Source organism: Luteibacter sp. 621, assembly GCF_050435445.1.
Lineage (GTDB): Bacteria > Pseudomonadota > Gammaproteobacteria > Xanthomonadales > Rhodanobacteraceae > Luteibacter.
The window spans coordinates 54,200-110,977 of sequence record NZ_JBNDKI010000008.1 but is presented as its reverse complement, the minus strand read 5'-3'; the positions used below and the strand labels follow the sequence as shown (position 1 = coordinate 110,977).

At 65.4% G+C, this 56,778-nt stretch carries 50 protein-coding genes (2 of these 50 only partly in view); 23 read left to right on the top strand and 27 right to left on the bottom strand.

What is annotated here, in order from left to right:
• The 3 genes in view from ABIE56_RS10890 to ABIE56_RS10880 are tightly spaced (at most 38 nt apart) and all read left to right on the top strand, a layout consistent with a single transcriptional unit that may run on beyond the window.
• Positions 1 to 811, top strand: the 3' portion of a protein-coding gene (locus ABIE56_RS10890) for a N(4)-(beta-N-acetylglucosaminyl)-L-asparaginase (RefSeq protein ID WP_429243833.1). Its footprint begins 215 nt before the window's first position; only the last 811 of its 1,026 coding nucleotides appear in the window; its start codon lies off the left edge, out of view; the stop codon is at positions 809 to 811.
• Between the two features lie 2 nt (positions 812 to 813).
• Entirely contained in the window at positions 814 to 1,533 is a 720-nt protein-coding gene (locus ABIE56_RS10885) for a copper homeostasis protein CutC (protein WP_429243832.1), read from the top strand.
• A 38-nt stretch (positions 1,534 to 1,571) separates the two neighbouring features.
• Positions 1,572 to 2,069, top strand: a complete 498-nt coding sequence (locus ABIE56_RS10880) for a molybdopterin-dependent oxidoreductase (RefSeq protein ID WP_429243831.1) — start codon at positions 1,572 to 1,574, stop codon at positions 2,067 to 2,069.
• On the opposite strand, the gene ABIE56_RS10875 is transcribed toward ABIE56_RS10880, so the two are convergent.
• From ABIE56_RS10875 to ABIE56_RS10850, 6 genes are all read right to left on the bottom strand, one after another.
• Complete coding sequence (locus ABIE56_RS10875; protein WP_429243830.1) at positions 2,066 to 2,929, bottom strand: energy transducer TonB; 864 nt, start codon at positions 2,927 to 2,929, stop codon at positions 2,066 to 2,068. The two genes, ABIE56_RS10880 and ABIE56_RS10875, sit on opposite strands and share 4 nt — an antisense overlap.
• 120 nt (positions 2,930 to 3,049) lie before the next feature.
• Positions 3,050 to 3,694, bottom strand: a complete 645-nt coding sequence (gene pdeM / locus ABIE56_RS10870) for a ligase-associated DNA damage response endonuclease PdeM (protein ID WP_429243829.1) — start codon at positions 3,692 to 3,694, stop codon at positions 3,050 to 3,052.
• On the bottom strand, positions 3,691 to 6,129 hold the full coding sequence (locus ABIE56_RS10865) for a ligase-associated DNA damage response DEXH box helicase (protein ID WP_429243828.1): 2,439 nt from the start codon (positions 6,127 to 6,129) through the stop codon (positions 3,691 to 3,693). The genes pdeM and ABIE56_RS10865 overlap by 4 nt, the downstream gene beginning before the upstream one ends.
• Positions 6,086 to 7,681: an ATP-dependent DNA ligase gene (locus tag ABIE56_RS10860; RefSeq protein ID WP_429243827.1), complete on the bottom strand. Its 1,596-nt coding sequence runs from the start codon at positions 7,679 to 7,681 to the stop codon at positions 6,086 to 6,088. The genes ABIE56_RS10865 and ABIE56_RS10860 overlap by 44 nt, the downstream gene beginning before the upstream one ends.
• Positions 7,681 to 8,700: a ligase-associated DNA damage response exonuclease gene (locus tag ABIE56_RS10855; protein WP_429243826.1), complete on the bottom strand. Its 1,020-nt coding sequence runs from the start codon at positions 8,698 to 8,700 to the stop codon at positions 7,681 to 7,683. Before ABIE56_RS10855 ends, ABIE56_RS10860 begins: the two co-directional genes overlap by 1 nt.
• Positions 8,701 to 8,779: 79 nt before the next feature.
• Positions 8,780 to 10,543 carry an ABC transporter transmembrane domain-containing protein gene (locus tag ABIE56_RS10850; RefSeq protein WP_429243825.1) on the bottom strand — a complete coding sequence of 588 codons (1,764 nt, stop codon included), beginning with the start codon at positions 10,541 to 10,543 and terminating at the stop codon, positions 8,780 to 8,782.
• 262 nt (positions 10,544 to 10,805) lie between these two features.
• Here ABIE56_RS10850 and ABIE56_RS10845 point away from each other — a divergent pair, with 262 nt between their 5' ends.
• Together ABIE56_RS10845 and ABIE56_RS10840 are read left to right on the top strand one after the other, a co-directional pair.
• Positions 10,806 to 11,024 carry a hypothetical protein gene (locus ABIE56_RS10845; protein WP_429243824.1) on the top strand — a complete coding sequence of 73 codons (219 nt, stop codon included), beginning with the start codon at positions 10,806 to 10,808 and terminating at the stop codon, positions 11,022 to 11,024.
• A gap of 231 nt (positions 11,025 to 11,255) precedes the next feature.
• On the top strand, positions 11,256 to 11,666 hold the full coding sequence (locus ABIE56_RS10840) for a helix-turn-helix domain-containing protein (RefSeq protein ID WP_429243823.1): 411 nt from the start codon (positions 11,256 to 11,258) through the stop codon (positions 11,664 to 11,666).
• Here the strand turns inward: ABIE56_RS10840 and ABIE56_RS10835 are convergent.
• Genes ABIE56_RS10835 through ABIE56_RS10825 form a run of 3 tightly spaced genes read right to left on the bottom strand, consistent with a single transcriptional unit; the run spans position 11,626 to position 15,350 of the window.
• Complete coding sequence (locus tag ABIE56_RS10835) at positions 11,626 to 12,345, bottom strand: tetratricopeptide repeat protein (RefSeq protein ID WP_429243822.1); 720 nt, start codon at positions 12,343 to 12,345, stop codon at positions 11,626 to 11,628. The two genes, ABIE56_RS10840 and ABIE56_RS10835, sit on opposite strands and share 41 nt — an antisense overlap.
• Complete coding sequence (locus ABIE56_RS10830; protein WP_429243821.1) at positions 12,342 to 13,028, bottom strand: Fe2+-dependent dioxygenase; 687 nt, start codon at positions 13,026 to 13,028, stop codon at positions 12,342 to 12,344. Before ABIE56_RS10830 ends, ABIE56_RS10835 begins: the two co-directional genes overlap by 4 nt.
• A 45-nt stretch (positions 13,029 to 13,073) precedes the next feature.
• Positions 13,074 to 15,350, bottom strand: a complete 2,277-nt coding sequence (locus tag ABIE56_RS10825) for a TonB-dependent receptor (protein WP_429243820.1) — start codon at positions 15,348 to 15,350, stop codon at positions 13,074 to 13,076.
• A gap of 341 nt (positions 15,351 to 15,691) precedes the next feature.
• On the opposite strand from ABIE56_RS10825, the gene ABIE56_RS10820 reads away from it, so the two are divergent.
• The 5 genes from ABIE56_RS10820 to ABIE56_RS10800 all read left to right on the top strand — a co-directional run bounded on the left by ABIE56_RS10820 (position 15,692) and on the right by ABIE56_RS10800 (position 23,445).
• Positions 15,692 to 16,357: a response regulator gene (locus ABIE56_RS10820; protein ID WP_429243819.1), complete on the top strand. Its 666-nt coding sequence runs from the start codon at positions 15,692 to 15,694 to the stop codon at positions 16,355 to 16,357.
• Positions 16,358 to 16,425: 68 nt separating this feature from the next.
• Complete coding sequence (locus tag ABIE56_RS10815; RefSeq protein ID WP_429243818.1) at positions 16,426 to 17,757, top strand: TolC family protein; 1,332 nt, start codon at positions 16,426 to 16,428, stop codon at positions 17,755 to 17,757.
• The gene (locus tag ABIE56_RS10810; RefSeq protein WP_429243817.1) at positions 17,757 to 18,800 is read left to right on the top strand and encodes an efflux RND transporter periplasmic adaptor subunit; all 1,044 of its coding nucleotides are present in this window, start codon (positions 17,757 to 17,759) and stop codon (positions 18,798 to 18,800) included. The genes ABIE56_RS10815 and ABIE56_RS10810 overlap by 1 nt, the downstream gene beginning before the upstream one ends.
• On the top strand, positions 18,800 to 21,838 hold the full coding sequence (locus tag ABIE56_RS10805) for an efflux RND transporter permease subunit (RefSeq protein WP_429243816.1): 3,039 nt from the start codon (positions 18,800 to 18,802) through the stop codon (positions 21,836 to 21,838). The genes ABIE56_RS10810 and ABIE56_RS10805 overlap by 1 nt, the downstream gene beginning before the upstream one ends.
• Before the next feature lie 29 nt (positions 21,839 to 21,867).
• The gene (locus tag ABIE56_RS10800) at positions 21,868 to 23,445 is read left to right on the top strand and encodes an ArnT family glycosyltransferase (protein WP_429243815.1); all 1,578 of its coding nucleotides are present in this window, start codon (positions 21,868 to 21,870) and stop codon (positions 23,443 to 23,445) included.
• Here ABIE56_RS10800 and ABIE56_RS10795 read toward each other — a convergent pair.
• Positions 23,426 to 24,814, bottom strand: a complete 1,389-nt coding sequence (locus ABIE56_RS10795; protein WP_429243814.1) for a sensor histidine kinase — start codon at positions 24,812 to 24,814, stop codon at positions 23,426 to 23,428. The genes ABIE56_RS10800 and ABIE56_RS10795 overlap by 20 nt on opposite strands.
• A complete protein-coding gene (locus ABIE56_RS10790) occupies positions 24,811 to 25,479 on the bottom strand; it encodes a response regulator (protein ID WP_429243813.1) in 669 nt (222 codons plus the stop codon). Before ABIE56_RS10790 ends, ABIE56_RS10795 begins: the two co-directional genes overlap by 4 nt.
• Before the next feature lie 167 nt (positions 25,480 to 25,646).
• On the opposite strand from ABIE56_RS10790, the gene ABIE56_RS10785 reads away from it, so the two are divergent.
• The 4 genes from ABIE56_RS10785 to ABIE56_RS10770 are packed head-to-tail and all read left to right on the top strand — an operon-like array spanning position 25,647 to position 31,298.
• Positions 25,647 to 26,813, top strand: a complete 1,167-nt coding sequence (locus ABIE56_RS10785; RefSeq protein WP_429243812.1) for an efflux RND transporter periplasmic adaptor subunit — start codon at positions 25,647 to 25,649, stop codon at positions 26,811 to 26,813.
• Positions 26,810 to 29,899 (top strand): efflux RND transporter permease subunit, encoded by a 3,090-nt coding sequence (locus ABIE56_RS10780; RefSeq protein WP_429243811.1) that lies wholly within the window; start codon positions 26,810 to 26,812, stop codon positions 29,897 to 29,899. The genes ABIE56_RS10785 and ABIE56_RS10780 overlap by 4 nt, the downstream gene beginning before the upstream one ends.
• A gap of 17 nt (positions 29,900 to 29,916) precedes the next feature.
• The gene (locus ABIE56_RS10775; RefSeq protein ID WP_429243810.1) at positions 29,917 to 30,504 is read left to right on the top strand and encodes an ABC transporter ATP-binding protein; all 588 of its coding nucleotides are present in this window, start codon (positions 29,917 to 29,919) and stop codon (positions 30,502 to 30,504) included.
• Positions 30,501 to 31,298, top strand: coding sequence for an ABC transporter permease (locus tag ABIE56_RS10770; RefSeq protein ID WP_429243809.1), 798 nt, complete (start codon positions 30,501 to 30,503; stop codon positions 31,296 to 31,298). Before ABIE56_RS10775 ends, ABIE56_RS10770 begins: the two co-directional genes overlap by 4 nt.
• A 21-nt stretch (positions 31,299 to 31,319) precedes the next feature.
• Here the strand turns inward: ABIE56_RS10770 and ABIE56_RS10765 are convergent, their stop codons facing one another.
• The 11 genes from ABIE56_RS10765 to ABIE56_RS10715 all read right to left on the bottom strand — a co-directional run bounded on the left by ABIE56_RS10765 (position 31,320) and on the right by ABIE56_RS10715 (position 41,098).
• On the bottom strand, positions 31,320 to 31,781 hold the full coding sequence (locus tag ABIE56_RS10765) for a hypothetical protein (RefSeq protein ID WP_429243808.1): 462 nt from the start codon (positions 31,779 to 31,781) through the stop codon (positions 31,320 to 31,322).
• Positions 31,781 to 32,635: an FAD:protein FMN transferase gene (locus ABIE56_RS10760; protein ID WP_429243807.1), complete on the bottom strand. Its 855-nt coding sequence runs from the start codon at positions 32,633 to 32,635 to the stop codon at positions 31,781 to 31,783. Before ABIE56_RS10760 ends, ABIE56_RS10765 begins: the two co-directional genes overlap by 1 nt.
• On the bottom strand, positions 32,610 to 33,140 hold the full coding sequence (locus ABIE56_RS10755; RefSeq protein ID WP_429243806.1) for an FMN-binding protein: 531 nt from the start codon (positions 33,138 to 33,140) through the stop codon (positions 32,610 to 32,612). Before ABIE56_RS10755 ends, ABIE56_RS10760 begins: the two co-directional genes overlap by 26 nt.
• A 13-nt stretch (positions 33,141 to 33,153) precedes the next feature.
• Complete coding sequence (locus tag ABIE56_RS10750; RefSeq protein ID WP_429243805.1) at positions 33,154 to 34,089, bottom strand: DUF6662 family protein; 936 nt, start codon at positions 34,087 to 34,089, stop codon at positions 33,154 to 33,156.
• Between the two features lie 173 nt (positions 34,090 to 34,262).
• Entirely contained in the window at positions 34,263 to 34,862 is a 600-nt protein-coding gene (locus ABIE56_RS10745; RefSeq protein WP_429243804.1) for an IMPACT family protein, read from the bottom strand.
• A complete protein-coding gene (locus ABIE56_RS10740; RefSeq protein WP_429243803.1) occupies positions 34,859 to 35,779 on the bottom strand; it encodes a hypothetical protein in 921 nt (306 codons plus the stop codon). The genes ABIE56_RS10745 and ABIE56_RS10740 overlap by 4 nt, the downstream gene beginning before the upstream one ends.
• Complete coding sequence (locus ABIE56_RS10735; RefSeq protein ID WP_429243802.1) at positions 35,772 to 36,323, bottom strand: RNA polymerase sigma factor; 552 nt, start codon at positions 36,321 to 36,323, stop codon at positions 35,772 to 35,774. The genes ABIE56_RS10740 and ABIE56_RS10735 overlap by 8 nt, the downstream gene beginning before the upstream one ends.
• 45 nt (positions 36,324 to 36,368) lie before the next feature.
• The gene (locus ABIE56_RS10730) at positions 36,369 to 38,162 is read right to left on the bottom strand and encodes a vWA domain-containing protein (protein ID WP_429243801.1); all 1,794 of its coding nucleotides are present in this window, start codon (positions 38,160 to 38,162) and stop codon (positions 36,369 to 36,371) included.
• Between the two features lie 56 nt (positions 38,163 to 38,218).
• Complete coding sequence (locus ABIE56_RS10725; protein WP_429243800.1) at positions 38,219 to 39,715, bottom strand: diguanylate cyclase; 1,497 nt, start codon at positions 39,713 to 39,715, stop codon at positions 38,219 to 38,221.
• A gap of 112 nt (positions 39,716 to 39,827) precedes the next feature.
• On the bottom strand, positions 39,828 to 40,541 hold the full coding sequence (locus tag ABIE56_RS10720; RefSeq protein ID WP_429243799.1) for an anti-sigma factor: 714 nt from the start codon (positions 40,539 to 40,541) through the stop codon (positions 39,828 to 39,830).
• The gene (locus tag ABIE56_RS10715; protein WP_429243798.1) at positions 40,538 to 41,098 is read right to left on the bottom strand and encodes a sigma-70 family RNA polymerase sigma factor; all 561 of its coding nucleotides are present in this window, start codon (positions 41,096 to 41,098) and stop codon (positions 40,538 to 40,540) included. Before ABIE56_RS10715 ends, ABIE56_RS10720 begins: the two co-directional genes overlap by 4 nt.
• A gap of 133 nt (positions 41,099 to 41,231) precedes the next feature.
• Here ABIE56_RS10715 and ABIE56_RS10710 point away from each other — a divergent pair, with 133 nt between their 5' ends.
• From ABIE56_RS10710 to egtB, 9 genes are all read left to right on the top strand, one after another.
• Positions 41,232 to 41,972, top strand: coding sequence for a hypothetical protein (locus ABIE56_RS10710; RefSeq protein WP_429243797.1), 741 nt, complete (start codon positions 41,232 to 41,234; stop codon positions 41,970 to 41,972).
• A 71-nt stretch (positions 41,973 to 42,043) separates the two neighbouring features.
• Positions 42,044 to 43,000, top strand: coding sequence for an acyl-CoA desaturase (locus ABIE56_RS10705; protein ID WP_429243796.1), 957 nt, complete (start codon positions 42,044 to 42,046; stop codon positions 42,998 to 43,000).
• Between the two features lie 4 nt (positions 43,001 to 43,004).
• A complete protein-coding gene (locus ABIE56_RS10700) occupies positions 43,005 to 44,267 on the top strand; it encodes an NAD(P)/FAD-dependent oxidoreductase (protein WP_429243795.1) in 1,263 nt (420 codons plus the stop codon).
• Positions 44,264 to 45,052 (top strand): DUF1365 domain-containing protein, encoded by a 789-nt coding sequence (locus ABIE56_RS10695; RefSeq protein ID WP_429243794.1) that lies wholly within the window; start codon positions 44,264 to 44,266, stop codon positions 45,050 to 45,052. The genes ABIE56_RS10700 and ABIE56_RS10695 overlap by 4 nt, the downstream gene beginning before the upstream one ends.
• Complete coding sequence (locus ABIE56_RS10690; protein WP_429243793.1) at positions 45,033 to 46,268, top strand: class I SAM-dependent methyltransferase; 1,236 nt, start codon at positions 45,033 to 45,035, stop codon at positions 46,266 to 46,268. Before ABIE56_RS10695 ends, ABIE56_RS10690 begins: the two co-directional genes overlap by 20 nt.
• Positions 46,269 to 46,315: 47 nt before the next feature.
• Positions 46,316 to 47,053, top strand: a complete 738-nt coding sequence (locus ABIE56_RS10685) for a DUF1295 domain-containing protein (protein ID WP_429243912.1) — start codon at positions 46,316 to 46,318, stop codon at positions 47,051 to 47,053.
• Positions 47,050 to 48,138 (top strand): SAM-dependent methyltransferase, encoded by a 1,089-nt coding sequence (locus ABIE56_RS10680; RefSeq protein ID WP_429243792.1) that lies wholly within the window; start codon positions 47,050 to 47,052, stop codon positions 48,136 to 48,138. Before ABIE56_RS10685 ends, ABIE56_RS10680 begins: the two co-directional genes overlap by 4 nt.
• 148 nt (positions 48,139 to 48,286) lie before the next feature.
• Positions 48,287 to 48,664, top strand: a complete 378-nt coding sequence (locus ABIE56_RS10675) for a DUF427 domain-containing protein (RefSeq protein ID WP_429243791.1) — start codon at positions 48,287 to 48,289, stop codon at positions 48,662 to 48,664.
• 20 nt (positions 48,665 to 48,684) lie between these two features.
• On the top strand, positions 48,685 to 50,862 hold the full coding sequence (egtB, locus tag ABIE56_RS10670) for an ergothioneine biosynthesis protein EgtB (RefSeq protein ID WP_429243790.1): 2,178 nt from the start codon (positions 48,685 to 48,687) through the stop codon (positions 50,860 to 50,862).
• A gap of 85 nt (positions 50,863 to 50,947) precedes the next feature.
• Here the strand turns inward: egtB and pgaD (ABIE56_RS10665) are convergent, their stop codons facing one another.
• From pgaD (ABIE56_RS10665) to pgaD (ABIE56_RS10645), 5 genes are all read right to left on the bottom strand, one after another.
• Positions 50,948 to 51,391, bottom strand: coding sequence for a poly-beta-1,6-N-acetyl-D-glucosamine biosynthesis protein PgaD (gene pgaD / locus ABIE56_RS10665; RefSeq protein ID WP_429243789.1), 444 nt, complete (start codon positions 51,389 to 51,391; stop codon positions 50,948 to 50,950).
• Positions 51,388 to 52,638 (bottom strand): poly-beta-1,6-N-acetyl-D-glucosamine synthase, encoded by a 1,251-nt coding sequence (gene pgaC / locus ABIE56_RS10660; RefSeq protein ID WP_429243788.1) that lies wholly within the window; start codon positions 52,636 to 52,638, stop codon positions 51,388 to 51,390. Before pgaC ends, pgaD (ABIE56_RS10665) begins: the two co-directional genes overlap by 4 nt.
• Complete coding sequence (pgaB, locus tag ABIE56_RS10655; protein WP_429243787.1) at positions 52,635 to 54,509, bottom strand: poly-beta-1,6-N-acetyl-D-glucosamine N-deacetylase PgaB; 1,875 nt, start codon at positions 54,507 to 54,509, stop codon at positions 52,635 to 52,637. Before pgaB ends, pgaC begins: the two co-directional genes overlap by 4 nt.
• A 5-nt stretch (positions 54,510 to 54,514) precedes the next feature.
• Complete coding sequence (gene pgaA / locus ABIE56_RS10650) at positions 54,515 to 56,584, bottom strand: poly-beta-1,6 N-acetyl-D-glucosamine export porin PgaA (RefSeq protein ID WP_429243786.1); 2,070 nt, start codon at positions 56,582 to 56,584, stop codon at positions 54,515 to 54,517.
• A 141-nt stretch (positions 56,585 to 56,725) separates the two neighbouring features.
• Positions 56,726 to 56,778, bottom strand: the final stretch of a protein-coding gene (gene pgaD, locus ABIE56_RS10645; RefSeq protein WP_429243785.1) for a poly-beta-1,6-N-acetyl-D-glucosamine biosynthesis protein PgaD. Its footprint extends 448 nt past the window's final position; only the last 53 of its 501 coding nucleotides appear in the window; its start codon lies off the right edge, out of view — the gene reads right to left on this strand; its stop codon occupies positions 56,726 to 56,728.

Sequence of the window (56,778 nt, the reverse complement as noted above, 5' to 3'; positions counted from 1 at the left end):
CGTGCGCGTGCCCGAAGCCGACATGAAGAACCACAGCGTAGGCCGCGCCGGCTACCCCGATCGCGATGGCAAGGTCACGCTCGATGCCAGCATCATGGATGAACATGGCAACTGCGGTGCTGTTGCCGCGATCGAACATATCGCGCACCCCATTTCCGTGGCCCGCCGGGTTATGGATCGCACGCCGCACGTGTTGCTGGTGGGGGACGGCGCCCTGCAGTTCGCCCTTGAGCAAGGCTTCCCGCGCGAGGAGCTGCTTACGCCGGAAAGCCGTGAAGCCTGGCAGGCATGGCTGAAGACGGCGAAGTACAAGCCGCAGGCCAACAGCGAAGTCAAAACCTACAATGCAGGCCCCGGCGGTACGCCAGGCGATGCGTCCAATCACGACACCATCGGCATGCTGGCCATCGATGCCAAGGGCAACCTCTCCGGCGCATGCACCACCAGTGGTATGGCGTGGAAGCTGCACGGCCGCGTAGGCGATAGCCCGATCATCGGCGCCGGCCTGTACGTGGATAACGAAGTAGGCGGTGCCACCTCGACGGGCGTTGGCGAGGAAGTAATCCGCAACGTCGGCAGCTTCCTGGTGGTGGAGCTCATGCGCCAGGGCCGCTCGCCCGAAGATGCCTGCCGCGAAGCGGTGGAGCGCATCCTGCGGCGCAAGCCCGAAGCGAAGGACCTGCAGGTCGGTTTCCTGGCCATGGACAAGAAGGGCAACGTCGGTGCCTGGGCCATCCAGAAGGGTTTCTCGTACGCCGTATGCGATGCGCAGAAGCAGGACACGCTCATCCCCGGCAAGAGCACCTACTGAACATGGCGCTGCTGGAAGTTGCCGCCAATTCCGCCGCCTCCGCGTTCGCCGCGCAGGCGGGTGGGGCGGGCCGCGTCGAGCTCTGTGCCAGCCTGGACGAGGGCGGTGTAACCCCGTCGCACGGCACGCTGGTGCTGGCGCGCGAGGGCCTGGACATCCCGTTGTACGTGCTGATCCGCCCGCGTGCTGGTGATTTCGTCTACGAAGATCACGAAATCGAAGCCATGCTCGACGACATCATGCATTGCCGCGAGCTCGGCTGTGATGGTGTGGTGGTTGGGGCGCTGACACCGGAAGGCGACGTGGATGCCGATGCCTGCCAGCGCTTCCTTGAGGCGGCGGAAGGCATGGGTGTTACGTTCCATCGTGCGTTCGATCTGGTGGTCGACCAGGGCGATGCGCTCGAGACGCTGATCGAGCTGGGCTTCGAGCGTGTGCTTACCTCGGGCGGCATGGCCAGCGCCGTGGCAGGTGCCGGGCGGCTGGCGCGCCTGGTCGCACAGGCCGGCGATCGCATCGTGGTCATGCCCGGTGCGGGCATCGAGCCGGGCAACATCGCCGCGTTGCGCAATACGACCGGAGCACGGGAGTTCCACGCGTCGGCCAAGCGCCGCCTGCCATCGGCCATGCGCCGTTCGCCCGCCGATCCGTTGGGTATGGGCGCGGGCGAAACGCGGTCCGATGCCGATACGGTGCGGGCACTCGTCGCGGCCATCGCCTGACCGTTATAGTCGCGACGTCCATCAAAGGGGTGTCGCTCGTGAACCGACTGCAAGGTTTCGCCATGTTCGCTGGGCTGCTGCTGGCTGGCGGCGCGTTCGCCGCCGATGCGGTGCACTACACCGCGCCTGGCAAGGCTCCCATCGACCTGGATACATCTTCGTTGTCGCGCACTGAGGTCAAGGCGGGTGCGCACGGCGATGCGCCCAGTGCGTGGCAGGGCGTGAACCTGATCGATGTGTTGCGCGCGCAGGGTGCCCCCGTGGGCAAGGAACTGCGTGGCAAGGCGCTATCGGATTTCGTGCGCATCACCGCGGCCGATGGCTATCAGGTGATCTTCAGCCTGGGCGAACTCGATCCGGATTTTGGCGGTCGCAAGGTCGTACTGGTGGATAGGCACGAAGGCAAGCCACTCGACGCGAAGGATGGCCCGTACCGCATCGTGGTGCCGGACGATTCCCGTCCGGCGCGCTGGATCCACAGCGTCACGGCGATCGAGCTGGTGGAAGCCTCGACCGCCGAGCATCGCAAGCCTTAGCCGTTATCCAGCGGGGTGACGAGCTTCAGGCCACTGTTCACGAGGAAAAGGCCATCATCGGGCAGGGCATCCGCGCTGGACCCCTGGGCATCTTTTGCCCAAGAAATGTCTTGCTTCGGGCCGGGCACGTAGCCCTGCCACGTGCCGTAGCGATCATCCGGGTGCGGGCCCGTGCCGCGGTTGAGGTGGTAAGCAATGGGGACGGTCGCGTAGAAGTAGGGATCGTTGGCGTGCGCGCCCGTGGTGGGAACGTTGAACGTCCAGTCCTTTGCGACGCGTAGGGCCGGCTTGGCCAGCACGTTGCGCCATACGTTCATCTCGCTATCGGAGCCGACCACGCCAAGGTTCACCTGCTGGATATCGGCGTCGGCCACCTTGCCATCGCGGCCCACGCGCAGCAGCAGGTAGACCGTTCCCTCAACGCCCGCTTTTGCCGCGTTCATCGGGTACGCAGGTGCAGCGCGTGATGCGTAGCTGATCTGTTCGCCGCCTGCGCCCTCTTCGCCGAACGTGGCGCTGGCGATCCGCGCGGTGAACTGGCTGTCGTCCGGTGATTCGCGCTTGGCCACCAGGCGCAGGGTCATGTGGGCGTGTGCGGCCACGGCGTGGCCATCGCGCATGACCGGGTCAAAACGCCACTTGGGGGCGGCGGCACCAATGAGGCCGACGATTTCGCCGGGGATCCTTTCTTGCCGGTCGAGTGTGTAGCCGGTGACGCTGCCATCGGGGGCAACGTTGATATCGCCGGTGACCAGCATGCTGGCCTCCAGGCGCTTACGCGCCGCACCGGGGCCTGCCGCCAGTGCAAGGCCGCTCATGGCAAGGCCTGCCACACCCAACAACCACTGCTTACGCTTCATCCGTGCCACTCCCTGCCTTGTGGAATAGGTTGGAGCCCCGCTTGCGGAATGCGCCGTTCACGGCGACGCCACGGGTTCCCCACGGGCAAGTATGCCTCTACGTCGTGGCAAATTCATGGCTTACCGCGTAGGTATGACACCCGCCGGCGTGACGGCAAATATCTCGCGGCCTGTAAGGTTCGCAACGTCATGCAGCCCTGTCAGCGTGCCGAATGCGGGCAACATCCCCACATCGCGATCAAACACAAAGGCAGGTAAGCGGTGCTTGCGCCACCCATCGCGCACCACGACACCCGGGTGAACGTGGCCCGCCAGCACGTAGCCCTCGGCGTGTGGATGCGGATGGTGCGAAAGCACGAAAGGCGGCACGGCGAGGCGGCCGGGTTGCACGGCCATACCTAGCGAGGCGACGTCGAAGTGGCGGTCGTGGTTGCCCGCCACCAGGGTCATGTCGATGCTCGCATGGCGTGCGCGCCACGCGCGTACATTATCTACCCACGCACTGCGCACCGTGGCGGCGCCGTGCACCAGATCGCCAAGGATCACCAGCCGCGCGGGCTGCAGTACGGCGAAGAGTGCATCGAGTCGCTGCAGGTCGTCTTCCGTATCACCACTGGGTACGGCAATGCCGGCACGACGGAAGACCGCGCCCTTGCCGAAATGAACGTCGGCCACAAGGAGTGTGCGTTGCGCGCCCCAGTAAAGGGCGCGCTCCGGGTGCAGCGTGAGGCGTTCGCCAGCCACGTCGATATCACGCGTCGTCATGCGGCGCCGGCCTCGAGCGTCGCGACCATGCGCTGAACGCGTGATTTCCAGTCATCGGTGCTGATGCCACCGCGCAGCCGCTCCACCCACAGCGGGAAGGCGAGCGGGCTTAGCCGCTTCGGTTCGCGCCAGAGCAACGTCGAGCGGCCGACGCGCAGCAGGCAGGCGCGCAAGCGGGTGAAATCGAGTTGTTGGTCGAGCACTTCGCGTTCGGCCTGCCACAGCAAAGGGTGCCCCGGATCGTGCCGGCGCAGTACATCGAACAGCAAGCCACTCGATGCCTGGAGCTGACGCAGGGTTTTCGCTTGCGCGGGGTAACCATTGAACACGAGGCCAGCCACGCGGGCGATCTCGCGAAACTGGCGGCGCGCGAGCTCCGAAAGATTGACGCTGGCACGGATATCGCTGCGCAGGCCGGCGGGGTGCAGCAGCCTGCGCATGGTGTCGGCATCCAGGGCCGGCATGTGCGCGGCGGTGATGGTGAGGCCGTAATCATTCACGGCGTAACCGTAATCGCCCGGCTGTATTTGTGCCAGACGCCACGCTAGCACGGCGGCGAGCCCTTCGTGGGCGAGGCGGCCGGCGAACGGAAAGACGAACAGGTAATCGCCTTCGCGGGTACGGGTGCGTTCGCACAGGGTTTCATCAAGCCCGGGCACGGCCGATTGCGCGCGCTGAATCGCAAGCAGCGGGCCTAGCGCCCGTATCTCGGCGCTGCGTGGGTCAGGTGACGCCAGTGTGCGGCGCAGTTCGTCGGAGAGTTCGCCCGAGAGGGGCAACCGGCCGCCCATCCAGCGCGGTACACCACCGCGTCGGTTGGGGGCGGCACGCACGTATGCGGTCATGTCGCGAACGCGGACCAGCTCCAGGTGGCGGCCGGCGAACAGGAAACGATCACCCGGCCGAAGGCGCGACACGAAGCTTTCCTCCACCGTGCCAAGGCGTGCGCCCTTCATGTAGCGGACCTGCAAGGTGCCATCGGAAGTGATCGTGCCGATCGACAGGCGATGCATGCGGGCGACGCGCCCGCTCTCCACCACGTAGCGGCCATCGCGCTGAACCAGCTTGTGATATTCCGGGTAACTCGCAAGTGCTGTCCCGCCGGTGCACAGGTAGGCGAGAACCGCATCGAAGCGGTCGCGCGGCATGCTCGCATAGGCCAGCGATGTCGTGATCTCGGCATGCGCCTCGTCGGCCGTAAAGCCCCCGCCAAGCGCCATGGTCATCAAGTGCTGGGCCAGCACATCCAGGCAGCCGCGCATGGGGCGACGAGGCTCCAGGTGGCCCTCGTTGAGCGCGCGCCTCGCGGCATCGATTTCCGCCAGCTCCAGCAGGTGGGTGGGCACGCAAAGAATGCGCGAGGGCATGCCCGGCTGGTGGCCGCTACGGCCCGCACGTTGCAGCAGGCGCGCCACGCTCTTCGGGCTGCCGACCTGGATCACGCGTTCCACGCTGGAGAAGTCCACGCCCAGGTCCAGGCTGGACGTGGCGACGACACAACGCAGCGCGCCCACGCGCAGGCCTTCCTCCGTCGCGAATCGGAGCTTCGGATCGATCGAGCCGTGGTGCAGTGCGAGGGTTTCCGGTGCTTCGGGCCACACGGAGGCGAGTGCTTCGTGCCACAGTTCCGCTTGCGACCGTGTGTTGGCAAATACCAGGCTGCTGCGCGCTTCCATCACCGCCTTGAGCACACGCGGTAGCTGGGTGAGGCCGAGATGGCCGGCCCAGGGGAATCGCTCACCGCCTTCAGGCACGGCCGTTTCGATGATGGTCTTCTTGCGCGACATCGCGCCTACGAGGACGCCATTGCCGGCGAGCGCTTTCAACGCTTCATCCAGGTTGCCCAGCGTGGCGGAGAGCCCCCAGGTGCGAGCCTCGGGTTGCCAGTGGCGCAGCCGGGTCAGTCCAAGCTGAAGAAGCGTGCCCCGCTTGTTACCGACCAGTTCGTGCCACTCATCGACCACCACGCCGCGCAGCGTCGCGAAGCGCTCGCGTGCGTCGGGGTAGCTGAGCAGCAGGGCAAGGCTCTCCGGCGTGGTCACCAGTAGCTCGCAGGCACCACGGCGCAACCGCGCGCGCTCCGCGCTGCCGCTATCGCCGGTACGGCGCAGCACGCGCCACGGCAGGCCCATGGCTTCCACGGCGGCGGTAAGGTGCTGCGTGGTATCGGTGGCCAACGAACGGAGCGGGGTAATCCACAGAAGGCGCAGGCCCGTGCCTGGATTCAGCACGCCATCGATCAGCGGGCCGCCCGCCGCCGCGAGCGTCTTGCCTGTGCCGGTAGGTGCGTGGACCAGGCCATGCTTGCCTTCGGCCCAAAGCTTCCACGCGGCGCGCTGGAATGGCGCCGGGCGGCGCTCCTGCGCGGTGAACCACGCCATCAGGCGCGCTTCAGCCCGACGCCAGGCGGCGGAGGTCGTCGAGTTTGTCGGCATCGCGGATCGCAAGGTCGGTACGCCAGCGCAGGATGCGCGGGAAGCGCACCGCCACGCCGGCCTTGTGACGGCCCGAAGCCTGGATAGCTTCGAAGGCGAGTTCAAACACGTGAGTAGGCTGAACCGAGCGCACGGGCCCAAAACGATCGATGGTGTTGGCGCGGATCCAGCGATCGAGGCGGCCTATCTCGTCGTCATCAAGGCCCGAGTACGCCTTGGCGACAGGTACCAGCGCTTCGCCATCCCACACGCCGAACGTATAGTCGGTGAACAGGCCGGAACGGCGACCGTGGCCGGGCTGCGCGTAAAGCAGCACGGCATCGATCGTGTATGGGTCCACCTTCCACTTCCACCAGTCACCGCGCTTGCGGCCGACGCGGTAGGGCGAATCCAGTCGCTTCAACATCAGGCCTTCGGTGCGGCGCTCACGCGATTCGGCGCGCAGGGCGGTGAGGTCGGCCCATGTGTTTGCGGGTACCGCCGGTGAGAGCATGAACGCAGGGCCGTGGCCGTTGAGTAAGCCGGCCAGATGGGTGCGGCGCTCTTGCAGCGGCATGTCGCGCAGATCCTTGCCACCGAGCTCGAGCAGGTCGTACGCCATGAGTCGCACAGGCGTGTCGGCCAGCAGCTTTGGGCCCGGCTTGAGTTTGCCGATACGCTTCTGCAGGGCGGCGAACAGCAGCGGGTGTGCCTCATCCAGCGACCACGCGAGGATTTCGCCATCGATCACGCAGCCATCGGGCAGGGTGCGCGCGGCGGTCTCCAGTTCCGGGAAGCGTCCATCGAGGCGTTCCTCGCCACGCGACCAGAGAATGACTTCGTCGCCACGGCGCATCAGCTGCGCGCGGATGCCGTCCCACTTCCATTCGGCCAGCCAGTCGACGACGGGGCCGAGCGTTTCGACTGCATGTTCCAGCGGGGAGGCGAGGAAGAACGGGTAGGGGCGTTCGCCTGCGTGTTCGTCCGCGCGCTCGGGGTCGGCGAGTGCGCGGAAGGCGTCGGCGGACGGCTTCCAGGTGCCGCTGAGCCGGTGGGCAATGAGGTCGGTAGGCAGCGATGTCCATTGCGCGATCGCCTGCACGACGAGGCGTTGCGACACACCCACGCGCAGCGAGCCAGTCAGGAGCTTGTTGACCAGGAACACCTGCGCGGCGGGCAGATCACGCCACCAGTCGCGCAAGGTTTCCACGCGTTCGGTGGGCTCAAGGCGTGCCAGCGAGGGCAGGCGCGCTTCCATCCAGGCATGCAGCGGTGTATCGGTGCCGTCCGCTTCGCGGCGCGGGAGCATCAGGGCGATGGTCTCTGCGAGGTCGCCTACGTGGGCGTAGCTATCGTCGATCAACCAGTCGGCATAGCCGGTCTCGCCGGCCAAGGCCGTTCGTAGTTCGGTCGATGTGGCGGTGCGCTTGAGCTTGCCACCGCCAAGGACATACACCGCCCACGCGGCGTCTTCCGGTGGCGCATCGGCGAAGTAGGCGGCCATGGCATCGCGCTTGGCGCTGGTCGAAGCCGTTCGGTCCAGGGCGTCGTAGAGGGCAGCGAAGCGGCGCATCAGTCGCCTTCCTCGCTGGTGCGCGCATCGGGCATCTCGCCGAGTGAACGTAGCGAACGGGCATCGTGGCCGCGCTCGCGCAGGTAACGGATCAGCGCTTCGCCATCGCCGTGGGTCACGTAGATGCGCTTCGCACCGCAGTCTTCGACGCTGCGGATCAGGCCCGGCCAATCGGCGTGATCGGAGACGATGAAGCCGCGATCGTAGCCACGCCGACGCCGCGCACCGCGAACCTGCATCCAGCCGGAAGCGAACCCGGTGGAGGCCTTCGAAAAGCGCTTCATCCACGGCGCGCCGGCGGCCGAGGGTGGAGCGAGGATGAGTTCCCCGGCGAAGTCGCGGCCGCGAGCGGTCTCGCTTACCGCTTCGGTCGGTACCATGCGCACGCCCGCCTCACGGTAGTCCTCCACCAGTCGTACCATCGCGCCGTGCAGGTATACCGTGCGGTCGGTGCGTGTGGCGAGTTCGGCAAGGATCCGCTGCGCCTTGCCCAAGGCGTAGCAGAACAGTACGGCCGGGATGCCGCGCTCGGCGCAATCCGCCCACCACGCCATCAGGTCGCCGATCACCTCGCACATCGGTGGCCAGCGGTAGATCGGCAGGCCGAACGTGGATTCGGTGACGAACACATCGCACGGCACGGGCTCGAACGGTGCGCAGGTGGGGTCCGGGTCGCGCTTATAGTCGCCCGATACGACGGCAACCTTGCCGCGCCCTTCGATCCGCACCTGGGCGGCACCCAGCACGTGCCCCGAGGGGTGAAGACTGAGCACGGTCTCGCCCAATGTGAATCGCTCGCCGTAGTCGTACGCGCGAATCGTGGCCGTGGCGCCGAGCCGTTCGCGCATCAGTGCCGCGCCCGCGCTGGCCACGTGATACAGGGCGCTGCCTGCACGCGCATGGTCGCCGTGCGCGTGCGTGACCACGGCGCGCGCGACCGGCAGCATGGGGTCGATATAGAAATCGCCCGCCGGGCAGTAAAGCCCTTCAGGGCGGGGTAGCAGCAGGTCGCTATCCATGCCCCGACGCTAGGCGGCGGGGCGTCAAGGCCGCGTAGGTATCCTGTAGGAGCGCGCTTGCGCGCGATCCGGTCCCGCCTCAGGCCACAAATTGCAACCGCGCAAGCTCTGCATACAGGCCACCCTGGGCGAGCAACTGCTCATGCGTGCCCTGCGCCACGATCCGGCCAGCCTCCATCACGACGATCCGGTCCGCCCGCTGTACGGTGGCCAGGCGGTGGGCGATCACCAGCGTGGTGCGGCCCTTTTCCAGTCGCTCCAGCGCCTGCTGGATCGCCGCTTCCGATTGCGCATCCAGCGCGGAGGTTGCTTCATCCAGCAGGAGCAGCGGTGCATCGCGCAGGATGGCGCGGGCGATGGCGATGCGCTGCTTCTGGCCGCCGGAGAGGCGCACGCCGCGCTCGCCTAGGGCTGCCTCATAACCTTCCGGTAGCGCAGACAGGAAGCCATCGGCCTCGGCCAGGCGCGCCGCTTCACGGACCTCATCGTTCGTGGCGTTCTCGCGACCAAAGCGGATGTTGTCTGCGGCGCTGCCACCAAAGATCACGGTTTCCTGTGGCACCAGCGCGATGGAGCCGCGCAAATCGGGCAGGGCCAGTGCACGCAGGTCCACGCCATCGAAGCGTATGGCGCCCGACTTGGGATCGTGGAAGCGCAACAGCAGGCTGAATACCGTGCTCTTGCCCGCACCCGAGGGGCCGACCAGGGCGACCGTTTCACCGGGTGCGATATCCAGGGTGAAGTCCGAGAGGGCAGCGACGTCGGGCCGTGACGGGTAACGGAATTCCACATGGTCGAAATGCAGCGACCCCGTGACCGGCACCGGCAGCGGTTCCGGTGCCTCGGGTGTGCGGATCTGCGGCTGCTCGGCGAACAGTTCGCCGATACGCTCCATGGCGCCGGCGGCGCTCAGTACATCGCCCCAGACCTCGGAGAGGCCCGCCACCGAGCCGGCAGCGAAAATGGCGTAGAGCACGAACTGGCTGAGCACGCCGGGTTGCAGGGTGCCGGCGATCACATCGCGTGCGCCGCTCCACAACACCAGCGTGATCGCGCCGAAGATCAGGACGATGACGGCCGCGGTAAGCAGTGAGCGCATGCCGATGCGGCGACGTGCCGTGGCTAGCGCCAGCGCGATCGCATCGGCATAGCGGCGGCTCTCGATCGGCTCGCGGTTATAGGCCTTCACGGCCTGGGCGGCATTGAGGGTTTCGTTCGCCACCGCGGCGGCATCCGCGATCCGATCCTGGCTATGCCGCGACAGCTTCTGCACACGGCGGCCGAAGATAAGGATCGGCAGCATCACGGCGGGGATGACCAGGGCGGTGAGACCGGCGAGGTGCGGGCTGGTCCAGGCCATCGCTACGGCCGAGCCGATCAGCATCACGGCGCTGCGCAGCGCCACGGAAATTCCCGAGCCGACAAGCGTCTGTACGACCTCGGTATCGGTACCCAGGCGCGACGTGAGTTCGCCCACCCGGGTGCTTTCATAGAAGCCCACGTCCAGCCCGATGACGTGCTTGTATAGCGCTGCCCTTAAGGAGGCGAGCGAGCGCTCACCCAGCAGGGCGATGCAGTAGTAGCGCCCGGCCGTGGCGATGGCCAGCACCACAGCCACCCCGAACAGGGCCAGGAAGGTGCCGTTGATGGTGGCCACGTTCGAGGCCAGGAAGCCCCGGTCGATGATGTGCCGGAGCGCGGGGGGCAGCGCCAGGGAGGCACCCGAAGACAGTGCCAGGAAGATCAGCCAGCCAAACACCAGGCCCTTGTGCGGCTTCATGAACGGCCAAAGGTTGCGCAACGCGCCGATATTCCGTGATTTCGCCCTGCGTTCGCCGCTCATTCCTGTACCTGGCTCCTGATCGTTCGCTTACGGATGGGGTTGGGCGGTGCAGTATTCAATCGGCGGGAGTGGGCGGTGGCCTTTACTCCCGCCGCGCAGCGCAGCTCACAGAGCCTAGTCCAAAGCCTGGCAATGCGAAAGAAATTGCGACTTTTCGCTCCGTGTAGAGGTACATGAACACAGCCATGGTGGCGTTCGAAATTGTATTGACTGCGTCGCATAGAAAAGCGACGTTGTGTTCCACCACTCACGGGAGAACAGCATGACTAACCACACCGCCGGAAGCGTAACTCGCACGCGTACGCGTCTTCTCGGCCTGCTCGTGCTGGGCGCCGCCTTCATGGCGCCGCTTGCCGCCCAGGCCGATGATCATCACCCGCCGCATCACGTGACGCGCCACAAGGTTTGTAAGCCGCATCGCGTGTACGACAGCCACCATCACTATCACACCGTGCAGCAGTGCCATTGGGTCAACCGTTGATACACGTGATTGGTCGGCGATGAAGAGGGGCGGCTCGTTTCTGGGTCGCCCTTTTTCTTGGCGCGCGAAAAAGTTGCAGGAGCGCGCCTTCGCGCGATCCGGTAGCAGCACGATCCATCGCGCGCAAGCGCGCTCCTACAGGTGAAGCTGTTGGCGTCGGGTGTTCTAAGTGCGGCCTAAGGTACATCGAATAGGGTGGTTCGCGTTCCTCCCTGCGGTTCCGTGGCTCAGATGCCTGCACGTTCAACGAAAGCCCCTCGTACCCATACCCGCTTGCCACTTGGTGCCTCAGGTGCCCAGGCACTGGGTGCTCAGATTCGCGAAGCGCGGCTGGCTGCCGATATGCGCATAGAAGATTTGTCCGTGCTGAGCGGCGTTCATCGCTCGCAGATCTCGCGCATCGAGCGCGGCATAGCGGTGACGCTCACGCCGACGGCGCGCCGGTTGTGCGAATGCCTCAACATCCCGTTACCCGTGGATGCAACGCAGGGGAAGGCCGTTTCCCTGAGCGCGCGGGTGGCGGCCCTGGTGCATGCATACCCAGGGGCGGCGGAGCAGGTAGCGCGTGCGCTCGACGATATTGAGCGGACGTTCGGTCCGGTCAGCCCAAAGGACCGTCGCAAACGCTCGAAAGCGCCCTGACTTCGCTGGCCGGGTTGGCGAGAAGCACGTCCTTCATGGCGCTAATAAAGGATTCGGGTGCCTTCGAAAGGCCACGCGCAAGAAAAGCTCTTGCCTCGTCGTGGCGGCCCTGGCCGGCAAGCACCGAAGCCCAGGCGCATTCGCCGCGGTAGTCACCGGCGTTCGCGGAGGCTTCGTAGAGTGCGTACGCACGCAAAACGTCCTGCGCCGTCTCCCATCCATGCTCGTAGTAGCGCGCCAGGAAACACATGGCCCGTGCGTGGCCAACGGCCGCGGCCCGGCCGAACCACTCGAACGCCGCGGCACGGTTTTCGCGTACGCCACGTCCTTGCTCCAACACGTGGGCGTAGTTGTACATGCCCCAGTCGAGCCCGTGTTCGGCGGCGCGGCGGAACCACACGGCCGCCAGCTCGTGGTTGACCACGGCGCCCCAGCCATTTTCATGGCAGCGACCCAGCATGTTCATCGCCATGGGTGACGCAAGGTGCGCTGCCTGCATGAACCAGTACACCGCCTCGGAAGGTTGGGCGTCGCAACCCTGTCCATCCAGGAACATCTGGCCGACGATCGTCTGGGCCGTGGCATCGCCGTCCTTCGCCAGGCGCAACGCATAGGCATGCGCCGCCGCCGATGAAGTGGTGAGCTCGGTGCCAAACGCCTCTGCGTCGAACGCGGTCACGTGACCGACCATTCGCGCAAGAGGTTGTGATAGACCCCGGTCAGCCGCAGCACGGCGTCCTTATCCGCACCCTGGCCAGTCAGCTCCTGGACGGAGAGGTCCATATCGAAAAGCAGCCGCCGGCGCATCGCATCGGGCACCATGCTTTGCACCCAGAAGAAGCACGCGTTGCGCGTGCCCCGGGTCACCGGCTCCACGCGGTGCAGGCTGCTCCCCGGGTACAGCACCAGATGGCCCGCCGGCAGCTTGATCGCGTGCGTGCCGTAGGTGTCTTCAACGATCAGCTCGCCACCGTCGTAGGACTCAGGATCGCTGAGAAACAAGGTGGCGGAGAGGTCCGTGCGTACGGCAAGCGGCGGCATCTGCCGGCGGTCATACCGTATCGCGTTATCGACATGCATGCCGAAGCCCTGGCCGCCTTCGTACCGATTGAACAACGGCGGGTAGATGCGCAGCGGCAGGGCGGCGGCAAAGAAGGTGGGATGGGCCAGCAGCCGGTCGACGACGGCATCGCCCAGCGCGCGGGCGATGGGATCGTCCTCGGCGACCTGTGCGTTGTGCTTGGCCTGGGCGGATTGGTAGCCCGCCGTCACGCGGCCGTCCTCCCACCGTGCGTCGCGCAAACGCGAAAGAATGGTGGCGGCGTCGTCGGCCGTGATGAGGTTTTCGATCTGCAGGAGCATGGCGTTATGCCCGGGCCGCCGTGAGCCGGCCCGGGCTTCCTCGGGTCAGAAGCGGAAGTTGGCGCTGAGGATGCCGACGCGGCCGGGAGCCACGTTGGCGTAGTGCGCGGCATAGGCCTTGTCGAAGTAGTACTTGTTCGTCAGGTTCTGCACGTTCAGCTGCAGGGTCACGTTGTGGTTCAGTACGTACGAGGCCATCAGGTCGTAGCGCGTGTAGCCCGGCACCCACTTGGTGTTGGCCGTGTTGCCGTATACGCGATCCATGGCGTACGCACCGCCGCCCAGCGTAAAGCGTGGGGTGAACGCGTAGGTGGTCCACAGCGTGAAGCTGTTCTTGGGCGTGTTCGGGAACTGGTTGCCCTTGCTCGCCGCATCCGCCGGCGCCGGCTTGACCAGGTCGCTATCCAGCCAGGTGTAGCCACCGAACACGTTCCACTTCTCGGTGATGCGGCCGTTGATGCCAATTTCCACGCCATCCACGCGCTGCTTGCCCGCGTTGACCATGACGCTGCCGCGCCCGCCGGTGGCGACGCGCGCGTTGCTCTTTTCGCTGCGGAACACCGCCCCGGTCAGCGAAATGCGGTTATCCAGCAGGTCCCACTTGCTGCCGAGTTCCAGGTTGCGGCTGCTCTCGGGCTTGAGCGAATCGTTGGTCGCGGCAATGCCATCGGCACCATCGCCCGCATCCACGCCGGGTGGGTTGGATGAGGTGCCCCACGACGCGTAGATGCTGCCGTTCTCCGCCGGCTTGAACACCAGGCCGGCCTGCCAGTTCCAGAACGACGAGTTGTTGCGCACGCGCACGGTGGCGTTCGTGGCCGTGGTCACCGCGGTGGACTTGGTCTCGAAGTGGTCATAGCGGCCGCCCAGGTTCAGCGACCACATCTCGTTGAAGTCCATCGTATCGAACGCCCACGCGGAGCGCGTGTTCGTGGTGATGCGGTTCGGGTTCTGGCCTCCGATCAACGCACCCTGCCACGGATCGTGCGGATTCGGGTCGATCACCGGTGCACACCAGTAGTTCGATGCGGCGCCAATACCGTACTTCGCCGAGCAGGCGCCATTGCTGATCGCGCCAATATTGTGCGTGTCGGCGGCGTTCTTCGCCGGGTCCACCAGGTATTGCGAACGGTTGGTTTTCTCGTTGGCGATTTCGATGCCGGCCGCGATTGTGTGCTTCACCGAGCCGGTTTCGAACGCACCCGTGAGGTCCGTCTGGTTGGTGAGCGAATCGGTGGCGCTGATACGGTTGTTGGCACGGCGCCAGATACCACCGTTGGCAAGGAAGTTGCCGTTGCTGTCGTCCGGCTGGGTCCACAGGTAATCGTTGGTGGAGCGTGCGTAGACAGAGGTGTTGCGCAACTGCCAGCCATCGGCGAAGTTGTGCTTGACCACGATCTGGCCGATATCGTTCTTCTGCTTCTGGAAGTCGCGATCGAGCAGGCCGTAATAGGTATCGCGCGGTACGTCGATCGGGCTGCCGCTGCGCGTGGGCGCGTTGTTCGGGTTGTTGTACGGAATGCCGCTATCGGGCGTGTCATCCGTCTGCATGTGGTAGTAGCTAAGCGTCACGCTGGTATCGGCGTGCAGGCCGAAGGTGACCGACGGCGCAACGCCCCAGCGGCTCTGGTCGGGGCCGTTGCGGCCGGGAATGTTCGCATCGTGCGCCATCAGGTTCAGGCGGAACGCGGAATCGTCGCCGAACATCTGGTTCCAGTCCGCGGTGCCACGACGGTAGGCGTCGGTGCCCAGGCCGATAGAACCTGCAACAAAGTTCTTGGCTTCCGGTGCCTTCGTCACCAGGTTCACGCTACCGCCGACCGAGCCGCGGCCGGTGTACGCCGAGCTCGGGCCCTTGGTCACTTCCACCTGTTCGATATCGAAGATCTCGCGCTGCTGGGAGCCGGAACTGCGCACGCCGTCCACGAAGATAGAGCTCTCCGAATCGAAGCCGCGAATGATGGGGCGGTCGCCGTTGGGGTTGCCGCCTTCGCCAGCACCGAACGTGATGCCCGGTACGGTGCGCAGCACATCAAGCAGGGAAATGGCGTTGGTCTGCTGGATGATTTCCTGCGGCACGACGGTGACCGAACGCGGTGTATCGACCAGTGGCGCGGTGAACTTGGGCGACGTGCTATTGACCACGGTCGACTGCACCTGCATGCCTTCGAGGTTCTCGGTCTTGCGCTCTTTGCCCTTGTCCTGCGGATCCGGATGGGGCGCGTCGGTAGCGTGGGCGGCGGAGCCGGCCATGACCAGGCCAAGGGCGCTTGCGACCAGGCGGCGGGGCGGAACGGACCTCGAGGTGATGTACGACGGCATGGTGGTTTTTCCCTTGAACGTTGGTTCCCGCGGAACGCGGGCAAAGCGAGTCCGGCGGCGCCCGGGTTAATCGGGCGTCGTACGCTTTCGCGGAGAGGTGAAGTAATTGCGGCATGAAACATTAACGCATGTGATAATGATTCGCAATAACAAATGGGCGGCATTCGATCCGTTGGGGCGCAACGACTCCGGTCGTGGATTCGGTAAAAGAGAATGAGTTGAGAAAATCGGCGAGATAATCCCGTTACTCAGGTAGCTTATGAATTCCTTAGCCGAACCTGTGTAATGCGCCGGCCATCAGAACCCTGACAATGGCCCTCGTAAATTCATGGGGAGCCGCTATGCATATCGTTGTGGTCGAGGATGACGAGCGCCTGGGTGGGTCGATCAAGCGAGCGCTGGAGCAGCTGACCTACACCGTCATGTGGCTGCGAGATGGCAACGCAGCCCTCGAGGCGCTCAGGCAACGCGAAGCCGACCTGGTCCTGCTCGACCTGGGGCTGCCTTCCATGGATGGCATCGAGGTGCTGCGCGAGGCGCGGCGGGCAGGCATCCGAACGCCCATCCTAGTGACTACCGCCCGCGATACCGTGCAGCATCGCGTCCAGGGGTTGGATGCAGGCGCCGATGATTACCTTGCCAAGCCGTTTCATCTTGATGAGCTGGCAGCGAGGATTCGCTCCCTCTGCCGACGCTCGCAGGGCCTGGCTGACAATGTGCTTAGGGCGGGCGCGATTTCGATGGATGTGTCGCGGCTTGAAGTGCGCAGGGATGGCCAGCGCGTTGAACTGACCCGGCGTGAGTTCGCATTGACGCAGGTGCTGATGGAGCGCGTGGGCCGGATCGTGCGGCGCGACGCGATAGAGCGTTCCATCTACGGGGCAGAGTCGGATGTCGGCCCGAACGCGCTCGAGGTGCTCATCCATGCGTTGCGCCGCAAGCTCGGCGTGGAGGTGATCAGGACGGTCCGCGGCTTCGGCTACATGATTCCGGCGGATGGAGCCTAGGTCGCACAGATTCCGCTAAGCGATCTTGGTTAGCGTGGCGGGTAGTTCCCCAAGGACACCCGTTTCGCATGCCTGTATCCCTGGCCAGGCCATTGCTATGTGGCCTTATTGCCGCTGGCGTGGCGGCGTGCGCTCACTATGCGCCGCTGCCGCTCGACCATGAAGCGCGTTACGCCGGCGCCGTTAGCGCGCTTCAGGGTGGCGCCGTTGCGCCCGCGGCGCTCACGCTGGATGACGTCACGCGCCTGATATTGCAGAACAACCCTTCGTTGAAGCTGGCCGGGTTGCGACGCGCGGAGGCACATGCACAGGCGGAAACCGGTGCGCTTCCTCCCAATCCTTCGTTCTCCGGAAGCCTGGGTTACCTGCTATCCGGCGCAGGTGACGCGACCGCATGGACAGCGGCGATCGCTGAGCCGGTGAATGGCTTGATCACCCTGCGTGCGCGCCGCGCCGAGGCGCGTGCAACGACAGCGGAAGTGGATGCGAGCCTTGCGTGGGAGGCGTGGCAAACGGTGGTCCGGGGACGACAGCTTACGACCGACATCCTTCTCAACGAGCAGTTGTTTGCCCTGCAGGTACAGATGGCGCAAATCCTCCGCCAACAATGGGAGGCTGCTGGCCGCGCCGAACAGGCGGGCGACATGGACCGCACCGTGACGGCCCCCATGGCGCAGGCTGCCAGCGAAGCGGATGCCGCCGCGGCGGAGACCGAGCGCACGCTGTCCAGCCAGCGGCGCGACCTGCGCGCGCTGATGGGGCTTGGCTTCGATGCGCCGCTGTCGCTCGCACCCTTGCCGCCATGGGTGCCGCTAGCCGAGGCTGAGGCTGACGTTGCGATTCACGACCTGCCCAGGCACAGGCCTGACCTGGTGGCGCTCGCCATGGGCTACGAGGCGCAGGATGCGCACTTTCGCGCTGCCGTACTCTCGCAATTCCCCGCTTTGTCGCTCGGCTACGACGCGTCGCGCGACAACAGCAGGGTCACCAATGGCGGGCCAGCGTTCACCGTGGACTTGCCGATATTTGACCGTGGTACCGCGAACGCCCGCGCCGAACAATTCACCCGCGAGCGTTTGCACGCGGAGTACAGCCAGCGCGTCGCCGATGCGAGGGACGAAGCCAGGGCGCTCATCGTAGCGAACCGGCTAGCGGAATCGCAGCTGCGGCGCCTGGCACGGGAGGAGGCGGCTGCACCTGGCCGGACAGCGGCCGCTTCGGCCGCGCTCGCGAGGGGAGACCTGGACCGCACGACCTACAGCGGGCTGGCCGTGGCGTCATTGTCCGCGAAGGTGGCGCAACTGCATACCGAACTCGCTATGCGTGATCAACGAATAGGTCTTGAAGCGCTGCTGGGCATGGGGATGCCGGTGATCGATACGGAAAAGGAGTTTCAGTGATGCGTCGTCCTTCCTCAGCGGTTTTTGCGCTTTGCCTGTGCGTCCTCGCTGGTTGTCAGGCCACGCCAGATGACGATGCGGCGCATGAGGTCGCGTCGGCCGCGGTGCTCATCGCTACGCCGCAGAAGGGTGTCATGCCGCGCACCGTCGTGGCATGGGGTGAGGCGAGCCAGGGTGCCCCGTACCAGCAAGTGGTCACGCTGCCGTTCGATGGTTCGCTATCCCGGTTGACCGTAGCCCAGGGCGAGGCGGTGCGTAGAGGACAGGTCCTGGCCTCATTCGACCTTGCGCCTGCCGCCAGTGTAGCGATGGACATGGCGAGGACCGGCGTGCAGACCGCGGCATTATCGCTCGAGCGTGTGCGCCGCCTGCGTGGGGACGCGCTGGCTACGGACGAACAGGTGGAACAGGCGTCGAAAGCACTTACCGATGCACGGGCAGCCGTCGCCATGTACCCGCGCGCCGATGTGGTGGCATCGTCCATCGTCATACGCGCGCCGGTGGACGGAACGGTCACGACCGTCGCTGCGTCAGCTGGCCAGGTGGTGGCAGCCAACGCGCCGCTGATTGCCGTGACGCCAACGGCCGAGCTCACCGTCATCGGCGGTGTTGAGCCTGGCGTTGCCGGCACGGTGCGTGTCGGCATGCCGGTCGATCTGGAGCGGGTCGGTGGCACGGGCAGGATAACGGGACGCGTCCTCGGCATCGCCGATGCTATCGACGGGCAAACGCGCCTGGTGCCGGTCCGTATCCATCCGGACTCGGCGCCCATGCCCGGAACGACCTGGCGGGCCGAGATCACGGTGGGCGAGGCATCCGGATGGGATGCCCCCGCGGATGCCGTCGTTGACGACAGCAGGGGCCCTTGCGTCTATCAGGTCCGCCAGGGAAGGGCGCATCGCGTTGACGTGCGTGTCGTCGTTGAGCGCGGCGACCGCGTGCTGCTCAACGGTGATATCGACCCATCGGCACCGCTGGTGACCGCGGGCGGACCACAACTTGCCGAAGGCATGACCGTCGTCACCAGTGGCGGTGGCCGCTGATGCCGGCATCGTTCCTGGCACGGCACGCGGCGACACTCGTCCTGCTCGCCATCATGCTGGCGATCATGGGGGCGGTCGCAGCACTCAATCTTCCGGTTGGGCTGTTCCCGCAGGTGTCGTTCCCGCGAATCGTCGTGGACCTTTCAGCCGGCGACCGTCCGGCCGAAACCACCTCGCTGCTCGTTACCCGGCCCGTTGAAGACGCGATACGCTCGATCCCGGGTGTTAACAGCGTGCGCTCGGAAACGTCCCGGGGCGAGGCGCAGATCTCGGTAGATTTCGGGTGGGGCCGCGACATGATCGCATCGACGCTCCTGGTCGATGCGGCCATCGCGTCAACGATCCCCGATTTGCCTGCCGGTACGCGTTATGACGTTCGCCGCATGGACCCCACGGTGTTCCCGATCATCTCGTATGCCCTGCGCGGGGATGGCATGTCCCCCGTGGCCCTGCGCGATTTCGCCCAGTATCGCATCGCGCCCATGCTGGCCTCCGTGCCGGGTTTGGCTCGCGTCGATGTGCAGGGTGGGCAAGTCGCCGAGATCGAAGTTGAGGTCGATCCGCATGCGCTCGCGTCGCGCGGGCTTACTGCGTCGGATGTCACAACGGCCATTGCCGCGGCGAACCAGGTGAACGCGGTCGGGCGCATCCAGGATCACCACAAGCTTTTCCTTGTGGTTGCCAACGGTCCGGTGAGCGATGCCAGGGCGGTGGCATCCATACGGCTGGCCAACGCGGGAGGCGGCCGTACCACGGTGGGTGATGTTGCGAACGTGCATAGCGGTGTGGCACCGGACTGGACTCGCGTGGCCGAGGATGGCCGGCCTGCCGTCCTGTTGAATGTCTTCGAGCAGCCCGATGGCAATGCCGTGCAGATCGCCGCGGCGGTTCGGGCGAAGTTGAAGGGCCTGCCGTTACCGCCTGGCATCACGCTGAAAAAATGGTACGACCAGAGCGAGCTGGTCACGGCGTCAGCCGGCAGCGTGTGGGAGGCGATAGCTATCGGCCTGATCCTCGCGGCCGTCGTGCTCTTCGCCTTCCTCCGTAGCATGCGCCTCGTCGCGATCGTCTTTATCGCCGTGCCAGCCATCCTGGCGGGAACCATTTTGTGCCTGAGCGTGGCTGGCCTCAGCTTCAACATCATGACCCTGGGCGGCATGGCGGCCGCAGTGGGGCTCGTCATCGACGATGTCATGGTCATGGTCGAGCACATGGCACGCCGGGTGGCGGCGGCCGATGGACGCCGCTACGACGGCGTCATCTACGAGGCGGCAAGCGAATTCATCGTGCCACTCTCGGGCTCAAGCCTCGCCACCCTGATCGTGTTCGTGCCACTTGCGTTTCTTGATGGCGTGACGGGTGCGTTTTCGCGCGCATTGTCCATCACGATGGGTGCAGCCCTGGTTGTTTCGTGGATTGTCACGGCGTTCGTGGTGCCGCCGCTGGCGGCACGTTTTTCGCGCCCGCGCAGTTGGGTACACGTACCGGCACGCTGGGAGCGCGCTTTCGCGCGTGCCCACGGCCACGTCGTGCGGGTAGCGTTCCGTCGCCCTTGGCTCGTGGGCGCCCTCGTGGCCAGTACGTTTATTGTCGGCATCGTCGCCTACATGCATGTCCCGACCGGCTTCATGCCCGAGGCCGATGAGGGTGGCTTCGTGCTCGATTACTACACCGCACCGGGTACGTCCATCATCGAGACAGAGCGCGAGGTCGCCCAGATCGAATCGCTGCTGCGGATGAACAAGGATATCGACACGTTCTCGCGCCGGCTCGGTACGGGCCTGGGTGGCGACCTCGGCCAGTCATACCATGGTGATTTCTTCATCAAGCTGAAAACCGGCCACGATACCCCGACGATCGATGTCATGAACGATGTGCGCGATCGCATCCTGCACAACGTCCCCGGTGTGCAGGTGGAGGTGGCGCAGCTCATGGAAGACCTGATCGGTGATCTCACGGCGGTCCCGCAGCCCATTGAGGTCAAGCTGTATGGGGACGATGTTGCAGCGTTGCTTCCGCTGGCCGACCGCATTGCGAGCGCCATGGCCCGCGTGCCAGGGCTCGTGGATGTGAAGAGCGGCGCGCAGCTTGCGGGCGATGCGCTGGAAGTGCGCGTTAATCCCGTGGCCGCGGCTGCGGAAGGTGTAACGGTCCAGGCAGTGTCCCAGGCGATTTCGGATGGTCTTGTCGGTGTCATCGCGACAGAACTGCCTAGCGCCACCAAATCGATCGGCGTGCGTGTGGCGGGCGCGGGTTCGCCGTCGTGGCGGATAGCGAACCTGGTTGCGTTTCCCATACGGTCTGCCGATGGCCACATGTTCCCATTGTCGCGCGTTGCCTCGGTGGTGCCGGTCGCAGGCCAACCACAGATCACCCGGGAAGATCTGCAGGCCATGGTGCCCGTGACGGCGCGCATCGAGCACGGGGGTATTAAATCGGCCGTGGCCAGGGTGCGGGCCGTTCTGGGCAAGCCAGGGGTCCTTCCGCCTGGTGTACGGTATGAACTCGGCGGCCTTTACCAGCAACAGCAGATCGCGTTCACGGGGTTGAAGAAGGTGTTCGCTGCGGCCATGGGCGCCGAATTCCTGCTGCTCATGTTTCTTTACCGGCGTGCCCGCATTGCGTTGCTCGTCATTGTCGGATCACTCGTCTCGGCATCCGCCGTGTTCGCCGGGTTGTGGATAGCGGGCGTGGATCTTAACGTCACGGCCATGATGGGTCTTACGATGGTGCTTGGTATTGGCACCGAGATGTCCATTTTCCTGGTCTCCGAATACATGGCCATCGGCTCGCGCCTGGGCTGGCGTTCGGCGATGCGTCGCGCAGTGCGAAATCGCCTGCGTCCCATCACGATGACGACGCTGGCGGCGATCCTTACCTTGCTGCCGTTGGTCCTTGCGCTAGGGCAGGGGGCGGATATGCAGCAGCCGCTCGCGGTCGCGATTGTTGCAGGTCTTTTACTGCAGTTTCCGGTGGTACTCGTCGCGCTACCGGTGGCGTTGCAGATCGCGATGGGACGGGTGAGAACACTAAGTTGAGCATAAGCGCGTGTGGCTAGGCTGCGCGCATGAAAATTGTCCGCCACCTTTTTCACTGGCTTCGCGATCGGCCGTGGCTCGCTACGATGCTCTGGGTGATTCCGGCAGCATTGTTGCCAGCGGTGCCGATCGATGAGACGCGATACCTTTCGATCGCGTGGGAAATGCGGCGTTCGGGCGATGCCATCGGGCTGACACTGAACGGTCATCCGTACATGGATAAATCGCCTTTGCTGTTCTGGCTTATCAACGTCGCATGGACGTTGCTGGGTGTGTCGACGACGGCGGCGCGTACCGTATCCATCGCGTTCGCGGCGGCCTCGGTCGCGGCCGTTACGGCCATTGCCAGGCAGTTTGGGCACGCGGATCCTGCCAGTGCCGGCTGGATGTTGCTGCCTTTTGTCATCTTTGGAACATTCGCGCCGATAGCGATGTTCGATATGCCCCTGGTGTGCTTCGTGGCCCTCGGCATCCTCGGGCTCGTCTGGTGGGTAAAGGGAAGGCGTGTCCAGGGCGCGCTTCTTTTCGTTGTCGCGGCGATCTTCGGTTTGTTGGCGAAGGGTCCCGTTTACCTGTTGCATATGCTCGGTCCGGTGGTGCTGCTGCGCTGGTGGCATGGCGCGCCGATCGAACGCCCGTGGCGGCTTGCCGCCAGTATCGCCGGCTGCATGGTCTTGGCCTGCATTCCGTTAGCGCTGTGGGCCATCACGAATGCGGCGCGCTTTCCGGATGTACCTATCCTGCATACGCTAACGCACCAATCCATGGGCCGCGTTGCGCACAGCTTTGCGCACAGACGACCTGTGTATTGGTACCTGCCGTGGGTCATACCGTTTCTTTTTCCGTGGAGCTTCCTGGTCAGGTGGCGCGGCGTGGGAGCGAACCTGGCTTGCGCGTTGGGTGGCGGAGAAGGTCGTCTGGGTGTCGCGGCCACGTTGCCGGCGCTTATCGCGTTTTCGCTCATCAGCGGAAAGCAGATCCACTACCTCTTACCGCTGCTCCCGGGCGCTGCGCTTCTTGGTGTCGCCATGGTCGAGCATGGGGTCACGCCGTTTTCGTTTGGGCGGGTGCGGCTGTTGCTTGCCGCTGTCGCGCTGGCCTGGGCGTGGCCGGTGGCCAATGCGGCGGTTGGCATGCCGGGGAACGCGCACTGGTACGTCGCCGCGCTGGTCACGTCCGCGTTACTTGGCCTTGGCGCACTTGCCACGCGTGGCATCACATCCCATACGGAAGGTGACCAGCTGCGAGTGGCGGCTTTTGCCGGGTTGATGGCCATCGCCGCGGTGGTGCTTCTCGTTGGGGTACACGTGAAAGCGCACATGGATCCCGGCGAACTCGCCGATGCGGTGAAAGCGTTCCAGCGCAGGGGCATCGTGGTCGCGGCCGTGGACGATGAGCCAGGCATGGTGACCTACCTTGCGCGGCTGCCGCGACCGTTGCCGAGAATCGTGGACAACCCGACATGGGTTCGCGCTCACCCCGATGGCAGGGCATTGGTGCACGCCGGCCAGGGCGCGCCGCCATCCTTTGTCGAGTCGCCCATCCTGCTGGCGGATGGTTGGGAAGGTCTGGTGCCCGCGCCGCACCTCAACGAGGTGCATCCCTAACGGACGCGGCGTGCGCGGGAAACGTGACGGCGACGCGCAGGCCCTTGCCATGCGCGCCCTCGCCAAGCGCCACCGTCGCGCCGTGCAGGTGGACGACACGGTGGACGATCGAGAGCCCCAGGCCGAAGCCGTCGCCCAACCCTGTGTCCCGCTGAAACCGCTGGAATACCGCTTCCCTGCGTTCGGCGGGTATGCCGGGGCCATCATCGGTGACCGCTAGCGTCGGTGTGCCCGTTGAATCGTTGAGGGATACCGTCACGGTGCCGCCCTGCGGTGCGTGGCGAAGGGCGTTGGCGACAAGATTTCGTAGCATGGCATGCAACGCGGCTTCATCACCGGTGACCCACCAGTGGCCAGTCGTTGTGCGCTCGCCGAGCGTGATGCCACGAAGGGTGGCCTCCGCCCGCGCCTCGATGATGGTGCCCTGGATCAGCCGCTCAAGATCGACCTTACCACCCGGCGCGAACCGCGCTTCATCCAGCCGCGCCAGGGTCAGCAGTTCCTCGGAGCGCTCGCGCAACACCTGCAGGCCGGCGATCGCATCGGGGAGCGCTGCCGTAAGCTCGCTGGCCGGCGCAAGGCTCAGTGCACCCTCGACATTGATCACCGCCGAGGCGATGGGCGTGCGTAGCTCGTGTGCGACATCGGCACTCAGCCGCGTCTCCCGGTCCAGCGCGTGGTCCACACGCAACAAGTAAAGGTTCACTCCGTGGATCAGCGGCGCAAGTTCGGGGCCGTGGCCGGCCATCACGATCGGATCGCGTGTGCCCGCGGGGCGGCTGGCGAGGTGGCTGGCCAGGCGGGATAACGGCGCAAGCACCCGTTCCACGGACCACGTGGCGAGCCAGCCGAGCAGCGGAAGCCCGAGCAGCAGGGGCAATGTGTGCTCCAGCCACACGGCACTGAGAATGTCGCGCCGGCTGTCATGGCGCTCGCCGACGATAACGATACGGTCCTTGTTTACGTCATCGAACCGGTACAGCCGCCACTTGCGGCCATCGAGATGCACATCACTGAAGCCGGCCTGCGGTATCGCGGTGCCGGTCAGGTGCCTGAAGTTCTCCGTGGCGAGCACATCCTGGCCCGAAAGGCTCAGCACCCGGTAACCCACCTCCAGCTCGTAGGTGCGCGTGGCGCCCATGGGCGGAAGCACCGGAACGTTCGTGATGGGATGGCGCGCCAGCTGGTCGCCCGGGGGCGCCAACACCATCAACTGGTCCATCGTCACGGCGGCGTGGATCAGGCGGGCGTCACAGTATTCATCCACTTTTTGCAGGGTAAGGCGCGCCGCAACGACACCGATCAGCCCCAGCACGCCAAGGATGATGACAAAAATGGATAGCTGCAGGCGCCCGACGATGGATTTCATCGGTCGGCTGGCGAGGGCAGCAGGTATCCCATGCCGCGAATGGTGCGGATGTTGTCCGGCCCCACCTTGCGGCGCACCGCGTGGATGAGCACCTCCAGCGCGTTGGGGCTTACTTCGGAGTCACGCCCGTACACCAGGTTATCGAGGATATCGCGGTGTACGATGCGACCGGCGCGCGCGGCCAGGGTATGCAGCAGGGTGAACTCCCTGGGTGTGAAATCCACGCGCTTGCCGGCGATGAGCACTTCGAAGCTATCGAGGTTCATGCGGATCGTGCCCACTTCGATCACGTGATCAACGGCTTCACGCGTTCGGCGGGCTACCGAGCGGATCCGGGCGCCCAGTTCGTCGAGGTGGAACGGCTTGCTCAGGTAATCGTCAGCTCCCGCGTCCAGCCCGGTCACCTTCGAGCGGATGTCGTCACGCGCGGTCATGATGATGACCGGTACCGTCAATTGCTCCGACCGGGCGGTGCGGATGATCTCGACACCGTCGATGTCCGGCAGGCCAAGGTCGATCAGCGCCACGTCATCCCCGCGCGTTCGCAGCCGCACTAGCGCTCCAGCCCCGTCGCGCTCCCACGTGACACCGTGGCCCAGCTGTTCCAGGGCGCGCACGATGGCCTTTCCAAGGAGGACATCGTCCTCGACAACGAGGATTTCCACGGGGACAACTCCGGCAGGTCGGTGGCGAGCCCATTATTTCCAGCTCGCCTTACGCGCTGCTTTGCGCGTGGCCACCGGTTGCATGAACGAGGTTTCACCCTCCGGGCAAGGCTTTGCTAAGGGTCGGCCCGCACCCTTGGCACTTAAAGTTCCTCCGGAAATCGCACATGCCTCATGTTGTATCGCCCCCATCCCGTTGTGCATGGCGCCAGCGCGCCCTCTGGCTGACGATTCCCGTGCTGCTTGGCATGGGTGGCTTCGTCCTTCTCGGGCTTTCGGGACAGCCCGCTGCCACGCCCGTGGCACCGCCCGCGACGGTGACCACGGTGGCTGCCGCCAGGCGCGATATGCCGCAGTGGGTGGCGGGTGTCGGAACAGTCACGCCGTTGAACGAGGTCATGGTGAAGGCGCGGGTGGACGGCCAGCTTGACCGGGTCGCTTTCCAGGAAGGACAGATGGTCAAGGCGGGCGACCTGCTTGCCGAGATCGATCCACGACCCTACCAGGCGGCGCTGGTGCAGGCCGAGGCTGCGGCGAAGCGCGATGACGCGCAGCGCCGCAACGCGGAGCTGGACCTGACCCGCTACCAGAAGCTCTCGACGCTGCAAGTCGTGCCGCGCCAGCAGCTGGACGCGCAGAAGGCGCAGGCCGAATCGCTCCTTGCGACGGTGGCCGCGGACCACGGGGCGGTCGACGCGGCGCGCCTGAACGTGGCCTTCACCCGCATCACGGCGCCCATCGCCGGGCGGGTGGGCCAACGCCTGGTTGACCAGGGTGCGCAGGTGCACGCCGCGGATACGGCAGGCATCGTGACGATCACCCAGATCGAGCCGATCACGGTGGCGTTTCCCGTATCCCAGGATCTACTGGCCAATGTGGTCGCGGCCCAGCGCAGCCGGCCACTTCGCGTCGAGGCAACGGCACGCGACGGTTCGGCGGTACTCGGCAGCGGCACGCTTACGTTCGTCGACAGCCAGGTATCCGCATCGACCGGCCAGGTGCTGCTCAAGGCCCAGTTTGATAACCACGACCACGCGCTTTGGCCCGGCGCTTTCGTTGCGGCGCGCCTGTTGCTGTCGACCCAGGCGCAGGCGATCACCGTGCCATCGCAGGCCGTGCAGCGCGACCAGACGGGTGATTTCGTTTACGTGGTGGATCCGAGCCACGTGGCGCGCCAACGCCGGGTCATCGCCGGCCTGGATACCGATGGGTATACGGTGATCTCACACGGCCTGGCCGCGGGTGAGCGGGTGATCGTTGAAGGCCAGGGCGATATCCAGCCTGGGGTACATGTGGTCGAGGGTCACCGTGCCGCGGTCGGGGCGAGCGCATGAACATAGCGACCGTGTTCATCCGCCGCCGGATCGGTACGGTGTTGCTTGCCGCCGGATGCCTGTTGATAGGGGCGGTGACCTATCGCCTCCTTCCCGTGGCGCCCTTGCCGCAGGTGGATTTCCCTACCATACAGATCAGCGCGCAGCTACCGGGTGCCAGCGCAGAGACCATGGCCTCGTCGGTTGCCACGCCGCTGGAGCGGTCGTTATCCGATGTGCCGGGCGTGACGGAGATGACCTCATCGAGCTCGCTTGGGCAGACGCAGATCGTCGTGCAGTTCGACCTGAGCCGGAATATCGATGGCGCTGCGCAGGATGTGCAAACGGCGATCAACGCCGCCGGTGGCCTGCTGCCGAAGAACCTGCCTAACCCGCCGACGTACCACAAGGTGAATCCGGCCGATTTCACCATCATGTCCATCGCCCTGACGTCGCCCACGCTGACGCTCACCGAGCTGGACAAGTTGATGGAGGAGCGGCTTGCCACGCAGGTCTCGCAGATGAAGGGCGTGGGCCTGGTGGACTACCACGGTGAGCAACGGCCAGCCATCCGCCTGCGCGTCGATCCGGACAAGGTGTCGGCGCTCGGCTTAAGCCTGGATGACATTCGTACCGTTGTCGCGGCACAGACGGTGGATGCGCCCAAGGGATCGCTCGATGGCCTGCACCAGAGCATCACGCTGAAAGCGACCGACCAGATCCTGGAGCCCGCTGCCTACCGGGACATGGTCGTCACGTGGCGCAACGGCGCGCCCATCCGCGTGCGCGATGTCGGCACGGTGGTCGAGGCCGCGGAGGATGTCCGCAGCGCAGCGTGGCTCCAGGGCGAGCGGGCCATCATCGTGGATATCCACAAGCAGCCCGGCTACAACGTGGTGGATACGATCGCCGCGATCAATGCGCGCTTACCGCAGTTGGCGGCCGCATTGCCACCTTCAGTGCATGTTCGCGTCGTGGGCGATCGCACCCAGACCATCAGTGCGTCGGTGGCTGATGTGCAGTACACGCTGCTTGCGACGATCGTGTTGGTCATCGCGGTGATCGCGGCATTCCTGCGCAACGTATGGGCGACGGTCATCCCCGCGGTGACGATCCCGCTCTCACTCGTCACCGCCTTCGCGGTGATGTATGTGCTCGGCTACAGCCTGGACAACCTGTCGCTCATGGGCCTGACGATCGCCGTGGGCTTCGTGGTCGATGATGCCATCGTGGTGATCGAGAACGTAGTGCGACATATGGAGGCCGGGAAGGGGCCGTTGCACGCGGCGGTGGAAGGAACGCGCGAGGTCGCCTTCACCATCGTCTCCATGACGCTATCGCTCATCGCCGTCTTTATCCCCATCCTGTTTATGAGTGGCATCGTGGGCCGGTTGTTCCGGGAGTTCGCCGTGACGATCAGCGCGACGGTGCTGATTTCAGGCGTGATGTCCCTCACGGTGACGCCCATGCTTTGCGCGTGGCTGGTTCGACCTGACCACGAACACGAGCATGGGCGGGTTTACCTGGCGCTGGAGCGCTTGCTCCATGGCATGAATGCGTTCTACGTGCGTTCGCTGGATTGGACCCTTGGCCATCGACGGGCTGTCCTCCTGTCACTGGCAGGAACCGTTGCGTTGACCGGTGTCTTGTTCGTGCAGATTCCGAAGGGATTCTTTCCCCAGGTGGATGCCGGGTTGATCGTCGGTTCGGCGCAGGCCTCATCGAGCATTTCGTATGGCGCCATGTCCACTCGTATCCAGGAGCTGGGTGCGATTGTCATGCGCAATCCCAACGTCGATAACGTGTACTTCTGGATCGGCCCCAACCCCACCCTGAGCCAGGGGCGCATGATGATCAACCTGAAGCCGCTGGCGGCCCGGCATGCGTCAGCCAGCGAGGTGCTTGATCAGATCAAGGCGGCGACAGCCGGGGTGCAGGGTATAAAGCTGAAGATGCAGGTGCGCCAGGATATCCAGATTGGCGGCCGGTCCAGCGCGGCGCAGTACCAGTACACCCTGCAATCCACCGATGTTGCCGCGCTGAACAAAGCGGCCACGGACCTCATGGCCGAGTTCAGGCACATGCCACTGCTGCGCGACCTGGATTCGGACCAGCAGCCGGCCTCGAAGACCGCGACCGTAGACATCCATCGCGATACGGCCTCACGGTTGGGCGTGAGCGTGCAGGCCATCGATGATGTGCTCTACGACGCCTTCGGCCAGCGCCAGGTGGCAACGTTGTTTACCCAGAACAATCAATACCACGTGGTTCTGGAGGTGTCGCCCGGCTTTCAGCTGGATACCGCCTCACTTTCGCATCTCTATGTGCGTTCCACGGGAGGGGGTTTGGTTCCGCTCAACGTCGTGGCGAGCGTCGTGGATGGCGTGGCACCGATCACGGTGAACCACCAGGGACTGTTCCCCTCGATCACGCTTTCGTTCAACCTGGCCCAGGGAGCGTCGCTCAGCGACGCGGTGACGGCGATTCACGCGGCAACCCAGCGCATCGGCATGCCATTATCGGTGACAGGTGCGTTCGCAGGCACCGCCCAGGCGTTCCAGGATTCGCTGGCAAGCCAACCCTGGCTCATCCTTGCCGCGGTGGTGGTGATCTACATCGTGCTTGGCGTGCTCTATGAGAGCGCCATCCATCCCCTGACAATCATTTCGACGCTGCCATCGGCGGGGCTTGGCGCATTGCTTGCACTGGAGCTCTTCGGCCAGGACCTCTCGGTGATGGGCCTTGTCGGCATTCTTCTCCTGATCGGTATCGTGAAGAAGAACGCGATCATGATGGTGGACTTCGCCATTGAACGGGAGCGCCATGGTGCTACGCCGCTGGAAGCGATCCGCGAGGCATGCGCGCTGCGCTTCCGCCCCATCCTGATGACGACCATGGCGGCGTTGCTTGGGGCGGTGCCGCTGGCGATGGGCCATGGCGCCGGTGCGGAACTGCGTGTGCCGCTGGGGATAGCGATCTGCGGCGGCCTTATCGTGTCGCAGCTGCTCACGCTGTACACGACGCCGGTGGTTTACCTTGCCTTTGATCGGTTCGCGAAGCGCGAGCCGGGCGTCCTCTCGCTGGCTTCGCTATCCTCGGACGCATGAGCGAACAGGGACTCAGCGTGAACGCATTGCGGGGCCATCGCATTGGCCCGGTTTCGTTTGACCTTTGTCCGGGTGAATGCGCCGCCGTCATGGGCGCATCAGGAGCGGGCAAAACGCTCCTGTTGCGTCTCCTCGCCGACCTGGATCCGGGCGAGGGGCGCGTCGCACTGGGTGGTGTGGATCGCGACAGCGTCGGGCCGTCGAACTGGCGTCGGCGGGTGATGTTCGTGCCCGCGGTATCCGGCTGGTGGGCACCCACGGCGGGCGAGCACTTCACGGATGGCACACGGGCGCAAGCGGCGGTGCTTTGCCGTGAGCTCCGGCTGCCCGGTGACATCATGGATCGCCCGGTAGGCCGCCTGTCGACGGGTGAGAAGCAGCGCCTGGCGCTTATCCGCGCCCTCGTCGAGCAGCCCGAGATTCTCCTCCTCGATGAACCCACCAGCGGCCTCGACCCGGAAGCTGCCCTGGCGGTGGAGGCACGCCTGGCGGCCGTGCGTGAAGGCGGTACCGGCATCCTGTTCGTCACGCACGATATCGGCCAGGCCTGGCGCATGGCCGGCCGCGTGTACCAGCTCAAGGGCGGAGGCCTCCAGCCGGCATGACGACCGTATCGTTCAGTGCGGTCGACGTGGCTATCGCCAGCATCATCCTCGTCCTCGATGCTGCGCTTTCTATCGCGCTACGCCTGGGTTTTCACCGCTCGCTGGCGATCGCGGCCGTTCGCATGGTGCTGCAGCTCATTGCGCTGGGTTTCATCCTGCGCACCGTTTTCGCCATCGATGCGATCTGGCTGACGTTGGCCCTCGTGTTGCTCATGACCCTGGCGGCAGCCCGCGAGGCTGGCGCGCGACCACAACAGCGCCTGCGCCGCGGCCACTACCTCACAAGCCTGGTGGGCGTCGCGGCACCGGCACTGCTGACCTGCGTGTTTGCGCTCATCTCGCTGCTGCCCGGCGACGATGGCTGGTCTCCACGATTCGTGGTGCCCGTGGCCGGCATCCTGCTGGGCAACGTGCTGAACGCAGTGAGCCTGGGGATGGCCGACGTGCTTGAGGGTGTCACGCGCGAGGCGCCGGCGATCGAGGCGCGCCTCATGCTGGGCCATACGTTCAGCGACGCCAGCGGCAGCCTGCAGCGCCGTGCGATCCGGCGAGCCATGGTGCCACTGGTGAACCAGATGAGTGCCGCAGGCATCATCACCATGCCTGGCATCATGACGGGTCAAGTGCTGGCAGGCATGGATCCCTTGCAGGCGGCGACCTATCAGATCGTGCTGATGTTGTTGCTTGCCGGTGGGAGCGGGCTGGGTGCCGTCGTATCAGTGAGGCTTGTGCTGCGGCAGCTAACGGACGCGCGTGAACGGTTGCGGCTCGATCGCCTGCGCGACACGACATGATGCCGTCGTGACACGGGAGCGTCAGGCCGCGTGACCCCTGCGCCGGCGAGCGCGCCGCCCCTTCAGGTAATGCCAGAGAAAAAGCGGAAGCGCGCCCAGTCCGATGACCCAGTGAATGGCGCTTACCGTGGCATGCGCATCATCGCCCGGCGGGTAGTAGAGCAGGTAGCCGGTGATCGTAAGCAGCGTGAGCACACCGAGCAGGGCGAGGCCGATCCAGCGTTGGCGCCGGTGCTTCCATCCGTGCCATACGTGAACCACGAGCAGACTACCGGCGCCTACCAGCATGACAAGCATGGCCGCGCCATGGCAGCGCAGCATCCACGGTTCAAGCGGATTGCTCTGCGGCCCGAATGGGCCCTCGACCTGGGCGAAGTAATGCAGAGCGAGCCAGGCGGCACCCGACGCCCAGAGCAGCAGCCCGCTGGTGCAGAGGACGATGACCTGCCATCTCGCAAGGCGCGCCTTGTGTACCGGGTACATTAGTGATCGGCTCCGGTTGATGGTTCAAGAGGAACGATGCGCGCGGCGTAAGTTGATGCGAGGCGCTCGGCTTCCGGGGGTGCCACGAGGGCCACTTTGGTCAGCGCATCCGCTGTCATGCACTCGTCAGCGATAACACTGATCGCGTGGTCGATCGGCCGCGGCATGCGCTGTGCATCGAGATGGGGGACCCAGGTGGTTCCGTCACGTTGCCGGCGGGTGTGCCGGTTAGCCGAGGTGGCCAGCGCGGCGTCACTAAGCACCAGGCTTCGCCGGATCGCACCATCCCCGTCGCGCAGGTGGATACGTGTTTCACCCACCACCCTAAGGTCGCCGCCTGCATTGACGACGGCATGGGTCATGCCGGCATCGATGAGCAGGCGCGTCGCGTTATCGACCGCGAACCCCTTGGCTATCCCGCCCAGGTCGATAAGCATCGGCCGGTGCAGGATCACGTCCCGGTCACTGACGATTTCGATATCCGCGCTGGTCCCTGTCATGCGCCGGAGGTCGACACCCGGTGGGCGGGGCAGGAAGCCGCTGGCGACCAGCTTCGCGGCCACGGCGACATCGAAGATGCCATGCGATCGCCTGTAAAGGTCGATGGCGAATCGCAACACGCTAACCGTATCGGGATGGATGCGAACGCGTTTCCCCGGCGTGGCATGGCGGAGCGCGGCGAGGTCGCTGTGCTGCGCGTGGAACGACATTCGTTCATGGACGGTGGCCACGGCGCCGAAAGCACGCCGCAGCAGATCGTCATCCGCATGGGCGGCGGTAATTTCGACAAACGTGCCCAGCCACGGCTGGCAGCGCTTACGGGTTGCGTTACCTTGCGGCGAGGACAGTGGCATATGTCGCTAGCAGCCGGCGCACGCCATCGGTGACGTGCTTCGAGGATAGTGTGGCCCCGGAAATATTCTGGATATCCGTCCCCAGCTTGAGGGACTCGCCAGCGCGCTTCCCAACGAACTGGTTGCGCCAGCGGGCATCGCTGACTTGCTGGCCGTAGGCCTCCCGGTAATCGAGGATCTCCACATCACGTACCGCGCCGCTCGCATCGAGTGACACGGCATAGGTGATGAATTCGTGCTTGCCTACCACCTCATCAATGATGAACCAGCCGCCATCCTGAGCGCGCCAGGCCTTCAGCTCGGCCGAAAGGGGCGACTCACCGGAAGCCTTGCGAATCGCGGCGATCTGCTCGGGCGTGAGCTGGCGAAAATCCTGGGTCAAGGCCTGGCTGGGGAACATCTGCGCCTGGGCCTGGGCGGGCGTAAGGTATTCGGTCGCGTGCACGCCGCCGGTCAGGGCGGCGAGCGCGGTGAATGCGGCAAGGGCTGTCGAACGGCGGCTCATGCGAACTCCACGATCAGAAGTAGTAGCCCAGCTTCAGGCGGTAACGGTATTTCTCGAAGTCATCGGCGTTGGAGATGCCATGGACTACGAAGCTCTCGTCGGATGGGTTTGCATAATCCTTTGCGCCGTGCAGCTGGAACAGCGTGGTAAAGGTGGCAAAGAAGTGCTGGCCGGCATAGTGCAGGGTAGGGCCGGCATACCAGGCCACGTTCGTCCGGTTCTCCGCCTTGAACGGGTTGAAGCCCGCCCACTCGCGTTCGTTCTGCAATTCCGCGGCCACGGACCAGTTGGATGCGAAGCGGTAGCTCCCGGCAAAACCGAAGTTGACATCCGTTTCCTTATCCCAGTGATCGCGATAATCGATCGTGTCGGGGTCGGCGTCGGGATCGCCATGCAGGTAACGCTTTTCCTGCCCGATCGTGGTGTTGAACGCGAACACGAGGCGATCGTCGAGGAAGTTCTTCTGCAGGATCAGCCGGGTCTCAAGTTCGCGTGTGCGCGGGCCCACCGAGGGCTCAAGGTAAACGGCGGCGCCCAGCGGCGAGGTGTAGGGGCTCGCGAAGCGATAGATGGCCTCGACCGACGCACTCTCGAAGCGGTTGCGGCTCCAGCTGCCTTCAGAGGGAACGTTGTAGTCGGCGAATACTTCCGGTGGAGCGGTGCTGCCGTCCGGGACGTTGCCGTTTACGCGGGTGTGCGCAAGGTTGATGTAACCGGATAGCTGGAAATTATCCGCGGCGCCATACGACACCTCGGTACGTGTCTGCAGCAAATGGAAGATGCCTTGCGAGCGGGCGTCGCGCAGCGTGGCCCATTGCTCTACCTCGGTCTTGCCCTTGGGCAGCAGGTCGGTGGTGTAGATGTAGCCAAAAATGGGCTCATCGGCTTTGGTAGGGGCAGCCGCAAGGGCGCCCGCGACCGCCATGGCCGCGAAGATCACTTTCTTCACTGAAACGTCCCCGATCCCGCTGGTGAGCCTGATGGCTCGTTGAGAATATTCTCATTCTCATTTCGGTTTGGGGTGGCGTCAAGGGGGAGGTTGTAATTATTTGCTTTCTTAGCAATGGCTTAGTGCGCGCATCCGTAAGGGCTTACGCGTGATGTGCCAGCGCTTAGCTGGGCTCAGCTGTCAATGCGCCTGGGGATGGAACGCCCACGGGTCGCGTCTACGATGCGCCCGATGATCGCGTCGAGCCGATCCTGCGGGGCGGAAACCACCATGTCGGCGCCGTTTTCCACGAACGTTTCTTCCTCGATGTCGCCATCCAGTTCGCGGATGCGGGCTCGCACCAGGGCCAGTTCTGCAAACTCAACGCGCAACGCAATGCGGCCGATTTCGACGATCGGCACGCGTGGCGCAAGCCGCAGGCATCCCGCCGCGCTTCCACCGTAGGCGCGCACCAGGCCGCCAGCGCCCAGCTTGATGCCGCCATACCAACGGGTTACGACCACGGCAACGCGATCACAAGCTTGCCCATCGATCGCAGCGAGGATCGGCCGTCCGGCGGTGCCACCGGGTTCGCCATCGTCGTTGAAGCGGTAGGCATCGCCGATGCGATAAGCCCAGCAGTTGTGGGTGGCGGCGGGATCGCCCACGGCCTGGAAGAATGCGAGTGCTTCGGCGGGTGACGCGACGGGCGCAGCCTGGGCCAGGAAGCGGCTCTTCTTGATCTCTTCCTCGTGCTGGAACGGTGCGGCTAGCGTGTGCAGCGGGGTGTTCAAGGCTTCAGATCGCGGAGGTCTTGCGGTAGGTCATACGCAGGATACAGGCGGCGCAGTTCGGCGAGCTTGCGCAGCGCTTCGGCGCGGTTGCCCTGGTCGAGCAGGCGGCGGATTTCACCGACGCGATCGTCGGGGGCGAGGCCGGCGACCACCGGTTTGGCGGCGATCGCGCCCTGCGTCATCGGGGCGGGTGCGGCTGACATCACCGGCGTATCGGCGCGTCGCTCCGTTGCCGTGTGTCCGTTGAAGCCGTACATCGCTTCTTCAGCCGGCGCGGGTGCAGGTTGAGCGTCGCGGAGCGCGTCTGCCGACGCGGGAGCCGGTTCGATCGCGGCCGGCGGGGCAGGTGGGGACGGGGGGGCGGGTGGTGCGGCCGGCGCCGGGGCAGGCAGGGCTTCGGGTGGCGCCATGGGGGCGCTGAAGACCTTGGCCTGGGCGACGATGGCGGGGCGTTGGGGGGTGGCCTTGTTCGCTGCCGCCGTAGTGCGCGCCTGATCGCGCGCAAGGCGCGCTCCTACAGCGGGTGCGGCGAGCTTGGGCGGGGCGGCGGGGGTGGCGACGGGTTCGGATTCGGCGGCAGCCGGAGGGGCGGCTGCGGGAACAGGAGCCGGAGCGGCGAGTTTTTCCGCGCGTTCGCTGAGCGGATCGCGGATGGGGGCGTTGCGCAGCTGCCAGCCTACGCCCACGGCGAGGACAAGCACCGCGGCCGAGCCCAGTGCCACCGGCCAGCGTGAGCGGCGGCGTGCAGGCGTGCTGCGCGAGGGAACGGCGCGCTCGGCGGCGGCGAGTACGGCGGTATCCAGTGCCGCATCCGGCTCGGCCTTGGGCAGGCGCGCGTACAGCGCGGCGAGTTCGTGCTCGTCGGGCAGTTCGTCGTCGCTCGGGGGTGGCGTGTTCGGGTTCATATCGTCAGGCAAACCACTGCTTGATGCGTGCCATGGCGTAGCGCAGCCGCGATTTCGCGGTCTCGCGGCCTACGCCGGTGATGGCGGCGATGTCCTCCAGGGAGAGTTCGTACTCCATGCGTAACACAAAGGTCTCGCGCTGGTCTTCGGACAGGCTCTCGATGGCCTGCTGCATGCGCCGGCGCAGTTCGAATTCGGAGAGCGCCTGTTCGGGCTGTTCGCGCTCCGGTGCGGCCTGGTTCGCGAAGATGGCGTCGGCTTCATCCGAGGTCGCCAGTGGTTTCTGCCGGCGGAACCCATCGATGGCAAGGTTGTGCGCAATCTGCAGCAACCACGTGCTGAACTTCGCCTCGGGGCGGTAGCGGTCGCGCGCCGCGATGACGCGCGCCCACGTTTCCTGGAACAGTTCATCGGCCTGGGTGCGATCCTTCGCCGTTTTCAGCAGAAACCGGTACAGCGGGCCCTTGTGCCGCGCATACAGCACCTTGAACGCGGCCGCATCCCCGCCCGTCCAGGCGAGCATCAGCGAGGCATCGTCGGCCAGGGGAGCATCCATGGCCGACGAGGTTACGGCATTCGGGCGTGGCATAGCAGCCCTGGGTCAGCGGGTACCGGCCACCGGGGTCTGCATCCCGCCGGCCAGCTCGGCCAACCGGGCCATGCCGGCACGGTAGCCCCCGTCATCCTTGCCCTGCGCGGTGCGCGCCAGTTCCGCCACCTTGTCGTAGCCAAAGCCCTCGGTGTATTTGCCACCGCGCAGGTTATCGGCGAAGGCGGCAACGGCAGCGGCGAAGCGCATGCGTTCGCTCGGTGAGGTTACAGAGGCGGAAAGCGGCTGCTCGATCAACTGGCTGGCGCCGCCTTCGGGTGACTTGTACCGCAGGCGCAGGAAGCCCAGCTCGTTGCCCTTGGTAGCCGGGGCTTCGGCGCCATAGCGAAGGGGATCCACGCTAGCCCCCTTGGCACCTTTCAGCGTGATCTCGTAGAGCGCCGTGACGTTCGCGCCCGCGCCGATCTCCCCGGCATCCACCGCATCGTTGTTGAAATCCTCACGGGCCAGCATCCGCTTCTCGTAGCCGATCAGGCGGTACTCGCCGACGACGCCTGGATTGAACTCCATCTGGATTTTCACGTCCTTGGCAATCGTCATCAGCGTGGCCGACATTTCATCGACCAGCACGCGGCGACCTTCCTCCAGGCTATCGATGTAGTGGTGGCTACCGTTGCCGGCATCGGCCAGCGTGACCGCCATGTCATCGTTGTAGTTGCCCTCGCCAAAGCCGAGCGTGGTAAGTGCGATGCCACTGCGGCGTTTGTCGGCGATGCGGTCTTTCAGCTGTTCCACGCCAACGGTGCCGACATTGAAGTCCCCATCGGTGGCAAGGATCACGCGGTTCACGCCGCCCTTGATAAAACCCTTTGCCGCCTGCGCGTAGGCCAGGTCGATGCCTGCGGCGCCGTTGGTCGAGCCGCCTGCGCCGAGCGCATCGATCGCCGCGTTGATCTTCGCGTGCTGGTCACCGGCCGTGGCGGGCAAGGCGACGCAGGTGCTGCCAGCGTACGTCACCAGTGAGATGCGATCCTGTGCACGCAGTTTCGGCACGATCTGCTTCAGCGAGGCTTTCAGCAACGGCAACTTGTCGGGCTCGTTCATTGAGCCGGACACGTCGACGAGGAACACGAGGTTAGCGGCGGGAATGTCGCTAGCTGGCACGGTGTAGCCCTGGATACCGACCAGCAGCAACTGGCGGTCCGGGTTCCACGGCGAGGGCGAGAATTCGGTAGTGACACTGAAGGGGCGTGAGCGATCCTTCGGCGCGGCGTAGCCGTAGTTGAAGTAGTTGATGAACTCCTCGCTGCGCACCGCATCGGCCGGCGGCAACTGGCCCTGGTTCAGCATATGGCGCACGTTGGTGTACGAGCCCGTATCCACGTCGATGCTGAACGTGGAAACCGGGTCGGCCGCGGTCTGGTGCACCGGGTTGGTGTCGCGGTGCGCATAGCGGCTGGTGTCGACATTTTGCATGGTGACGCCGCCGATGATGTAACCCGCTGCCGGCGCGGCCGCCATGACTTTCGCCGTGGGCTGGTACATCACGGGCGCGCTCGGTGCGGGCGGGGCCGGCGGTGCAGGTGCTGCTATCGCGATAGCTTCCTGCGCCACGCCGGGCGCCGCAGCGCGTGCGTCACGGCGCACCTGGGGCCGGATGTTAGGCGGTGAGGGCGCGGCGAAGCCGGAAATTGCATCAGGCATCGTCGTGCAGTTCGTATCCGCCTCGGGCAGGGATGGGGCAGGCATGCGGTGGCGCACCTGCGGCGGCTCGGCACCAGCGGCACCGGCGGCGACCACCAGGCCGGTGAAAAGCAGGGAAAGGGTGACGCGTAGCGTGTTCATCGTGCATGGCCTCCTTGGGGTCATGCAGATGAAACGGAGCAACCGGGCAAACGGGGTTAACCGGTGCGAAGGGAATTTTCCAGGCGGGCATCGCTCGGGGCACCGATGCGGTTGCGGCCGTTGTGCTTGGCCCGGTACAAGGCGCGATCGGCGGAGTTGAGCAACTCTAGCGGACCGCTGGCGGCACTGGGCTGAACCGCCGCGACGCCGATGGTGATGGTGAGCACGCCGAACGGGCTGCGTGGGTGGGCGATGCCCTGGGCTTGCACCTGCGCACGGAGGTCTTCCGCCAGGGCCATGGCTTCCACCAGCCGTGTTCCCGGAGCCACCACGGCGAATTCCTCGCCGCCAAAACGGGCCAGGAAATCGCCGACGCGCAGGCCGCGCGAGGCCATGGTGGAAGCCAGTGCACGCAAACAGTCATCGCCAGCCAGGTGGCCGTAGCGATCGTTGTATTCCTTGAAGAAGTCCACGTCGATCATCAGCAGCGCGATGGGTTCTCGCTGGCCGGGGCGGTGCCATTCACGCAGCAGGCGTTCATCCAGTGCGCGTCGGTTGGCCAGCCCGGTCAGGCTATCGACGAAGACCAGGCCCTCCAGTTCATCGCGGCTGCGCGACAGGCGAAACTCTTCCTCCACCAGGTCCACCTGGGCCAGCGTGCCGCGCAGGCCAATGCCGATCACGGCGGCGATCGCGCCGGTAATGCCCAGCGATGGATAACCGGGAATCACCATGAGGCCGAAGCCGAGCACGCTCATGGCGAGGAACGTGGGGCTGGCACTCTGTACGAAGCGGATGAGGTAGACCGGCGGGTGCCAGTGGCGCTGTGGCTTGCGCGAAAGGGTCGCCACGCACAGTGCGAGGAAGGGTACGTCCAGCAGCGCATCCCACGGCGAATCGCCGAAATCGGGATGGCCGCCGAGCGCCACGTAGTGGTTGTAGAAGTAGCCGGAGGCGGCATAGCAGACGAAGAACGCCATCACCGCACGAAAGAAGTAGTGATCGTCGGCACGATCGGTGGCGAGGAAACGCAGCAGCGCCGCGACCGCCAGGCACACATTCTCGAAATCGAGCATATGCGCGACATCGACCGCCTGCTGCGGCCCGATCGCGCCTTCGACGGACACAATGGAAAAGGTGCGCACGTAAAACAACACGCCGAGCAACGCGGCCAGCACCAGATCGATGGCGAGCGCCCAGCGCTTGCGCGCGGCCACCGGGGCCGAGGAGACGGCGACGAGCACCGGCAGCACGTACAGGATGTAGAAGAACATGCTGTCGCCGGGTGCCGGGTTGGAGTTATCCAGCACGTAGTTCTGCCGGGCCGACAGGGACATGCCCACCGTCCACAGCATGAGGCTGCCCAGCAGCAGCCACCACCGGTTGTCGCGCGGCGTGCCCGAGCGGTACCACGCCAGCACCGTGCTGGACATGGCCGCGACCGCGGCGGCGAAGAAAAAGCCGTAGGAGACCGCCATGCCGCCCGCCGGCGTGACCGCCAGCGCGATAGCGTGGACCGCGAGGATGACCATCGCGGCAATGACGAGTTTCATGGCGTGCTCAATGCCCCTTGCCTGCAACGCTATGGTCATATCGGCGGGCTCGCGGCAAAGTTGAGCCCGGCGCTCAATATCTTACGGCCGGTTTCTCGACAAATGTGAAGGCTCACGCCGCGCGGATGCTGCCCTTGGCGATCACCGGCCCTGTGGGCTGCCCGGTGGGCGAGCCACCCGCCGGTTCGACCGAAACCGCGAGCGCCGCCGTGGGTCCGAGGCGATCCAGCAATGCCTTGGGCAAGGCGAAGCGCTTGGCCTCCTGGGCGGGGAACGTGCCCACCGAGATGGGCGCACCACCGGCGGGTATCAGCCACAGTTCGGTCGCGCGGCCGCTGGCAGTGGCCTTGGGGCTGGCGGGCACCACCAGGAGTTCACCGCGATCAATATCCATGGTGGCGGTCCACGCGGCCACGCCATCCTCGCCGGCCAGGGTGGAGACCATGAGTACCGCGGGGGCGTGAGCAGCCGGGGGTGCTTGCGGTTCGCGGGTGAGTGTGAGCACAAGCAGGCACGCGGCCACCGCCGATGCGCCCACGCCGATCCAGCGCCACAACGCCAGGCTGTCCCACAGGCTCGGGCGTGCCGGTTCGGCCAGGCCAAGGCGACGGCAGATGCCTTCCCACGCGTGCAGCGGCGGTTCGGCTGCGCTCACTTCAATGGCCAGCGGGGCCAGCCACGCCTGCCACACGGCCACGGCGGCTTCCGCCTCGGGCTGGTCGGCGATCTCGCGGGCCACGGCCGCACGTGCATCGGCATCGAGCAGGCCGAGCACGTATTCCGCGTAGCGCAGGTTGTCCTTGTCGGTATCGAAGGTCGTATTCATGAGCCCAGGCACGCGCGCAATTGCATCAGGCCACGGCGGATCCAGCTCTTCATGGTGCCGAGCGGGACCTTGGCCCGGTCTGCCAATTCGTTATACGTAGCGCCGCCGAAAAAGGCTTCACGGATCGAGCGACGCTGCGGCGCATCCAGTTGATCCAGGCAGGCGCGCAGGCGGCCGTAGGCATCGCCGGCCTCGGCGCGCGCCGAGGGGCCCGGCTCCGGATCGACGATCGCTTCCCATGCCACGTCCGTGATGGCCTGGGTGCCGGGGCGCTGGCGCAGGCGATCGATTGCCTTGTTGCGGACCACGGTGACCAGCCAGGTGAACGCGCTGGAAAGCGATGGATCGAACGACCCCGCCCGGCGCCACACGGTGACGTAGGCCTCCTGCAGGACCTCGTCGGCTTCGGCGCGATCCCCCACCAGGCGCATGCACACACCGAACAGGCGTGGCGACGTGGCCTTGTACAGGGCCTCGAAGGCCTTCTGGTCCCGGGCGCCGGTGCGCCGTAGCAAATCGTTCAGCGCATCCCGCTCGGCGGGCGTGGTGCCTGGCATGCGTTAGGATTCCCGTTGCGTCAGTGCGCTGGATCTATAGCACGAACGGCCGTCACGAAAACGCGACCGGATCCGGGTCACCCTCGGTCGCGTCTACCTTTTAACCGGCGCTCCGCCTGCCTGGGATTCCCCTATGACGACGAAACGCCTGATCCTCGCCGTGCTCTGCGTCTGCGCCTTGCCTGCGCATGCCGCCGATCGCTACGCAGGGGACGCCAGCCCTCGCGCGGGTGGGCCTGTGCTCTACCGCGAGGTGCACCTGATAGACGGGCCACGCCAGGTCGTGAGCTACCAGTGCCCTGACGGCAAGCCGTTCGCATTGAAGATACTGGATGCGGCCCGCGACCCGACGCGGCCCAATGTCACCTATGAGGATGCGCGCCGGGGCCTGAGCGAGACAGTGCAAGCCAGCGGTAACCAGCTCGAGGTAAAGGTGCGCAAGAAGGGCGGTAACGAGCAGGCCAAAACCATCGACGTGCCTGATGGCGCCGTCATCGATGCCGGGTTCGATCCTTATATCCGTGCCCACTGGGATTCATTGGGTGCCGGGGTTTCCGTGCCGTTTCTCGTGGCCAGCCGGTTCCGCTTTTTCGATGTGAAGATCCTGGGCGGCAAGGTGACCGATGGCCAGCGCCACCTGGTGATGAAGCTGGATGCCTGGTACGCCTTCGCGGCGCCGACCATCGAAATGACCTACGGGGCCAGCGACCGCCGCCTGCTGCGTTACGAGGGCATGGGTACCGTGCGCAATGAAAAAGGCAAGGGTATCGATGTGCGCATCGATTTCCCGGCATCGGGCCGGACCATGGGCCTGCCTTCCTCGGCCCTGGATGACGTGATTCACACCCCCTTGAGCGGAAGCTGCACCACCTGACTGCCGCCGCCGTGCATCCGGGCAACGGATTCATCCGTATACCTTGTTGAGACCCACGGAAAGGCTGGCCCATGCGACCCGATAGCGCCTTCGATGCCCGTACACCGCCGCCGCCGCGCGCCGCCGCGTTCCGGCGCTGGTTCGATACGGCCGCCGATCCCGCGGGCAGCGAGGCCGCTGCCGATCGCATCGACTGGCTCCGCGCCGCGCCGTTCGTGGCTATGCACCTGGCCTGCGTGATGGTGATCTGGACGGGGGTGTCGCCAGTAGCGTTTGCCGTGGCCGTAGCCATGTACGCGGTACGCATGTTCGCGCTCACCGGTTTCTACCATCGGTACTTTTCGCACCGTACCTTCCGCACGTCGCGTGCCGTGCAGTTCATCTTTGCGGTGATCGGCGCCTCCTGCGTGCAGCGTGGCCCGCTGTGGTGGGCTGCGCACCATCGTCACCACCATCGTCACGCCGATACCGCACAGGATCCGCATTCGCCCACGGTGCACGGGTTCCTGTGGAGCCACGCCGGCTGGTTCCTCACCCCACGCGGGTTCCGTACCGATCTTTCCCGCGTGCCTGATTTTGCCGCGTACCCGGAGCTGCGCTGGCTGGATCGCTATGACACGGCCGTGCCCGTGTTGCTGGCGGTCGGCCTGTACGCACTGGGCGCGCTGTTGGCGCACGAGGCACCGGGCCTCGGTACCAGCGGTGCGCAGATGCTGGCGTGGGGCTTCTTCGTCTCCACCGTGGTGTTGTTCCATGCCACGGTCACCATCAACTCGCTGGCACATCGCTTTGGATCGCGCCGCTTCGCCACGCGCGACGATAGCCGCAACAACCTGTGGCTGGCGCTGCTCACGTTTGGCGAGGGCTGGCACAACAACCATCATTTCTTCCCCGGCACCGTGCGCCAGGGCTTCCGCTGGTGGGAAGTGGATGTGACCTGGTACGGCCTGTGGCTGATGGCGCAGTTGCGCCTGGTGCGCGATCTCAAGCCGATCCCTGCGTGGGTGACGGCGAAGCGGGAGGGCTGAGCGGATGCGCGTCGCGGTTATCGGTTCGGGCATCGCGGGGCTGGCATCGGCGTGGTTGCTGTCGCGCGGGCACGATGTGGTGCTTTATGAAGCGAGCAACCGGGTAGGCGGGCATGTGCATACGCACCGTGTCGCGATGCATGGGCAAGAATACGCGGTGGATACCGGGTTCATCGTGCATAACCCTGTGAATTACCCACTGCTTACCGCTCTTTTCGATGAATTGGGTGTGGCGACGCAGCCGACGACCATGAGCTTCGCCGTGAGCAGTGAAGCCTCGGGCCTGGAGTACAACGCCACCTCGCTGAATACGCTGTTCTGCCAGCGGCGCAACCTGTGGTCGCCGCGCTTCCTCGGCATGCTGCGCGATCTGTTTCGTTTCTACCGTGACGCACCGGCATTGCTGGGTGCGGCCGGCCCAGGCCCCACCTTGGGCGAGTACCTGGCCGAGGGGGGCTATGGCGCGATGTTTCGCGATGAGCACCTGGTGCCGATGGCCTGTGCGCTGTGGTCGTCGCCCTCGACCAGCATCCTTGGTTTCCCCGCGAAGTACCTGGCGAAGTTCATGGCAAACCACCACATGCTGCAGGTGTCACGGCGGCCGGACTGGCGCGTGGTGCAAGGGGGATCCGCGCGGTACGTGGAGGCGCTGCGCGCGCGCTGGCAGGTGCGTGAGCGCGTGGCGACGCCCGTATTGGCGGTACAGCGCCATGCCGATCGCGTGGATGTGACCAGCCACCGCGGCATCGAAACCTTCGATGAAGTGGTACTGGCCTGCCACGCCGATCAGGCGTTGGCCCTGCTGACCGATGCCCATCCCGCCGAACGCGACGTGCTGGGCGCCATGGCGTACCAGCCGAACGATACCGTGTTGCACACGGATGCCCGCTTGCTGCCGCGCTCGCGCAAGGCGTGGGCGGCCTGGAACGCGTGGGTCCCCGCGACACCTGGCGCGGCCTGCACCGTGAGCTACTGCATGAACCTGCTGCAGGGTATCGACTCGCCTGAGCCGCTTATCGTGACCTTGAACCAGACCGATGCGATTGATCCAGCGAAGGTGCTGCGCCGCATGGCTTACCACCACCCGGTGTATTCACATGCGTCGGTGGCCGCGCAGGCGCGCAAAGGCGAGATCCAGGGTAAACGCCGCACGTGGTTCGCGGGCGCCTACTGGGGTTGGGGCTTTCATGAAGATGGGATGCGCAGCGCCGTGGACTTGGCGCGCGAGTTCGATAGCGTCGCGAGCACGCGCCGGGTGCCCGCATGACTGAAACGTACGCTAGTGCCGTGTACGAGGGGTTCGTGACCCATCGCCGTCACGCGCCGCACCCGCATGCGTTTCGCTACCGCATGGCCCAGTTGTGGCTGGATCTGGATGAGCTGGATGCGGTGTTCGCCGGGCGCTGGTTGTGGTCGGCGAAGGGGCGCAACCTCGCGGAATTCCGCCGATCGGATTATTTCGGGCCACCGGGTGTGCCGCTTGCCGAGGCCGTGCGCGATCGCGTGGCGCTGTCGCTGGGGCAGCGGCCAGCGGGGCCGGTGCGTTTGCTGGCGCACCTGCGCTACGCCGGCTACGTATTCAATCCGGTGAGCTTCTATTACTGCTACGAAGCCGACGGCGTGACGCTCGCCGCGGTGCTGGCCGAGATTACCAACACGCCGTGGCGCGAGCGGCACGCTTATGTGCTGCCTGTGTCAGATGGCGACGTGCAGGCGGTCGATGCCACGTTCGCCAAGGCCTTCCATGTGTCGCCGTTCATGCCGATGGAACGTACCTACCGCTGGCGCTTCAGCGCGCCCGGCGAGCGGTTGCGCGTCCACATGGATGTGCTGCGTGGCGATACGCGCGAGTTCGATGCACACCTGGCCTTGGCGCGTCGCCCACTCACTGCCGCGGCGTTGGCGCGGGTGCTCTGGCGCTATCCGCTGATGACCGCGCAGGTCATCGGTGCCATCCATTTCGAGGCGTTGCGCCTGTGGTTGAAGCGCAACCCGGTCCACGACCACCCGGGCAAGCTGCCCAAAGGATTCCATGAACGCCATCGTCCATAACCAGACCGGTGCACGCGCATCGCGTGGCCTGCGCTTCCTTCGTGGGCAGCTTCTGGCGCGCATGAGATCGTTGCGCCACGGCCAGCTGGTGATCAATGACGCACTCGGCGCGGTCGTGCTTGGCGAGCCCACGCATGAACCAACCGTGCACATTGCGATCCATGATCTCGCCTTTTATCGCACCGTAGCGGGTAATGGCAGCGTCGGCGCGGGCGAGGCCTATATGGAGGGCCAGTGGTCGTGCGATGACCTGGTAGGACTGGTACGGCTGTTGGTGCGCAACCGCGATCTGCTGGATGGCATGGAAAGCGGCATGGCCCGGCTGGGCGGCTGGGCCATGCAGGCATGGGCCGCGCTGCGCCGGAACACACGCGATGGCAGCCGCCGCAATATCGCCGCGCACTATGACCTGGGCAACGATTTCTTCGGGCTATTCCTGTCGAGCGACCTCATGTACTCGTCGGCGCTGTGGGAGGGCGAGGGCGATACACTGGAAGCCGCCTCGCGGCGCAAGCTCGATCGCGTATGCCAGTGGCTCGAGCTCAAGCCGGGTGATCGCGTGGTCGAGATTGGCACGGGCTGGGGCGGGTTCGCGCTGCATGCGGCCAGGTACTACGGTTGCCACGTCACGACCACCACCATCTCGAAGGAACAGCACGAACTGGCGACACGGCGCGTGGCAGAGGCGGGTTTAGGCGACCGGGTGACGTTACTGCTCGAGGATTACCGCGACCTGCAAGGCCAGTTCGATAAGCTCGTGTCCATCGAAATGGTGGAAGCGATTGGCGCGGCGTACCTTGATACCTATTTCGCCAAGCTCGGCGCGCTACTTCGGCCTGGTGGGCGCGCGTTGCTCCAGGCCATCACCATCGAGGACCACCGCTATGCGCAGGCGCTGCGTTCGGTGGACTTCATCAAGCGCTATGTGTTTCCGGGTAGCTTCATTCCTTCGGTCAACGCGCTGCTCCAGGCGAAGACGCGGTCGACGGACCTTGCCCTGGTGCGCCAGGATGACTTTGGCCATTCCTATGCCCGCACCCTGCACGCATGGCGCGAGCGGTTCCTGACGGCGCGGCCGGAGGCACGGGCGCAGGGTTTCGATGAGCGCTTCCTGCGTTTGTGGGAGTTTTATCTTGTGTACTGCGAGGGTGGTTTCCTTGAGCGGTCCATCGGCGTTTCCCATCTGTTGTTCGCCAAGCCGGGCGGCGTGCCGTGAGTACGGTTAATACGCTGCTCACGATCTGGCTCACGGCCGCCTGGGTCATGGCGGGCGGCTGGGCGTGGCAGCGGCGCAGGCGCAATGCAGGCATTGTGGATGCCTTGTGGGCGGCGGGCCTGGCGGTGGCGGCCGTGTTCGCCGCACTGGTGGGGCAGGGTGCGACATCGAGTCGGTTGTGGGTGGCCCTGCTGGGCGGCGCCTGGGGTGCGCGGCTGGCGTTGCACCTGTGGCGACGGGTGCGCAGTGAGCCCGAAGATGGGCGCTACCGCCAGCTGCGCGCACACTGGCATGGCCATCAAGGCAAGTTCTTCGGCTTCTTCCAGTTCCAGGCCTTTCTGGTCGGTGTGTGCGCGGTGCCGTTTATCGCGGTGGCGGCGAACGGGGGTGGCCCTGGCTTATGGATCGTGCCCGCCGTGATCACATGGATCGTGAGCGTGGCCGGTGAATCGTTGGCGGATCGCCAGCTCGCGCGCTTCCGGGCCGATCCGGCGAACCATGGCAGGACCTGCCGCGATGGCCTGTGGCGCTATTCGCGCCACCCAAACTATTTCTTCGAGTGGCTGCACTGGTTCACCTATGTGTTCCTGGCCATGGGCTCGCCGCTGGGCCGGCTTGCGTGGATCGGCCCTGTGCTTATGTTCGTGTTCGTGCGCTATGTGAGCGGCGTGCCACTTACCGAAGCCCAGGCCGTGCGCACGCGCGGCGACGACTACCGCCGCTACCAACGCGATACGCCCGTCCTGATTCCCTGGTTTCCCATGCACACCCACGAGGACGTATGACGACGATCGCCAACACCCCTGTGTACGCCCGCGAAGATAGTGCCGCGCCTGGCGTGATCGGCCTGGCCGAACGTGGCCTCGTGCCGGATGCGTTGCTGCGTGCAGGGATCCGCCGCCAGTGTGCGGCGCGGCTGGCCCACGAGCGCGCCGGGGGTGAAGCGGCCACGGCCGAGCGGTTCCAGGCATTGATCGAGTCGTTGCGGCATAGCGACGTGGCGATCCACACGGACGCGGCGAACGGCCAGCACTATGAGCTGCCACCCGCGTTCTTCGAACTGTGCCTGGGCAGCCGCCTGAAGTACTCCAGCTGCTATTACCCACGTGCCGGCATGACGTTGAATGATGCCGAAGAGGCCATGCTGGCGCTCTACGGGGAACGCGCCGAACTGGTGGATGGCCAGTCGATCCTCGAACTCGGCTGTGGCTGGGGATCGCTTACGCTGTGGATGGCGCAGCGATACCCGCGAGCGCGGATCACGGCGGTATCGAATTCGGCCTCGCAACGTCGCCACATCGAGGCGCGCTGCGCCGCACTGAGTATCCGCAACGTGCAGGTGATCACGGCGGACGTGAATACGCTGGCGCTGCCCGAGTCCGACTATGACCGTTGCGTTTCCATCGAGATGTTCGAGCACATGCGTAACTACGCCACGTTGCTCGGCCGGATCGGCGGCTGGCTGAAGCCAGGCGGTAAGCTGTTCGTACACATTTTCACTCACCGCACGCTGATGTACCCGTTCGAGACCGATGGCGATGGTGACTGGATGGCCCGGCATTTCTTCACCGGCGGCCTGATGCCGGCGGCCGATACATTGCTCTGGTTCCAGGATGACCTGCACATCGAAGGCCGCTGGCTGCTCGATGGCACGCATTACCAGCGCACGGCCAACCATTGGCTGGCCCGGCAGGATGCGAACCAGGCGGCCGTGATGGGGGTACTGGCCGAAGCCTATGGCGATGCGGCACGCTTGTGGTTCCAGCGCTGGCGCATGTTCTGGATGGCGTGTGCGGAGCTGTTTGGCTACGCGGGCGGCACGGAGTGGGGCGTGGCCCACTACCGGTTCGTGCGCCCGGCCAAACGCTAGGGCAGGCCTGACGTGGGGCGGGCAGGAATGTCCAATCCTGCCATCTGTGCCTGCGAGACATTTCACCTTTTCCAGCCTGTTGGCTTGGCATGGGCGCCTGGCGGTCCCACGATGGTCTGCCTGCACGCCCGCTACGAAGGAGAGTGAGATGTCCTCCCGTCCCGTCAGGATCCCCGGCCCCGACCATCCCATGACGATCTCGCCCGCTGGCGGGCGCGTCGTGGTGCGCGATGGAGACCGGGTTATCGCCGATACCCGCCATGCCCTCAGCCTGAAAGAGGCCACGTATCCCGTTGTGTTCTATATCCCCCGTGGGGATGCCGACATGGCGGCATTGCGGCGTACGGAACACACCACCTGGTGCCCCTACAAGGGCGAGGCCTCGTATTACAGCCTGCCCGGCCATAGCGAGCGCGCGATCAACGCCATCTGGACCTACGAAACCGCAAGCGAGGCGGCCCGCGATATCCGCGAGCACCTGGCCTTCTACCCCGATCGCGTCACGATCGAGCACACGCCCGATTGAGTCGCCGGAGCACCTTTGCCATGCAAGCCATATTCGATACCTGGGCCACGGGCAGCGCGACTGCCCCCACTGGCTGTACCACCCCCGCCACGCTGACCCTCGCTGAGCGCTATGACGCCGTTCGTGCGCGCACCGATGCCCTCGTCGCGGCGCTGCAACCGGAAGACATGCAGGTGCAGTCCATGCCGGATGCCAGCCCGGCCAAGTGGCACCTGGCCCATACCACGTGGTTCTTCGAAACCTTCCTGCTTGGCCCCAACGTCCCAGGCTACACGGTGTTCGATACCACGTTCGGTTACCTGTTCAACTCCTACTACGAGGCCGTCGGGCCACGCCACCCGCGCCCCACGCGCGGTCTCGTCACCCGGCCTGGTATCGATGGCGTGCGCGCCTACCGCGCCCATGTTGATGCACACATGCGCCGGTTCATCGCGGAGGGGCTGGACGCCGAGCGTGAAGCATTGCTCCGCCTGGGCCTGGCCCACGAGGAACAGCACCAGGAGTTGCTGGTGATGGATGTGCAGCACCTGTTTGCGCAGTCGCCGCTCAAGCCCGCGTTCGATCCCGCATGGCCGGCGACCCCGGCGGGCCCCGCAGGGCGTTATCGCCATGTGGCAGGCGGCCCGGTGCGCATTGGCGCGACGGATGAGCCGTTCGCCTTCGATAACGAGAGCCCACGGCACACCGCGTGGCTGGAGCCGTTCCAGCTTGCCGACCGGCTGGTGACCAACGGCCAGTGGCTGGCGTTCATGGCGCTGGGCGGTTACCGTCGCGCCGAATTGTGGCTCTCCGATGGCTGGGCGCAGTGCCAGGCCGAAGGTTGGGAAGCCCCGCAGTACTGGCAGCGCGAAGACGACACGTGGTTCCACATGACCCCGGGCGGGTGGAAACCGGTCGATCCCGATGCCGCCGTCATGCATGTCAGTTACTACGAGGCGGATGCCTATGCCCGCTGGGCGGGCGCGCGGCTGCCGACCGAGGCCGAGTGGGAGCACGCCGTGCGCACGCGCCATGACCTGGAGCAGGTGTACGACACCGCATGGCAGTGGACGGCAAGCGCGTACACCGCGTACCCCGGCTTCCGCGCCGCGGATGACGCGGTAGGTGAGTACAACGGCAAGTTCATGAGCGGGCAGATGGTGCTGCGTGGCGGGGCCGCGGTGACGCCGCCAGGCCATTCGCGGCCGTCTTACCGCAACTTCTACCGGCCCGGGCAGCGCTGGATGTTTGCCGGCGTGCGCCTGGCGCGCGATCTCGCATTGGCCGAAGACGATGAGCGTAGCGAGTTCCTGCGTGACACGCTGGCAGGTCTTTCAGCCCCGCAGAAGACGTTCTCGCCGAAGTACTTCTACGACGGCGCTGGCTCCGCGTTGTTCGAGGCGATCTGTGAGACACCGGAGTACTACCCGACCCGCACGGAAACCACGCTTCTGAAGAAAATCGTGCCGGCGCTGGCCGCGGCGATTCCAGACGGCGCCGTGCTGCTGGAACTGGGGAGCGGTGCGAGCGAGAAGACCCGTTTGCTGCTTGATGCGACGTCGTCACTGGCGGCGTATGTACCGGTGGATATCAGCCCGGATGCGCTGCAGGGCGCGGCCGAGCGCTTGCGCGCGGCTTACCCGGCGCTGCCGATCGTCCCGGTTGTCGCCGATTTCACGCGTGGCATTGAGGTGCCCGAGGCACTGGCGGATAACCCGGTGGTCGCGTTCTTCCCCGGTTCCACCATTGGCAATTTCGAAGCCAGTGAGGCCGTTGCGTTGATGCACTCGGTGCGCCGCCGCCTCGGCTCCGGTGCACGGTTCATCGTGGGCGCCGACCAGGTGAAGTCCATCGATACGCTGCTGGCCGCCTATGACGATGCCGAGGGCGTGACCGCGGCGTTCAACCGTAACGTGCTTGTGCGAATCAACCGTGAGCTGGGCGCCGATTTCGACGTGGGTGCATTCGAGCACCGCGCGGTGTGGAACGCGGCGAAGTCACGGATCGAGATGCACCTGGAAAGCGCCGTAGCGCAGACCGTCACGGTGTCCGGGCAGCGTTTCGCCTTTGAAGCCGGCGAAACCATCCATACCGAGAACTCGCACAAGTTCACGCCGGCGTCGTTCGCGGCGCTGGCGGCGCAGGCAGGCTGGGTGGTGGAGCAGCAGTGGATTTCCGACGAGCCGGCCTTCGGTGTATTCCTGCTCAAGGCGGTGTAACGGTAGGAGCGCGCTTGTGCGCGATGGGTTGCGGCGAGCATCCATCGCGCGCAAGCGTGCTCCTACAGGAACGGCTCAGGCTATTTCAGCGCGATTCTTTCAGGGTCATGAACCCATCGTCGGCCACGCTCACTACCGCGCGGCGGGTGCCTTGCAGGCGTACCGCATCGTCGGTATGGGCACCGATTTTCGCCGCCGTTTCGGCTACGCCCACCGGTGAGTTCCCGCGGCGCTTCTGCTTGCCCACGAAACGCGCGTAGTTGTAACCCGACCACGCGGTAAAAATGGCCGCGGTGGCGAAGGCCACGATCAGCACCACGTGGATATCGCCGCCGTCGGTGATCGGATCCACAAGGTGCAACTGGGTCAGGGCATCGCGGATGCCGTACGCCCATGCGCCTAACGTGATCAGCGGTAGCCACAGGAAGGCCCACGCCACCCACAAGGTGACGGTGACCAGCCCAAACACGGCTTTTTGCGCGGCGCTTTGGCGCTCGGGGCGCTGGATAACAATGGCTTCGGCTTTCATCGCAGACCCCGGTCCGGGCTGACCCAAACAGCGCGCGTGCCCTTGCGCTTCATGATGGCCTTGGGCAACGCGACGATCGATGTGGCGGTGTTGAGGAGCCAGTAGATGAGCGGGTACCAGATCATCCAGTAGTAATTTCGGCCGATACGGGTTTCGTAACGGCGATCCACCAGCAGGCTGATGCCGAACTGGAGCAGGCAGATGATGCCCAGCACCACGCCATGCCACTGCGGCAGCAACGTGTCGATGTACAGCGACGGCGGCAGCTGTACAAAGTGGCCGAGGGCCCACAGCGTGATGATGGTACCCATGGTGTACGACCACAGCAGGCTGGTGAAGTACTCGAACGCCACCGGCCACATGCGGCGCTGGCGCCAGGCCATCAGCTTCTTCGTGTAACGCAGCAGCACTTCCGAGCCACCCTGGGCCCAGCGCAGGCGCTGCTTCCACAGGCCGCGTACCGTTTCAGGCATGAGGATCCAGCACAGCGCGTTGGGCTCGTAACGGATCTCCCAGTGGCGCATCTGCAGGCGCCAGCTCACATCGATATCCTCCGTGACCATATCGGTGCTCCAGTAGCCCACGTCGTGCAGGGCGCTCTTGCGGAAGCAGGCAATGACGCCCGAGACCGTGAAGATGCGGCCATACACGCGCTGTGCGCGCTTGATCAGCCCGATGATCGAGGAAAACTCGCCGACCTGCAGCTTGCCCAGCAGGGTAGAGCGGTTGCGGATGCGCGGGTTGCCGGTCACCGCGGCAACGCGCGGGCTATCGAGCATGTGCGACACCATCCAGTGCGTGGCGAAATCATCCAGCAGCGCATCGCCATCCACGCACACCAGGAAATCGGCGTTCGAGGCGAGGGCCGCGGCGCGCAGGCCCATGGCCTTGCCCTGGTTGGATGCCATGTGGATCACACGCAGCTTGGGGTACTGGTCCAGCAACTGGTCCAGCTGCGCGCCGGTATCGTCGGTGGAGCCATCGTTGATAGCGATGATCTCGAAGTTGGGCCACTGCTGCGAGGCGAGGTGGGCGATGGTTTCGCGCACCTGTTCGCCTTCGTTATGGCAGGGCACCACCAGGGTCACCATGGGGTACTCGGCCAACGCCGGCGGCTTGACCCGCAGTGGCTCGTTACGTTCCCAGCGGAAGTAATAGATGATCCCGCCACTCATCCACACCAGCGACATCGCCAGCGGGTAATAGAACGCGAATTCGAGCAGGAAGTGCAGCACCCCTGAATTCATCGGGCGGGCTCCGGGTATGGGTAATCCGATGCCGAGATGTACGGACGGATCGATTCCAGGTCGGGGTGATTGTGCAGGAAATCATCGGGGTAGTAGCCGATGTGCCGGGCACCCGCGGCCTGCACCGCACGGATGCGGTCGTTGATATCGCCCACGTCGATGGGCTTCTTCGTGCGCCAGTTCTGCGTGGCGAACTCGAACAGGGTGTGATCGACGGCGCCTGGCTCGGCCAGCACCCTGGCGACCAGGTTCTTGTACCAGCCGATCCGGTCCCACTGCTGGTCCAGCTGCGGCATGGCCATGATGGCGGTCATGTCGTAGGCCTTGATGAAGGCCGGCAGGCTCTGCGCCGTCCAGGCTTCGGCATTGGGTTGCAGCACCGGGCGGGCGAACAGGTTGCGGGCGGTCAGCAGCTGCGGGCGCCATTTTTTCATGCGGCCCGCCAGCTCCTGGGTGAATGCGATCAGCGCCTGGGTGTTCTGCGCCGGCGTGTTCTTCGCCCATGGGCCCAGCTGGTCGGTATCGCGCAGGTAGGCATCATCGGAGAACAGGATGCCGGCCTCGTCGGTATGCATGGCCAGGTCTTCATACACATCGCCGATCATCTTGCGTACGTTGGCATCGTACGGGGCCAGGCGGAAATGATCGCCACCGGGTTTGGGTTCGCCGGCGAGGGACGGCAGGTTCTTGCCATTCGGAAAACGGAAAGCCATCACCGGCATCCACGCGTACACGCGCACGCCGGCGCGGGTGCGCAGCTGCCACGAGACGCGCGAGAACAGGTCGGCGCGGACGGGCAGGTGGCGGTTTGCGAAGTACACGGCATCGGCGACGCCATCGCCATCGGGATCGGCGTAGGCCTGCAGCCACACCTGGCTGGGGTGCATCCGCTTGATCCGGTCGAGCAGCTTCGACAGGTTGCGGTCCTGCTGCGCCGGGTCGGGGTCGTACACGTAATCGAGGTCGACCTGCACCGCACGGACATTATCGATGCGCGCCTGGTGGCGCATGAGCCAGCCGAGGCGGTTGGCAGTAATGTTGCCGCTCACCAGCAGGCGCGGGATGGTGCCGCCCGAGCCGAGCGACGGGATGGCATCGCCCAGGCTGAAGGAGATGTTCATCCCTAGGCCGGCCGCGACATCCTGGCCGACGCGGGTGAAGGCGCCATAAGGCCATGCGATGGCGCGTGGGCGCACGCCGGTGTGCGCGGCGATTTCGTCGGCGCTCTTCGACAGGTCATCACGTACGCGCGCGGCGTACTCGGCCTCGGTCTCGTAACGGTTCTTTGCCGTGTCGTATTGCAGGTAGGCGGCCGCGGGCATCTGGTTGCCCTGCGGGTTGCCGTTCGTACCCTGGTGCAGGGCCCACGAGTGCGAAGCGAACTCGATCAGGCCTGACTTCTGCATCTCGCCCACCTGGTCCCAGGTGAGGAAGCACGAGCGGTCGCAATCGCTGCCGTTGTAGGGCATGCGCTTGCCATCGGGCAGGTCCATCCACGATCCCACCACGGCGGCGAGCGCCGGGTAGTGGTAGGCCCGCAGCAGCGGGTAAACGCGGGTGTAGAAGCTTTCCAGGCCATCGTCGAAGGTCAGCAGTACCGCATCCTTTGGTAGCGGGCGGCCGCCTTGGGAGGCTTCCTTCACCTGGTCGAAGGTGACGATGTTGTAGCCGTTGGCCTTCAGCCAGTCGAAATGGGAGACCAGGTGATCGGTGCTCGTCGCATCCGGGTCGCGGTCGGCATCGAGGCCCACGTCGTCGCGAACATCGTGGTACGCCAGCACGATCAGGTTCGGCCGCGCGGGGGCGGCCGTCTGTGCGACGGCGGGGAGGGCTAGCCCCAGGAGGGCGAGCAGGGACAACAGCGGACGCATGGACTTCATTCTCCCCAATGGAGCGTCAAATCGAGGACGAAGCGGTGTTCGCGCCGGCCATCGTAAGGTTGGTTATGCCAGCCGATACCCCAGCCCAGGCGAATGCCTTCGCGGGCCTGGAACACCTGGCCGTAACGCACCGTCGCCATCCAGTCCGTGGCGTAGCCCTTTTCGGCGTACTGGCCGACAGCTACGTCAATGCGCTGGGTGACGCTACGTTCGTAAAACTGGCCGAGCAGGTTCTCGAGCCGGCCGGTCAGGGCATAGCTGTTGTCGCGGCGCGGGTTGAAATAGGGCCGGTCCGTATCGGTGTTCATGGAGCCGCCAACTTCGATACCGCCATCGATCGTGAGGTTCGGCTCGGTGTGGACGCGTTGGATGATCGACGCCAGCCAGCCTGTGCGGGTATTGCCGTCGCTGAACTTATCTCGCGATACGCCCAGGCGCGCCTGGGTGAGCTCGCTCGCCCGCCAGGTTACCGCCGTATCCAGTGTCTTCGCCGAGATCCCGTAGTACTGCGCGCGCAGCGGGGTGTCTTCGCCCGCGGTGCTGTAATCGGCGGCGATGGCCCAGTGATCCGTCAATGACCAGTCAAAGCCCGTTTCCAGCGCCGTCTTGCCCACGTAGCGATCGGCGGAGGGCAGGGCTTGCACGTAGGCCATGAAACCTTGTGCGTACCCACGGATGCCTACGCCGAAGCGCGTGCGCCGCACATCGCCTTCGGGCAGGTCCGCGGTGGAATAGCGGCCAAGGGCCATGACCCGCCAATGGTCGTCGATCAGCGGGCTGGCAATGGACGCCTGCGTGGTGCCATCGCGGTCGCCGTAATCGGGGCTGGAGCCCTTGCCCTGTTCCGTACTGATATCGAATTGCCAGCCCTTCTCGCGCTGCCAGGCCCGTTCCGCCCGGTCGACCCGGCCGTTGCGGTCGGCGCGGGTTTCGGCCTCGGCGAGAATATCGTCCACCTGCGCGTAATCGTTGAGGGCGCGGTAGGCCTCGGCCTCGCCCACAAGGGCATCCACATCGCGGCGATCCAGCGTGCTTGCGATGTGGAAATCATCGAGCGCACGGCGCGGCCAGCCACGGGCGAGCTCCGTGTTACCGAGCTCGCGGCGGATCTGCGCGTTGGCCGGCGCTTCCCGGCTCATGGCGTACAACTGATCGTAGGCCGAACGCGGCATGCCCACGGAGTTGCGCAGCACGGCCGCATTCAGGTCAGCATCGACCTTACGGGGGTTCTGGATCGGCAGGCGGATACCACGAATGCGTACCCACGGCTGTTCCTTCGCCGCCAGCTCATCGATCGTCGCGAAGGCCTTGTCGGTCTGGCCCGATTCGGAGTACGCATACATCAGGCCGATACGCGGCTCGCTATCGGTGCTGGCATAGGGGCCAGGATCCTTGCGGATGCTGTCTTCATACAGCGTGGCGGACTCAAAAGGGCGCCGGCGTACCAGCAGCGCATCGGCCACGGCACGCTCGGCGTACGCGGGCAGGTCCACCCCTTCCTTCTTCAGGGCATCGTAACGCTGGATAGCCTCATCCGGTCGCCCGGCCTGGTCGAGCGCCACCAGCAGGTCAAAGGTCTCGCGGCGGCGCAGGTCGGCCGGGAGCGAAGCATCGTCGGCCAGCTTGCGCGCATCGGCCACGGCCTTGTCGGCTTCGGCGTAGGGTGTGTTCGGGTTGGCGGGCTCACCGTCGGCCCAGCGGATCTCGTGGGCGGCGTGGTCGGCATCGAGCCTGGCCAGGTCCAGCGCCTTGGGCGGCGGCTGCAGGCCGGGCGCCAGTTCTCTGGCGCGGGTGGTGGCACCCAGCTCCGTCAACAAGGCGACGTTCATCTCGCGGGCTTCGCGGTCATCGGGCCACTGGTCTAGGATGGCCTGGACGTGCCGCAGCGCGTCCACCCGGTGACCCTGCGCGCGCTCGTCGCGCACCTGGGCCATCAGGGCATCGCGGCTGGCCGCTGGCGTGGCTGCAAGGGCCGCGTGGCCCTGGATCGCGAGCGCGAGCGCCAGGCACAGCCTTCCCCGTGGCACGCGCGCTTTGCGCGGAGGTGTCGTGTTTAGGATTCGCATACTGCCTTGTGACCTTATTTTCGCCGCGGTGATGTCCATTTCCGGCAGCGTTTCATTTTTTGTGAGAGTGCCGTCCGCTTGACGCGTTAACGGAAGACGGGAGTATGGATGCAAAGGGGGTGCCAAGGGGTGTGAAGATCCTCAGCCATTGCCCTGCTGCATCTCGGGGAAATCCATGATGTGGCTGAAATCGG

Excerpts from the sequence above, each read along its gene's own strand:
- ABIE56_RS10885 (WP_429243832.1), top strand. The coding sequence starts at position 814 with ATGGCGCTGCTGGAAGTTGCCGCCAATTCCGCCGCCTCCGCGTTCGCC.
- ABIE56_RS10875 (WP_429243830.1), bottom strand. The coding sequence starts at position 2,929 with ATGAAGCGTAAGCAGTGGTTGTTGGGTGTGGCAGGCCTTGCCATGAGC.
- pdeM (WP_429243829.1), bottom strand. The coding sequence starts at position 3,694 with ATGACGACGCGTGATATCGACGTGGCTGGCGAACGCCTCACGCTGCAC.
- ABIE56_RS10865 (WP_429243828.1), bottom strand. The coding sequence starts at position 6,129 with ATGCCGACAAACTCGACGACCTCCGCCGCCTGGCGTCGGGCTGAAGCG.
- ABIE56_RS10860 (WP_429243827.1), bottom strand. The coding sequence starts at position 7,681 with ATGCGCCGCTTCGCTGCCCTCTACGACGCCCTGGACCGAACGGCTTCG.
- ABIE56_RS10855 (WP_429243826.1), bottom strand. The coding sequence starts at position 8,700 with ATGGATAGCGACCTGCTGCTACCCCGCCCTGAAGGGCTTTACTGCCCG.
- ABIE56_RS10850 (WP_429243825.1), bottom strand. The coding sequence starts at position 10,543 with ATGAGCGGCGAACGCAGGGCGAAATCACGGAATATCGGCGCGTTGCGC.
- ABIE56_RS10845 (WP_429243824.1), top strand. The coding sequence starts at position 10,806 with ATGACTAACCACACCGCCGGAAGCGTAACTCGCACGCGTACGCGTCTT.
- ABIE56_RS10840 (WP_429243823.1), top strand. The coding sequence starts at position 11,256 with ATGCCTGCACGTTCAACGAAAGCCCCTCGTACCCATACCCGCTTGCCA.
- ABIE56_RS10830 (WP_429243821.1), bottom strand. The coding sequence starts at position 13,028 with ATGCTCCTGCAGATCGAAAACCTCATCACGGCCGACGACGCCGCCACC.
- ABIE56_RS10825 (WP_429243820.1), bottom strand. The coding sequence starts at position 15,350 with ATGCCGTCGTACATCACCTCGAGGTCCGTTCCGCCCCGCCGCCTGGTC.
- ABIE56_RS10820 (WP_429243819.1), top strand. The coding sequence starts at position 15,692 with ATGCATATCGTTGTGGTCGAGGATGACGAGCGCCTGGGTGGGTCGATC.
- ABIE56_RS10815 (WP_429243818.1), top strand. The coding sequence starts at position 16,426 with ATGCCTGTATCCCTGGCCAGGCCATTGCTATGTGGCCTTATTGCCGCT.
- ABIE56_RS10810 (WP_429243817.1), top strand. The coding sequence starts at position 17,757 with ATGCGTCGTCCTTCCTCAGCGGTTTTTGCGCTTTGCCTGTGCGTCCTC.
- ABIE56_RS10805 (WP_429243816.1), top strand. The coding sequence starts at position 18,800 with ATGCCGGCATCGTTCCTGGCACGGCACGCGGCGACACTCGTCCTGCTC.
- ABIE56_RS10800 (WP_429243815.1), top strand. The coding sequence starts at position 21,868 with ATGAAAATTGTCCGCCACCTTTTTCACTGGCTTCGCGATCGGCCGTGG.
- ABIE56_RS10795 (WP_429243814.1), bottom strand. The coding sequence starts at position 24,814 with ATGAAATCCATCGTCGGGCGCCTGCAGCTATCCATTTTTGTCATCATC.
- ABIE56_RS10785 (WP_429243812.1), top strand. The coding sequence starts at position 25,647 with ATGCCTCATGTTGTATCGCCCCCATCCCGTTGTGCATGGCGCCAGCGC.
- ABIE56_RS10780 (WP_429243811.1), top strand. The coding sequence starts at position 26,810 with ATGAACATAGCGACCGTGTTCATCCGCCGCCGGATCGGTACGGTGTTG.
- ABIE56_RS10770 (WP_429243809.1), top strand. The coding sequence starts at position 30,501 with ATGACGACCGTATCGTTCAGTGCGGTCGACGTGGCTATCGCCAGCATC.
- ABIE56_RS10765 (WP_429243808.1), bottom strand. The coding sequence starts at position 31,781 with ATGTACCCGGTACACAAGGCGCGCCTTGCGAGATGGCAGGTCATCGTC.
- ABIE56_RS10760 (WP_429243807.1), bottom strand. The coding sequence starts at position 32,635 with ATGCCACTGTCCTCGCCGCAAGGTAACGCAACCCGTAAGCGCTGCCAG.
- ABIE56_RS10755 (WP_429243806.1), bottom strand. The coding sequence starts at position 33,140 with ATGAGCCGCCGTTCGACAGCCCTTGCCGCATTCACCGCGCTCGCCGCC.
- ABIE56_RS10735 (WP_429243802.1), bottom strand. The coding sequence starts at position 36,323 with ATGGATGCTCCCCTGGCCGACGATGCCTCGCTGATGCTCGCCTGGACG.
- ABIE56_RS10730 (WP_429243801.1), bottom strand. The coding sequence starts at position 38,162 with ATGAACACGCTACGCGTCACCCTTTCCCTGCTTTTCACCGGCCTGGTG.
- ABIE56_RS10725 (WP_429243800.1), bottom strand. The coding sequence starts at position 39,715 with ATGAAACTCGTCATTGCCGCGATGGTCATCCTCGCGGTCCACGCTATC.
- ABIE56_RS10720 (WP_429243799.1), bottom strand. The coding sequence starts at position 40,541 with ATGAATACGACCTTCGATACCGACAAGGACAACCTGCGCTACGCGGAA.
- ABIE56_RS10715 (WP_429243798.1), bottom strand. The coding sequence starts at position 41,098 with ATGCCAGGCACCACGCCCGCCGAGCGGGATGCGCTGAACGATTTGCTA.
- ABIE56_RS10710 (WP_429243797.1), top strand. The coding sequence starts at position 41,232 with ATGACGACGAAACGCCTGATCCTCGCCGTGCTCTGCGTCTGCGCCTTG.
- ABIE56_RS10705 (WP_429243796.1), top strand. The coding sequence starts at position 42,044 with ATGCGACCCGATAGCGCCTTCGATGCCCGTACACCGCCGCCGCCGCGC.
- ABIE56_RS10700 (WP_429243795.1), top strand. The coding sequence starts at position 43,005 with ATGCGCGTCGCGGTTATCGGTTCGGGCATCGCGGGGCTGGCATCGGCG.
- ABIE56_RS10695 (WP_429243794.1), top strand. The coding sequence starts at position 44,264 with ATGACTGAAACGTACGCTAGTGCCGTGTACGAGGGGTTCGTGACCCAT.
- ABIE56_RS10690 (WP_429243793.1), top strand. The coding sequence starts at position 45,033 with ATGAACGCCATCGTCCATAACCAGACCGGTGCACGCGCATCGCGTGGC.
- ABIE56_RS10685 (WP_429243912.1), top strand. The coding sequence starts at position 46,316 with ATGGCGGGCGGCTGGGCGTGGCAGCGGCGCAGGCGCAATGCAGGCATT.
- ABIE56_RS10680 (WP_429243792.1), top strand. The coding sequence starts at position 47,050 with ATGACGACGATCGCCAACACCCCTGTGTACGCCCGCGAAGATAGTGCC.
- ABIE56_RS10675 (WP_429243791.1), top strand. The coding sequence starts at position 48,287 with ATGTCCTCCCGTCCCGTCAGGATCCCCGGCCCCGACCATCCCATGACG.
- egtB (WP_429243790.1), top strand. The coding sequence starts at position 48,685 with ATGCAAGCCATATTCGATACCTGGGCCACGGGCAGCGCGACTGCCCCC.
- pgaD (WP_429243789.1), bottom strand. The coding sequence starts at position 51,391 with ATGAAAGCCGAAGCCATTGTTATCCAGCGCCCCGAGCGCCAAAGCGCC.
- pgaC (WP_429243788.1), bottom strand. The coding sequence starts at position 52,638 with ATGAATTCAGGGGTGCTGCACTTCCTGCTCGAATTCGCGTTCTATTAC.
- pgaB (WP_429243787.1), bottom strand. The coding sequence starts at position 54,509 with ATGCGTCCGCTGTTGTCCCTGCTCGCCCTCCTGGGGCTAGCCCTCCCC.
- pgaA (WP_429243786.1), bottom strand. The coding sequence starts at position 56,584 with ATGCGAATCCTAAACACGACACCTCCGCGCAAAGCGCGCGTGCCACGG.